Source organism: Nocardia sp. NPDC057353, from assembly GCF_042667085.1.
In the GTDB taxonomy this organism is placed as follows: Bacteria; Actinomycetota; Actinomycetes; order Mycobacteriales; family Mycobacteriaceae; genus Nocardia.
Genome location: NZ_JBHVAK010000004.1, coordinates 35937 through 89912, shown reverse-complemented (window position 1 = coordinate 89912; position 53976 = coordinate 35937). Strand labels below are relative to the sequence as shown.

The window sequence follows — 53976 nt, the reverse complement described above, 5'->3', positions numbered from 1 at the left end:
CCCCAGATGATCCAGGCTCTACTCGGTGGGGGCATGCCATCAAGGTAGCTGTGGATGCGCTGGTCGAGCGGCGCGGGTGCGGGAAGATCGATACCGTGATCGAACGCGCGGACTTCACCGACCGGGCCCTCGCCGACTTCCTGCGCGCGCACCTCGCGGACCTCGCGCCCACGTCACCGCCGGAGAGCAGCCACGCCCTCGACCTCGACGCGCTGCGCGCCCCCTCGGTGCGGCTCTGGGTGCTGCGGCACGGCGACGCCATCGCCGCGACCGGCGCGCTGGCCGCGCTGGAGCCGGGGCACGAGGAGGTGAAGAGCATGCGCACCGACCCCGCGCTGCGCGGCCGCGGGTTCGGTCGGGCCGTGCTCGCCCACCTCGTCCGCGATGCCGAGCGCCGCGGGATCACCCGGATCTCACTGGAGACCGGCTCCATGCCGTTCTTCGCCCCGGCCCACCGCCTCTACACCGCCGCCGGTTTCACCCCGTGCCCGCCGTTCGGCAGCTACGTCCCCGACCCGAACAGCTCCTTCTTCACCCTGAAGCTGCGGAATCAAGGGGGCTGACCCGGCTCGCGGGCGGAATTCCGTTTGTGCACGGGCAAGAGCGGGATTCCAGCCGGTATGACGAACCCCTTCGACGACCCCAATGAACCGGAACTCTTCGCACCGCTCGACGCCGACGACAATATCGAGGCGCTGACCGAGGCGATCGTGTTCGACGACGACAATTGGATCCGCAACCTCGGCGTGGCGGGCTCCGACTGACCGCGCGGAAATGGATTGCGCTGCGGCGTGATCCCGTGCCACCCTTGTTCCCATGATCACGAATACCGGGAAGGCGGTCGCCGCCGCCCTCGGGTGAGCGCCATGACCCCGTCACGCGCCGCCCTCGGGTGCGGCACCGGTTTCCTCTCCCCGCTGTTGCTGTTTCTTCGCCGTGCGCGCTCGGCGCGCGCCGATTCCGATTCGAGGTGATCCCCCATGGCTCGTAGTCTCTGCGCACTCGCCCACCGCTCGCCCATGCCGGCGACCGATCACCTCGGTCAGCCGTATCGCGAACGGTAGTCCCCCGCACCTTTCCAATTTCGGCGCGTGACCACCGCGGCCGCCCCTCCGACCTGCGTCCGGACTCCTCGAACGCGGTGCGTGACCAGCGGCGCGAAGCGGACTGCGGGACGGCCCGCGCCCGGAACCCCCTTGCCCCGCCGCGCGGCGGCGGCGCATGATCGGACGGGTCAACCGTCCGCACCACCATCGAGGAACGATCATGCTCAGAACTGTCACCCGGGCATCCGCCGTCACCGCGATCGCACTGGCCGCAGGCGCGCTGGCCGCCCCGGCCGCGCTCGCGGAGGCACCGGAGGCGAAGCCGATCGTCGGCTCCGTCGCGGTCTGCATCAACATCCCGGTGCCGCCGCCCGTCAGCATCAATATCTGCCTGTAGACCCCTCAGAGGGCGAAGACCCGCTCCCCCGCCGGTAGCGGGGCGAAGCGCGCGGAGATCTGCGCGACGAGCCGCCACGGACGGTCCGTGTCGGTCGTGGCCTTGCCATTGGTCAGGACCGCACCGGACAGTCCGCGGGCGGCGTCGCCCCAGCCGTACTGGGTGGTGAGCCCGCTGCGCCCGAAGTGCGTTTCGGTGTGCCTGCCGAACTTGGAGCGGCGCGCCCCCAGCTCGAACCCGGCCCGGCTCACCCGCCCGGCCGCGCCGGGCAGCCACGGCGCGGGCCGCACCGCCGCCCGCACGGTGTCGGGCGCCATGATCCGCACCCCGTCGAGTTCGCCGCCGCGCGTGAGGATCTCGTAGAACCGCGAGAGTTCTTCCGCGGTCGTCACCAGGTTGCCGGAGGGCAGTTCGGCGGTGAGGAAGCCGCGGACCGCGTCCGGCGAGATCCGGCCGCTCATTCCCCCGCCCAGTGCCCGGCGGGCCAGGTAGGCCGAGGCCTTCGAGGCGGGCGGGCCGGTCTTCACGCTCGGGACAACGGCGTCGACCTGCGCCTCCGGGACGCCGAAGGTGGTCCATCGGAAACCCAGCGGGGTCAGGATCCGCTCCGCCAGGTGCTCGCCGATGCGCTTGCCGGTAGCGGCGCGCACCACGGCGCGCTGGATCAATCCGCTGGTCAGCGCGTGGTAGACGCGGAAGCGGTGGCGCGGCCACGCCGGTTTCAGGTCGGCCAGCGCGCGCAGCGCGAGCTCCTCGTCCACCACCAGCTCCGAGCCGCGGTAGGGCGGGGTGATGAACGGGATTCCGGCGGAGTGGGTCAGGACGTCACCGATGGTGATCGCGCTCTTGCCGTTGGCGGCGAAGCCGGGCAGGTAGTCGGCGACCCGGTCGTCGGCGGCGAAGGCGCCCTGCTCCATGAGCAGGGCGGTGACGGCGGCGGCGACGCCCTTGGCGGTGGAGAAACCGCAGAACGGGGTGCCGGTGGTGAGCAGTACCCGCTCCGCGTCCGGCGGGTCCTTCGGGGCATTGCCCCAGCCGTGGCCGATGGCGCGGTTCAGCACCACGTGGCCGCTGCGGCGCAGGCAGAGCTGGATGGCGGGGGTGGTGCCGAGGCGGTACCAGTCGCGGACCGATTCCCAGACGGCGTCGATGTCGGCGCGGGTCAGGCCTGCGTCGGCGGGGTCGGCCTCGGGGCCGACGGTGGTCACCGAGTCGAGATCTCCGGTCACCCGGATCAGCGCGGCAGTCACCCGGCCCAGCTTAATCACCGTTCCGGCCGATCCGGCGGGGGCGGATCGGCTCGTGCCGCCTGCACGTGCCACGATCGGAGCCGTGCTGCCGCCCGCGTCAGGTCCCGCTCCATGGCTGTGATCGTCGCCGCTGCCGCGCCCGCGGCGGGCGCCGCCGAGCGGGCCCGGTGGCGGGTGCCGCCGGTGCTGGTGGTGGCATTGCTGCTGGTCGCGGTGCAGGTGGCGGTGCGGGCGGTCGTCGCGGGGCGCGGCTACTTCTACTGGGACGATCTGATCCTGATCGGGCGGTCGGGGACGCATCCGCTGCTCTCCGCGGAGTTCCTCGGGTACGACCACGACGGGCACCTGATGCCGGGGGCGTTCGCGGTCGCGCACCTGTCGACCGATCTCGCCCCGCTGCGGTGGTGGCCCGCCGCGGCGTCGCTGGTGCTCGGTCAGGCCATCGCGTCGCTGGCCGTGCTGCGGGTGCTGTGGCTGCTGCTGCCCCGGTGGGCGGTGCTCGGGCCGCTGACCTTCTTCCTGTTCACGCCACTCACCCTGCCCGCCTTCGCCTGGTGGGCGGCCGGGTTGAACTCGCTGCCGCTGCAGGCGGCGCTGGCCTGGGTGGCCGGGGACGCGGTGCGGTTGGTGCGGAGCGGGGAGCGGCGGTACGCGGTGTCCGGGGTCGCGGTGACGGTGCTCGCGCTGCTGTTCTTCGAGAAGGCGGTGCTGGTGCCGTTCGTGGCGCTGGTGACGGTGGTGCTGGCGCTTCGCTCCGAGGGGACCCCGGCGCGCAGTGCGCTGCGGCGGGGTGCGCTGCTCTGGCAGGGGTCCGCGGTCGTGCTCGCGGTGTGGGCGGTGGCGTACGCGGTGCTGGTGCGCGATCGGTTCGCGATGCCGCGCGCGGACATGGTGCTGGAGCTGGCGAACCACGGGGTGTCGTGGGGTGTGCTGCCGACGCTGGTCGGCGGGCCGTGGCGGTGGGAGCGGTGGAATCCGAGCCCGCCGTGGGCCGATCCGCCGCTCGCGCTGGTGGTTCTCGGCTGGCTGGTCGTGGCGGCCGCGCTGGTGTGGTCGCTGCGTACGCGGTACCGGACGGGGTGGGTGTGGGTGGCGGCGGCCGGGTACGTCGCCGCGTCGACCGCGGCGATGATCGTCACCCGCTCCGGGGACGAGACCGCCTACGAGCTGGCCAGAACGCTGCGCTACCACACCGATTCCGCGGTCGTGCTCGCGATCGCCGCCGCGCTGGTGCTGGCCGCGCCGCGGCGCGCTCCTGAGGCCGCCGCCGCACCGCACCGCCGCATCGATGCAGGCACATCGACCGGTCACGTCGACTCGGCCACACCGCACGTCGGGCCCGCTGCGCCCCTGCGGCACAGGGCACTACCTGCGCTGGCCGCCGCGCTGTTCATCGCCGGATCACTGTGGTCGACAGCGACATTCACCCGCGCCTGGGTCGACAACCCCACCCGCGCCTACCTGACCAACGCCGAGGCCGCGCTCACCGCCCGCCCTGCGGTCCCCCTGCTGGACCAGGCCGTCTCGGTCTGGGTCCTGCTCCCGGTCGCGCACCCGCACAACATGACCGGCCACGTCTTCGCGGCACTCCCCGGGCACACCGAGATCGGTCCCGCGACAACGGAACTACGAATACTGGACGACTCCGGTCGATTGGTCCCGGCCGACCTGTTCGCCGTCCGGCACGCCCTCCCCGGTCCGATCCCCGGCTGCGGCACCCTGCTCACCGACCGCGCCACGCCGATCCCCGCCGACGGCCCGCTCATCCCCGCCGAGTGGACGGTCCAGCTCAACTACTTCGCCTCGGCTCCGGGCGCGGTCGAGCTCCGCTTCCCGGACGGCCCCTTCGTCCGGGTGCCGGTGGACCGGGGTCCGGGCACGGTGTACGCCCGCGTGCCTGGCGGCGGCGACGGGCTCGAGGCCCGCTCCGGCACGCCAGGCACGACGGTCTGCGTCGGCGGCAGCCCGATCGGCGGCGTCGTCCCGGGCTGACCCGCGTCAACCCGCGCCGGACTCCAGCAGCTGCTGCTTGATCTCGGTCTTCAACACCTTCCCGATCTTCGACCGGGGCAGGTCCGCCCACACCTCCAACTGCTTGGGCGCCTTCACGCTGCCGATCCGCTCCTTGACGAAGGCGGTCAGCTCGGCTTCGTCGACCGTGCTGCCCGGCCGCATGGTGAGCACCGCGGTGACCCGCTCGCCCCACTTGTCGTCCGGCAGCCCGACCACCGCGCAGTCGGCGACCGCGGGGTGGGCCATGAGCGCCTGCTCGACCTCGGTGGAGTAGACGTTGAAGCCGCCGGTGATGACCATGTCCTTGGCCCGGTCGACGATGTAGAGGAAGCCGTCGGCGTCCAGGTAGCCGATGTCGCCGGTGTGGTGCCAGCCGTGCGCGGAGGCCTCGGCGGTGGCCTCCGGGTTCTTGTAGTACCCGCGCATGACGAGCGAGCCGCGCACCACGATCTCGCCGCGTTCGCCGCGCGGGAGCAGCCCGCCGCCCTCGCCCATGATGGCGACCGTGACCAGCGGGGACGGCCGCCCGGCGGAGGAGAGCCTGGCGTGCGCGACCGCGCCGCTGCCGTCGAAGTGGTCGCGCGGGGCCATGGTGGAGACCATCATGGGCGCCTCGGTCTGGCCGAAGAGCTGGGCCATGACCGGGCCGATCCGGCGCAGCGCCTCCTCGAGCCGCGCGGTCGACATGGGTGCGGCGCCGTACCAGAAGCACCGCAGCGATGAGAGGTCGCGGCTGACCAGCGACGGGTGATCCAGGACCAGGTAGATCAGGGTGGGCGGCAGGAAGGTGTGGGTGATCCGGTGCCGCTCGATGTGGTCGAGGAAGCCGGTGACGTCCGGGGCGCGCATGACCACGATCGAGCCGCCGTGGCACAGCACCGGGAAGCAGAGCACCCCGGCGGCGTGCGTGAGCGGGGCGAGCGCCAGGTACCGGGGGCGGGCTCCGTCCTCGGACCACGGGTAGCTCATGAGCGTGATGGCGGTCATGGCCTCCAGGTTGGCGCCGGTGAGCAGCACGCCCTTGGGCTTGCCCGTGGTGCCCCCGGTGCCCGCGATCATGGCGATGTCGTCGGGGGCGTGCCGGTCGACGGGTTCGCCCGCGCCGCCGAGGAATTCTTCCCAGCCGAGGGCGCCGGGCACCGTGTCGTCCAGGCACACCAGGGTGTGCAGGCCGGGCAGCGCGTCCCGGATCTCGGCGACCAGCGGCGCGAAGGAGCCCTGGAAGATCAGCACCGCGCAGTCGGTGAGGTCGAGGAAGTCCCGGTTCTCCGCGGCGGCGTTGCGCGGGTTGATCGGGCACCAGACCGCACCGGCCCGGCTGATGCCGAAGACACAGGTGAAGGCGGTGGGGTCGTTGGCGGAGAGGACGGCGACCTTGTCGCCAGGCGCGACCCCGCGCGCCGCCAGCGCCGCCGCGACCCGGCCGCTGAGCTCGAGCACCTCGGCGTAGGTCGCGGTGGTGCCGTCGCAGACCAGGCAGGGGGCGCCCGGGTCGAGCGACGCCCCCTTGTCCAGGAAGTCGACGAGCCGCATCAGTTCGCCTGGTAGGTCAGCACCGGCTCGGCCACCAGGCCGAAGGCGCGCAGCTGGCCGAGCAGCTCGCGGTGCCCGAACGCCTTGCAGCCGGAGGCGAACCCGGTGCGCCGCGGCGGCTGCTGCAGCAGGTAGGAGGCGGCGAAGGCCTGCAGCAGCCCGGTCTGCTTGTAGTTCTGGTTGCCGTGGATGACGCAGTGCGCGCGGCCGAGCGGGCCGGAGGCGTGCACCGAATCGAGCGACTTGTTCAGCCGCGGGTTCTCCCGCGGCGGCATCACGTTCATGACCTGGGCGGCGGTGGCGGTGAGCGCCTCGTCCCTCGCCTCCGGGTCCATGTCCTTCGTCGCCTCCAGCGCCTGCGCGACGATCTGCGGCACGCCGTTCATCAGCGCCGCGTTGAAGACGCCGCCCTGCGCCTTGCAGTTCGCCACCCGCGGGTCGTGGCTGTACCAGACCGGGTGCGAGGTGCCGCCCCACGGCAGCGACATGGCCAGCTCGTGCTGCCCCGGCACCACCAGCGGCACCAGCCCCTGGTTCGGGTCGAACTCCACGTAGCCGTTCTGCTGCAGGTAGTGCGCGCGCGAGGTGGCGGCGTTGACCAGGATGGTGCGGGTGGAGGCGATGGTCGGGGAGCCGCCCCAGAACACCGCGATGTCGAGCGAGTCCAGGCCGGGCTTCTCCAGACACAGCTCGGCCGCGATCTCGCCGGTGGTGTACATGTGCGCGAGCCCGGGCGAGAGCAGCAGCCCGGCGGCGGCGAAGTCGGCGCCGTACTTCTCGTCGCAGGTGATCAGCCAGTCCTGCTCGCCGGTGGTGTCCAGGTAGTGGGTCCCCGCGGCCAGGCAGGCCTCGACCACCTCGGGGCCGAACGAGGAGAACGGGCCGACGGTGTTGCAGACCACCGAGGCGCCGCGGAACAGCTCGGTGAGCGCGGCGACGTCGTGGCCCACCTCGGCGATCTCGTAGTCGGCGGTCTCGATCCCCGCGACATTGGTCTCCATCGAACTCTTCAGCTTGCCGCTGTCCCGGCCCGCGGCGAGGAACGGGATCCCGTACTCGCGCAGGTACTCGCAGACGAGGCGGCCGGTGTAGCCGGAGGCGCCGTAGACGACGACGGGCTTGGTGCTGGTCATGATGGTTCTCTTCCTGGTCGGGGGGTCACATGCCCATGCCGCCGTCGACGGGCAGCCCGGCACCGTTGACGAAGGCGGAGGAGTCGGAGGCGAGGAAGACCACCGCGTTCGCGATGTCCTCGGTGGCGGCCAGCCGCCCGGACGGGGTGAGTTCGACGACCGCGCCGACCGCCTCCTCCGGCGAGCCGAAGAGCCCGAGCCCCGCCACGTCGTTGGCCAGCCCGGCGCCCATCTCGTTGGGGACGAGCCCGGGGTAGAGACAGTTCACCCGGACCCCGTAGCCGAGCTTGCCGCTCTCCATGGCCGCGACCCGGGTCAGCCGGTCCACGGCGGACTTGGTGGCGGAGTAGACCGCGATGGCCGGGAAGGCGATGGTCGCCGCCACCGAGGCGATATTGATGACCGAGCCGCCGTTGCCCGCCGCGCCGCCGGGGCGCATGGCGCGGAAGGCGTGCTTGATGCCGAGGGCGGTGCCGAGGACGTTGACGTCGAGCATCTTTCGCACGGCGGCCGGATCGAGGTCGGCGAGCAGGCTGGTGATCTCCACGCCCGCGTTGTTGACCACGATGTCCAGCCCGCCGAGCTGCTCGACCGCGGCGGCCGTCGCCGCCGCCCATGACGCGTCGTCGGTGACGTCCAGGTGCACGAAGCCGTGGCCCGCGCCGAGGGTCTCGGCGAGTTTCGCGCCGCGGTCGTCCTGGATGTCGGCGATCACGACTTTCGCTCCGGCCGCGGCCAGCGCGTGCGCCATGCCTTCGCCGAGTCCCTGCGCGCCGCCGGTGACGAGGGCGGAACGGCCGGTCAGGTCCATGTGGGTCATCTGCGCTCCTTGATAGGGGTGATGCGGGTCACACGGTTCCACCTTTTCATGACACTTGTCAAGACTTTCCCGGACAGTCGTCAAGATTATGCTGGTCGATCGTCAAGAACGTCGGCTAGACTCCTCGCATGCCGCGCGCCAACCCGATCGACAAGCACGACCTGCGCCGCCGTGCGCTCGCGGACTCCGCGCTGCGCACGCTCGGCGAGCTCGGCTACGCCCGGTCGTCGCTGCGCGAGATCGCGAACAACTCGGAGTTCTCGCACGGCGTGGTGCACTACTACTTCCACGACAAGCTGCAGCTCATCGTCTACTGCGTCATGCAGTACAAGCAGACCTGCGTCACCCGCTACGACGGCGTGATCGCCGATGCGGGCACGCCGGAGGGGCTGGTCGACGCCTTCGCCGACAAGCTGGTGGAGACCATCGTGGACGAGGCACCCATGCACCGGCTCTGGTACGACCTGCGCTCGCAGAGCATGTTCGAGGAGAGCCTGCGCGAGGCGGTCGGGCAGATCGACCGGCTGCTGGAGGAGATGATCTGGCACGTCGTCACCCGGTACTCCGCGCTCTCCGGGATCGCTCCCGCGATGTCGCCGAACACCGCGTACGGCATGCTCGACGGGCTGTTCCAGCAGGCGTTGCTCGGCTACCTGAGCGGGCGGGCGGAGGCGCTGGATGCGCTGCGCGAGCAGGTGCGGCGGGTCATGCCGCTGGTGCTCGCGGCGAGCTGAGCGGCCGCGGGGTCAGCGCACCAGGCGCAGGCAGGCCCTGGTTCCGCCCGCCAGGCTGTCCAGCCACTCCTGCGCGCCGTCCCAGCCGTCGGCGCGGGCGCACTGCAGCAGCAGCCGCAGCGCCGTGAGCGTGAACTGGCGTTCCCGCGGACCGAGCGACAGCAACCCGCTCGCACGCTGCTGCCACAGCGGCGCGGCGTGGTCGGGGTAGGCGACCTGCTCGGCCGCCATCTGCGCGACCACGGCCTCGTGCAGCCCGACCCGGCGCGGGTCCTCGTCCAGCCAGCGCAGCGCGCCGACGGCCCGGCCCCAGGAAGTGAGCCGATGTTCGTAGCAGAGCGGCGGATGCCCCGGCGCGGGCCGAAGGGGTTCGAAATCGGTTAGCAGCTCGCGCATTCCGGTGGTGGTGAGCCCGTCCCACCAGCGCACCGTCACGGTCTCGACGGCGCCGCCCCCGCTCGCCGGACCCGTCCGCACGAGATGCACCCGGCAGCAGGCCACCTCGGCCAACCGCGCGGATGCCCGCACCAGCTCACCGTCGACGGTATCGGCGCATTCCGATCCCACCCGCGACTCCCTTCGCGCTTCGGCAAATATGCCGCAACGATACGACCCCCGGGCCCGCCGCGGCCGGTTACCGCGGAAATGGCACCGCCCCCGCCCGGAGATCCGGGCGGGGGCGGCGAGACGCGGTCGTGCGCTCAGGCGGAGCCGGTGGAGCCGAAGAGCAGGTCACCCAGGCCACCGACGAGACCGAGCAGCAGATCCACAACAGGCATGGTTGTTCTCCCCATTCTTTTCCGAACGCGGCGAGGTCCTTCCCCGACGCAGCACCGACGTTAATGGGGCTGATCACCCGAATCGAGCAAAGTTACAGGCCAGAGGGGTTACCGCCGGGAGGGGGCACCGCACCGTAGGGGGTCGGGGAGGTTTACTCCGCCGATTTCTGGCCATCCTCCGCCAGCGGGCCGCCCGCCGCCCGCCACTGGATCAGCCCGCCGCTCATGTTGACCGCGTCGAAGCCGTTCTCCACCAGCAGGTTCGCCGCCCCCGCCGAGCGCAGCCCGCCGGTACAGAAGGTGATGAGCAGCCGATCCTCCGGCAGCTCCGGGCAGCGGTCGAGCAGGACCTCCAGCGGCAGGTGCACCGCGCCGGGAATGTGCGTGCGCCGCCACTCGAACTCGCGCCGAACGTCGACGATCAGCGCGCCGTCGGCCATCAGCCGCACGGCCTCGGCCGCGCTCACCGCCGGTGGTCTGCGCAGGTAGTGCCGGAGCCTGGTACTCATACCTTCAGTTTAGCTGAAGGTCGCTCGGCGCAGCTCGGCGCGCAGGCCGTCGGTCAGCTCCGGGTGCCGCGCGGCGAACTCGGCGTCCAGCCCGGCCACGACCTCGGCCGCCCTGGCGAGCAGCGCCTCCCCCGCCGCGGTCACCCGCAGGGTCGAGGCGGCGCCCGGCTGCGCCGTCCCGTCGTCCACCAGCCCCGCGGCGACGAAGCCGCGCACCGCCGTGTGCGCGCTCTGCACGGTGATCCGCGAGCGCCGGGCCAGCTCGCTGAAGGAGATGCCGGGCGTGCCGCGCACGTGGCCGAGCAACCCGTACCTGCGGGTGCTCAGCCCGAGCGGTTTCAGCGCGTCGGCGTAGGCCGCGTCCCACACCCGCGCCACCGTCAGCAGGGTGATGGTGGGGCTGAAGGGGGGCGGCTCGGACATGGAGGCAGGGTACCCGGCGACCTTCTGGTGATCGCCCATTCCATTCCGACCGGGGAGATTCACATGCCGGTATGACCTTATAAGTTACCGCTCGATCTTCTACGATCGGCGCCATGAACTCACGAAGGACCCGCGCGGCGTTCGCCGCGGCCCTCCTGGCCGTCGCCGGGCTCGCCACCGCCGCCCCGGCGCACGCCGACGACCGCCCGACCGTGGTGCTCGTGCACGGCGCCTTCGCCGACGAGTCCGGCTGGAGCGAGGTGGCGGCACAGCTCGGGGCCGACGGCTACCCCGTGCGCACGTTCGACAACCCGCTGCGCGGCCCGGCCTACGACTCGGAACGGCTGGCGGAGTTCCTCGACGGGATCGACGGGCCGATCGTGCTGGTCGGACATTCGTACGGCGGCGTGGTGGTGACCAATACGCACGACCCCGACGTGCGGGCCAACGTGTACGTGGCGGCCTTCGCGCCGCAGCAGGGGCAGCTCATGCTGGAGCTGCTGAACCCGATCCCCTACCCGGGCAGCCTGCTGCTTCCGCCGGTGCTGCTGGCCGGGCCGGTGCCCGACGCCACCAGCCCGGTCGGGGTGAACCTGGACGCCTTCGTCACCGAGCCGTTCTTCCGCGAGGTCTTCTGCCAGGACGTCCCGCAGGCGAAGGCCGCGGAGATGTACCGGAACCAGAAGCCCGCCGCCGTGGTGACCAACCTGGAGCCGACCGGGAACCCGTCCTGGGCGACGGTCCCGAGCTGGTACCTGGTCGCCGGGCAGGACCGGGTGCTGCCGCCCGCGCTGCAGCGCGACACCGCGGCCAAGGTGGCGCCGGGCCGCACCCGCGAGGTGGCCGCCTCGCACGCCGCCTACGTCTCGCAGCCGGGCGCGGTCGCCGACATCGTGCGGGAAGCGGCGGGCTGACCCTCCAGGAGACCAGCCGGAAAACCGGGGGCGCAAGCGGTTTCGCGGGGTCTAGCGTCTCGGGGATGACCGAGATCCAGGGTTCGTGGGACGCGCGCTTCGCCGGGGTCGCCGAGGTGCTCGTCGCCGCGCTCGACGCGGACGGGGCGGGCGCGTCGGCGGCCGTCTTCGTCGACGGGGAGCCGGTGTTCGACGCCTGGGGCGGCTTCCGGGACGCGGCACGCACGCTGCCGTGGGAGCGCGACACCATCGTGAACGTCTGGTCCACCACCAAGCCGATGGTGGCGCTCTGCGCGCTGATCCTCGCCGACCGCGGCGAGCTGGAGTTGGACGCCCCGGTCGCGCGGTACTGGCCGGAGTTCGCCGCGGCGGGCAAGGCCGAGGTGCGGGTCGGTCAGCTGCTCGGCCACACCGCGGGGCTGCCGGACTGGGACCGGCCGGTGACCGCTACCGAGCTGTACGACCGGGCCGCGGTCACCGCCGCGCTGGCCGCGCAGGCGCCCGCCTGGCCGCCGGGCACCGCGGCCGGGTACCACGCCGTCACCTTCGGCTTCCTGGTCGGCGAGGTGATCGCACGGGTCACCGGCCGCAGCGTCGGACAGTTCTTCGCCGAGGAGGTCGCCGGGCCGCTCGGCGCCGACTTCCACATCGGGTTGGCCGCCGAGCACGAGCACCGGGTCGCCGAGCTGATCCCCGACCCGGACGGGGACCGGCCTGCGGGCTTCCCCGCCGGGGTCGCGGAGGCGAACACCCCCGCCTGGCGGCGGGCGGAGATCCCGGCGGTCAACGGTCACGGTAATGCCAGGTCGGTGGCGCTGGTGCAGTCGTTACTGGCCTGCGGCGGCAGCGTGGGCGGGGTGCGGCTGCTCTCCGCGTCCGGGGCGGAGCGGGTCTTCGAGGAGCAGTTCGCCGGGACCGATTCGGTGCTCGGGCAGCCGATCCGGTGGGGTCTCGGCTACCGGCTGGATAACCGCACCTGCTCGTGGGGCGGCTGGGGTGGCTCGGTGCTGCTGGTCGACGCCGAGCAGCGGATGACGGTGGCGTACACGATGAACCAGGTGCTCTGGCAGGACGGCTACAGCCGGGGGCTGGACGTGGTCTTCGCCGCCTACGAAGGCCTGGTCGGCTGAGGGAAACGGCGCCGCGGCCGACCGGGCCGTGGCGCCGTCACGGGCGCTACGCCGCGCTGAAAGTGCTCAGCACGATATTGAGCAACCCGAGGATGAGATTCAACACTGTCCGCTTCTCCTTCGCCTGTTCGGCACACCACCTTCGGTAGCCACCGAGAAGCTAACAGAAGTCGATTCGAAATAGTTGCGTTTCAGGAGTGCAGCCGAAGCCGGGCGACCAGCGCGCGGTGGTCGGCGCCGGGCAGCGCCACCGTGTGCACCTCGGCGGCGGCGGCTCCGGCGAGCAGGATGTGGTCGATGCCGACGAGCGGGGGGTACGCCTTGTCCGTCGGGTAGGTGCGCAGGAATCCGGCGCCCGCCTGCTCGGCGGCGTCCCGGAACCGGCCGGTGAGCCAGCGCCGGAACTGCGCGTGGTCGTGCGTGGCATTGAAGTCGCCGCCGACCACGACCGGGCGCTCGGCCGGTGCGGCCGCGACGATCGCGCGCAGCCGCTCCAGCTCCCCCGCCCAGACGTCGATGCCGTGGACCGGCGGCACCGGGTGCAGGGCGAAGACGCGCACCGGGCCCGCACCGGGGATCTCCGCGGTGGCAGCGAGCTGGTTGAGCACGAAGCCGTCGAACTCGACGGTGTCGGTCAGCGGGTAGCGGCTCCAGATGCCGGTGCCCGCGGCGGTGCGCCCCGGCGAGACGTAGCGGTGCGGCAGCAGTGCGTCCAGCCCGGCGGCGGTGAGGCCGTCGAGCGTGGCGGGGGTGAGCTCGTTCACGGTGAGCAGCTCGACCTCGCGCTCCCGCATCGCGGTGACGAAGGCGGCGGGGTCGGCGCCGTCGAAGAGTAGGTTGGCCTGCGCGACGGTCAGTTCGGGGCCGGAACCCGCAGGCGTCTCGCCCGCGAACAGTGGAGCCTGGGTCCATACCGCCGCACCGGCCACCAGCACCGCGACCAGAGCCCCGGCCCAGCTGCGCAGCCCGGCGAAGAGCGGGACGGCGAGCAGCGCGCCGAGCATGAGGTACGGCGCGAGCGCCGCCGCCAGCACCGGCAGCCGCGCGTCGAGCGGGCTGAAGTGCAGTGCCACCCCGGCGGCACCGGCCAGCACGCCCGCCCACCCGGCCGATTCGGCACCGATCCGCAGCGCGCTCACGGCGTCGGCACCTCGGCTTCCCAGCGCGCCCGACGCTCGGCATCGGACTGCTCCCACCACGGCGTTCCGCGCTCGCCGAGCGCGACCTTGGCCGCCTGCACGCCATCTCTGGCCGCGCGGGCGCCCTCGGTGCGGCGCACCTCGCGCCGCCACGCCATCAGGATGGACTGCAGCTCGGCGCGGCGCTCGTCCGGGATGAGCGGGTCGGTGGCGCGCCAGCGGCGGCCGTCGACCACGATGTAGCGGCCGTCCGGGGTGTGCTCGACCTCGCGGCTCACGCGAAGCTTCCCGGGGTGAGGTCGGCGTCCCGGCCGAGCGGGCGGCGCAGCCGCCAGCGCTCGGTGAGGGTGCTCGCCGACATCCGCCACGCGCCGTCCTCCAGCAGGTACTCGTCGTGGTACTCGCCGGTCATCAGCGTCTCGGTGCGATCGAGCAGGTTGACCTGGCGAAACTTCAGCGTCCAGCGGCCGGTCGCGGTCGTCGCCGAGGTCAGCGTGATGTCCGGGTGCCCGCCGTGGTGCATGTCGAAGACGACGTACTCGCCGTCGACCCGGTGCCCGGCCACCGTGCCGAAGATCGCCGCCAGCGGCCCGGCATCGTCGTAGGCGCCGAGCGGGCCGTAGTCGATCCGCGCGCCGGCGCGGACGAAGCAGCCGCGGAAGGCGGTGGCGTCCTTGGCATCACACGCCCGGAAGTACCGGTACTTGAGCTGCTTGATCGCCTCGACCCGGTCCAGGTCGTCGAGGCGGCGGGCCAGGTCGTCGATGGACGTCATCCCAGCACGGTAGCCGGCCGCCCGACCGCCGCGAAACCGGTCCGTACGTTAGGGTCCGTGGCGACCGGACCCGCGGCAACTCCGCCGCGAATCCCCTGCGCCTCCCGGAGATCGGCTTGTCGACGACGCCAACGGATTTCGACCGCACCGACGAGCAGCGGCTCCCGCTCTGGGCCGAGCCGGACCCCGACTACGCGACGCTCCGGGCGAAGTACGGGGACCTGGTCCCGGTCGAGCTGGCCCCCGGCGTCCCGGCCACCCTGGTGATCGGTTACCGGACCGCGCTCGCCATCCTGAACGACCCCGACCGCTTCCCCGCCGACCCGCGCGCCTGGGAGCCGACGGTCCCGCCGGAGTGCCCGGTGCTGCCACAGCTTCGCTACCAGCCCAATGCCTTCCGCAGCGCGGGGTTCGAGCACGCGCGGCTGCGCGAGGTGCTGGTGGCGGCGCTGGACGAGGTCGACCTGCACGCGCTGCACACCGTGGTGGAGCGCACCGCCGTTCCGCTGATCAACGGCTTCTGCGCGGACGGCGCCGCCGACCTGGTCACCCGGTACGCCGGGCCGCTGGTCTTCGCGGTGATCAACGCGCTGCTCGGCTGCCCGCCGGAGATCAGCGCGCGGGCCGCGGCCGGGCTGGCCGAACTGCTCGGCGGCGGAGCCGAGCGCGGCAGACAGCTCTTCCGGGCGGCGCTGGACGACCTGGTGCAGCTCAAGCGCGGGCAGCCGGGCGCCGATGTCACCTCCGGGCTGCTCCGGCACGGCACCGCGCTGGACGACGAGGAGCTGCTGCAGCAGATCTACCTGCTCTACGGCATCGGCACCGAGCCGGTGCAGGCGCTGATCGTGAACGCGCTGCGGCTGATCCTCACCGACGCCCGCTTCGACGCCACGCTCGGCGGCTCGCTCTCCACCAGGGACGCGCTGGACCGGGTGCTCTTCGACGACCCGCCGCCGCCGAACAAGATCGTCAGCTACCCGCGCCAGCCGGTGCTGCTCGGCGGCACCTGGCTCGCCGCCAACCGGCCGGTCGTGATCGACCTGGCGGGCTGCAACCGGGACCCGGAGATCGCGGGCGACCACACCGGCAACCGCGCGCACCTGGCCTGGAGCGCGGGGCCGCACGCCTGCCCGGCCCGCACACCTGCGTACCTGATCGCGCAGACCGCCGTCGACCAGCTGCTCGACGCCCTGCCCGAGCTGCAGCTCGCGGTGCCCGACGCCGAGCTGCGCAGGCAGACCGGCCCGCTGCACCGGACGCTCGCCGAGCTCCCGGTCACCTTCCCGCCCGCGCCCCCGCTGCCCTCGTTCTGAACCGCCGGGGAACATTCCCCGCGCCCGGCCGGTTGCGCACTCTCGGACAGCACGATCGAGAGGACACCCATGAAGATCGGCATCATCGGGGCGGGCGCCATCGGCGGCACGCTCACCCGCAGGCTCACCGCGCTCGGGCACGAGGTCGCCGTGGCGAACTCGCGCGACCCGGAGACGCTGACCGAGCTGGCCGCCGAGACCGGGGCGCGTGCGGTCTGGGCGAAGGACGCGGCGGCCGACGCGGAGCTGGTGATCGTCTCCATCCCGCAGAAGGCGGTGCGAGACCTGGCGCCGGACATCCTCGCGGCCCGGCGGAGCGGCGCCCCGGTCATCGAGACCAACAACTACTACCCGCAGCAGCGCGACGGCCTGATCGAGGAGATCGAGCGGGGAACCACCGAGAGCGCCTGGGTCGCGGAGCGGCTGGGCGCCCCGGTGGTCAAGGTCTTCAACACCATCTGGTGGAAGCGGCTGCTGGAGAACGGCGTCCCCGCGGGCGCGCCCGGCCGGATCGCGCTGCCGATCGCCGGTGACGACGCGGCGGCCAAGCGGATCGTGAGCGCGCTCGTCGACGAGCTCGGCTTCGACCCGGTGGACGCGGGCACGCTCGCCGAATCCTGGCGGCAGCACCCGGGAACCCCGGTGTACGGCAAGGACTTCGACGCCGAGAAGACCGTCGCCGCACTCGCGGAGGCCAGTGCCGAGCGGACCGCGGAGTGGCGCGCCTGAGTTCAGCGGAGCCGCGGGGTGGCGCGCCGGGGCCGGGCGGCCCGGTACCCGGGTGCGGGTCCGCGCGGGCCCGCACCCGCTCCCCCGCTCAGTGGCCGATGTACACCGACTTGGTGTTGAAGTAGGCCTCCAGCCCCTTCTTGCCGCGCTCGCCGCCCCAGCCCGACTGCTTGTGCCCGCAGATCGGCATGGACGGGTCGGAAGCGAGCGCCGAGTTGACCCAGACCTGGCCCGCGCGCAGCTCGTTCACCACCCGGTGCGCGCGGCCCAGGTTCTCGGTCCAGATGGAGCCTGCCAGCCCGTAGTGGGTGTCGTTCGCGGCGGCGATCACCTCGTCCTCGTCGTCGAACGGGATCACCGAGCCGACCGGGCCGAAGATCTCCTCCCGGATGAGCCGCATGTCCGGGGTGGTTCCGGTGACGATGGTGGCCTCGTAGAAATAGCCGGGGCGGTCGAGCGGCTTGCCGCCGGTGATGATCTCGGCGCCCTTGGCCACCCCCTCCCGGACGATCCCCTCGACCCGCTCGCGCTGCTTCTGGCTGATCAGCGGGCCGAGCACGGAGTTCGGGTCGTCGCTACCGCCCATCGGCAGCATCTGCGCGAAGCCGGCCAGCCCCGCCACCACCTGCTCGTAGATGCCGCGCTGCACATACATGCGTGAGGTGCAGGAGCAGTTCTGGCCGGAGCCGGCGAGCAGCCCCATGCCCGCGCCGAGGATCGCCTTGTCCAGGTTCGCGTCGTCGAACATGATGAGCGGTGACTTGCCGCCGAGTTCCAGCGTGAGCCGCTTCAGGTTGCCCGCCGCGGCCTTGACGATCAGCTTCCCGACCTCGGTCGAGCCGGTGAAGGCGATCTTGTCCACGTCCGGGTGCGCGGTCAGCGCGGCGCCGGTGGTCTCGCCGTAGCCGGTGATGACGTTCAGCACGCCGTCCGGCAACCCGGCCTCGCGGAAGATCTCCTCCAGCTTCAGCGCGCTGAGCGGGGTCTCCTCGGCGGGCTTGAGCACCGCGCTGCACCCCGCGGCGAGCGCGGGCGCCACCTTGAGCATGGCGATGAAGAACGGGCCGTTCCACGGGATGATCAGCCCGACCACGCCGACCGGCTCCAGCTGGGTGAAGGTGTGGAAGTTCTCGAAGGTGCCGAGCAGGCCGTCGGAGACCAGGTTGCTCGACTCGCCGTGGATCTTGCCGACCCAGCCCGCGTAGTACACCAGCATCTCCTGCGAGACCTTGATGATGTGCCGGGCGGCGGTGGCGTTCATGCCGTTGTCCTGCGCCTCGAGCTCGGCCAGCTCGTCGGTGCGGGCCTTGATGATCTCGGCGGCGCGGAACAGCACCTCCGCGCGGTGCGCGGCGGGCAGCCTGCGCCACACGCCCGATTCGAAGGTCTCCCGCGCCCTGGCCACCGCCGCGTCGACGGCGCGCTGATCCGAGTCGGCGACCTCGGCGATCTGCTCCTCGGTGGACGGGTTGAAGACCGGGATGACTCCCGAGCTCGGGCTCTCGACCACAGCTTCGACGTCGACGGTGCTGCTCACAGTTGCTCATCCTCCGCATTGCTGGTTCTGCGCGACTACCGAGGAGAATATCACTCTCGTCAGAGGGGAATGAAGATTTCACCGCTCGGCGCGACGCGGCGCCGAGCGCATTTCACGCGATCAGCACCGCGGCCGCGACCGAGACCGCGAGGTAGAGGCCGGGCGCGAGCAGGTCGCGGCGGCCCGCTCGCAGGTGGAACCAGACGGCGGCGGCGAAGTACCCGACCAGCCCGGCGGCCGCGGCGAGCGCGAGCGGGGGCCACAGCAGGATCCCGGCGCAGAGCCCGGCGGCGGCCAGCAGTTTCAGCGCGCCGAGCAGCCACAGCAGGCGCAGTGGGAAGCCGACGGCGGCGATAGTTTCGACGATCATGGGCTGCCTGGTCAGCGTGGCGACGCCGGATCCGGTCACGGCCGCGGCGAGGACGGCCGCGACGACGATGGCGGGGATGGTCATTTCTGCTCCTGGTGCGTGGGGGCGCGGCCGAGCAGGGCGGCGCCGAGGGCGAAGGGGACGAGGGTGGCCATGAACGGGATCGAGGTGCCGAAGGCGATCGCCGCCGCGGTTTCGCTCCCGAAGGCGATGGCCGCGAGGACGGCGCCGATCAGCAGTGCGGCGAGGACGGCCGCCGTTCCGGCCGACACCCGCGCGGCGCGGGCCGTGACGGCGCCCGCGGCGCCTGCCAGGAGGGCCAGCGCCGCGGCGGCGAGGTAGGCGGAGGCGACGTAGGCGAGCTGGACCAGGTCGAGCCAGACCAGGGTGTAGCCGACGAAGTCGGCGGGGCCGTCGAGCCCGGTCAGGTACTCGGCCGCCGACCAGTGCGTCGCCTGCACCGCGAGCTGCTGGGGAGCCGCGCCGGACTGCACGATCGCCACCCTGGCCAGCAGATTCAGCAGAAAACCGCCGGTGCCGAGCACGAAGAGCAGCAGCAGCGGGGCCGCCGACCCCGCTCCCGGCGCGTGGCGCAGGCGCAGCCAGAGCCGGGTCATCACCCCCAGCAGCACCACCGCGACGGCGAAGAGCACCAGCGTGTTGAGCAGCAGGGCCGACGGCGCCGCTGCGGTCGGCTCACCGGTGCCGCCCGCGACCGCGAACAGCCCGACGGCGGCGGCGACCGGCAGCACCGCGACCGGGTCCGCCGAGCCGGGCGCGCACCGGATCGCCACCGCGGCGGCCGCGACGTAGGCCGCGGCGAGCACGGCGAAGACCGGTCCGGTCACCGCCGGGATCTCGGCGTTGGCCAGTGCGAGCAGCAGCCCGGCGGGCCAGAGGGCGAGCAGCGCGGGGCGCGCTCGGGAGGGGAAGGGGTCGCGCACGGCGAGCCTCACTTTCAGCGGACAGTGTGTCTGCCGAAAGTATGAGATTCGCCGAACAGGCTGTCAACCCAATAGGGTCATCCGCGGTACTTCGCCGCCTCCTCGGCGGCCGCGCGCTGGTCGTCGTCGAGCTTGCGGGTGTCCCGCGGCTCGGCGAAGGGCTGGAAGTTCTCCGGCAGCCCGCCCGCGATGGCCTTGCCGTGGTCCAGCTCGGCGTTGACCTCGGCGCCGAGCAGCAGCGCGATATTGGTCAGCCAGAGCCAGACCAGGAAGATCACCACGCCCGCGAGCGAGCCGTAGGTCTTGTCGTAGGAGGAGAAATTGGCGATGTAGAGCGCGAACCCCATCGAGATCACCAGCCAGATGATCACCGCGATCACGCCGCCGGGGCTGACCCAGCGGATGCCGCCCTGGCGGGCGTTCGGGCTGGCCCAGAACAGGATCGCCAGCAGCACCGAGACCAGCACGAACAGCACCGGCCACTTGGCGATGGACCAGACCGTCACCGCGGTCTCGCCGAGCTTCAGGAACTCCCCGATCTGCGCGGCCACCGGACCGCTGGCGACCACGATGGCCGTGCAGACGACCAGCAGGACCACCGCGATCACGGTGACGCCGAGCCGGATCGGGACGGTCTTCCAGATCGGGCGCCCCTCGCCGATGCCGTAGACCGTGTTCGAGGCGCGCATGAAGGCCGCGACGTACCCGGAGGCGGACCACAGCGCGACCGCGAGACCGAGGATCGCGCCGAGCCCGGCGCCCTGCTTGTTGTTCTGCGCCTGCTCGATCAGGGTGCGGACGAAGTCGGCGCTGGAGCCGGGCGCGAGCTGCTGCGCCTGGTTCACCAGCTCGTCGGCGGCGGCCGGGCCGAGCAGGCCGAGCAGCGAGACCAGGACGATGAGGCCGGGCACGATGGAGAGCACCGCGTAGTAGGTGAGCGCGGCGGCCAGATCCGTCAGGTTGTCGCGCTGGAACTCCTTGGCCGCGCGCTTGACCACCGCGAGCAGCGACGGTCTGGAGAGCGCCGCCGGGCTGCTCGGCTCGTCCGGGTCGAGGTCCGGCCTGGCGCCCGCCCCCGTCGCCGGTCCCGCTTCGTTCCGCTGTCCGCCGTGCTCCGCGCTCATACGGTTCCGGTGCCCGCGGTGCGGCGGGGTAAACCGCGGACAGCGATATCCGGCCAGGCCGGGTGCCGCGATGTCGCGCCGAAACAGGCGGCCGCGCCCGCGATCCGGGCGCACCGGGCGGTGCCTCGCGCGTGTCCCCCGTCCGATCGACATCGCCGCCGCGGCGCGCCGAACCCGGGTCGCCTGCGGTTACGCTTCGCCCCGAGCCGAGCGGGGGCTCGGGAGCGATGGGGAGGTTCGTCATGACTACACAGGTGCCGGTCGAGGTTCCCACCGGGCCGCGGGAGGTGGTCGCCCCGGCCGAGCTGGCGCCCGACGACGCCGCCGCGTTCGCGCAGGGGAAAACGGTCAGGTCGCTGGTGATCATCCGGTTCGTGGCCGGGCTCGTCGGGGTGCTGCTGCCCGTGGCGCTGATCGGGTTCGACTTCCTCTTCCTCGGGCAGAGCTGCGTGCGGGTGCGCGGGTCGCTGAGCGCCTACTACCACTCGGGGGCGCGGGACATCTTCGTGCTCGGGCTCGGGATCGTCGGGTTCCTGCTCGCCGCCTACAAGATCACCCGGGCGACGCTGGGCAATGTGTTCAGCCTGGTTGCCGGGTTGGCCATCATCGGGGTGGCGACGCTGCCGACCCGGCGGCCCGGTCCGGTGCCCGCGGGCGAGTGCGGCGGCGGGGTGGCGGAGGCGGCGCTCACCCCGCTGCAGCAGCACTTCGGCGAGGATCGGGTGGCGCTCTGGCACAACGGGTGCGCGATCGCCGCCTTCGCGGCGTTCATCGCCATCTGCCTCTACACCGCCTACCGGGACCGGCGCTACCCGATGCTCCGGCCCGCCCAGGTGCGGGCGCGGCCGCGGTGGCGGCGGCTGGAAGGGGTGTTCGCGGCGATCGACAACGGGATCACCTGGCGGTTCCACCTGGTCTGCGGTCTGCTCATCATCGTCGCCATCGGCTTCTTCGCGGTCACCGCGATCGCCGGGATCGACGAGCTTCCCGGCGGTTTCGGCCCGACCTGGGTGGTCGAGGTCGCCGGGGTCACGATCTTCTCCGCCTCCTGGTTCGCCAAGGGGCTGGACGACTACTTCTGGCGCCGGGAACCGCTCTCCCCCTGCGTCACCCGGCAGGTCGACCTGGCCGTGGTCGATGCGGTGGCCGAGCCGCCGCGGGGCGGCGCTACCGCACGGGGGTGACCGGGCGGACCACCCACCAGGCCACGCCGAGCCAGACCGTGGCGAGCAGGACCGAGCCGAGGATGTCGGCGGGGTGGTGCGCGCCCGCGTAGAGCCGCTGCGCGGCGACCAGGGCCGGGACCAGCAGCAGCGCACCGGCGAGCAGGCGGTATCGGCGCTCGCGGGTCGAGGCCCACACCAGCAGGGCGATGCCGCCGTAGAGCGTGAGCGCGGCGGCGACGTGGCCGGAGGGGAAGCTCGCGGTGGGCGGCAGGTCGGGGTTCAGGTGCTCGACCTCGGGGCGCGGCCGGTCGACGACCGCGGCGGTGGTGAGGAAGAGCGTGATCTCGCCGAGCAGCGCCACCGTGAGGAACAGCGCGGGGCGCCAGGTGCGGAAGACGGCGACCGCGAGCACCGCGACGATCAGCGCCACCACGATGATGGCGAGCGTGTTGCCGACCTCGCCGAACACGTCGAGCACGGCGGTGACGGGCGGCGTCCGGTTCTCGGCGAGCAGCGCGACCAGGCCGTGCTCGCCGGTGGAGTCGGCGCCGACCGCGCGCACCAGCAGCCCGAGTCCGATCAGCGGGGCGAGCAGCAGCACCCAGGCGACCGCGAGCTCGCCGAGCCCGCGCCACGGGTGCGGCAGCGTCGGCGGGTGGTTCGCGGGAACCGGGCGCAGGGCGTCGGTGTCGCCGGGCGGGACGTCGCCGGGCAGCGGCCCCGCGTCCGGCTCCCCTGACTCCACCCGCCAGCGGTGGAAGGCGAGCGCGGCGACGGCGAGCCACACCACGCCGAGCAGCCAGCCCGCGAGCACGTCGGTCAGGTAGTGCACGCCGAGCCCGATCCTGGTCAGCCCCACCGCCACCACCACGGTCAGGATCAGCGCGGTCAGGGTGCGGCGGGCGACCGGAGCCAGCGCGGGCGCGAAGACCAGCAGCAGCACGCCGTAGCAGACCGTCGAGCTCATGGCGTGGCCGCTCGGGAAGCTCCAGCCGTCGGTGCGGTAGACCGGGGTCTCGATCACCGGCCGTACCCGGCCGACGAGTGCCTTCACCACCGGGTTGAGGATCAGCCCGCCCACGCCGGTGACCACGACGAAGGCGGCGAGCCACGGCTGCTTGCGCAGCAGCAACCAGAGCACGCCGACGGTGAGCAGCGCGACCAGCGTGACGGTCGCGCCGAGGTCGGTGAGGGCGCTGAGCACCTCGTACAGGAACCGGTGCTCGGCCACCCGCGCCACCACCGCGTCGCTGACGCTCTGATCGGAGGTGAGCAGCGGCTCCCACTTCGCGCCGATCAACGTGGTGAGCACCGCGAACCCGGCGCCCGCCGCCGCGACCGCGGGCAGCGAGATCGCGCTGCGCAGTGCGTACCGCCCGGTGGCCGCCTGCGTCGTCTCCTCGTCGAGCCGATCGACGGTCACTGCGATACCTCCTGGTCGAGCACTTCGTCGTGGCCGGATTCCCGGAATTCACCCCGGCAATCGCCGACAGTAACCGGGCGGCCACCCGCTCGTTCCAGCGCCGCCTCCCCGGTATCGGCGGGGGCCGGGGGCATGATGGCGCTATGACGGAGCTCCTGGTGCTGGTCAACGGCCTCCCCGGGTCGGGGAAGTCGACGGTGGGGCGCGCGCTGGCCGCGGCGCTCGGCGCGCAGTTCCTGGCCAAGGACGTGGTCAAGGAGGCGCTGGCCGATTGCGTCGACGACGCCGCCGGGGTGGCCGCGCTCGGCGGGGTCGCGATGGACGCGGTGTGGGCGCTGGCCCGCGCGGTGCCGGGCACCGTCGTGGTCGACTCGTGGTGGTTCCGCCCGCGCGACCTGCACCTCGCCCGGGCCGGGTTGGAGCGCTGCGCCGCCGAGCGCGCGGTCGAGGTCTGGTGCGACGTGCCCGCCGAGACCGCCCGCAGCCGGTACGCCGACCGCCGCCGCCCCGCCTTCTACCAGGACCAGCAGCGGCTCGCCGAGCACTGGGACACCTGGGCCGCGCACGCCGCGCCGCTCGGCCTCACCCCGACCGTCCGGGTCGACACCGGTGCGCCGGTGGACAGCGGGTGGCTCGCCGAGCGCGTGCTGGCCGCCGCGGGCCGAACCACGACCGGGGTCCTCCCGCTGCGCTGAGTTCGGGGCCGCAAGCACCGTCGCGGCTCGACCGACGGGCCGAATCGCCTGGTCGCCAATGGTTTCCACGGGCGGCCCGGCGCGACCGAACGTGCCTGCTCCCGGGGCGCGCGGGTGCGCGCGAGGCCGGTCTGTGCTACTACTGATCCGCTGAATGAAAATGATTGTCATTTGCCACAGGCTTGCGGGAGGACGGTCGGCATGGGACATCTGCTGGTGATCGAGAGCTGGGTGGGGGCGATGAGCACCCTGCTGCCGCGGGCGATCCGGGAGTCGGGGCACCGCTTCAGCTTCCTGACCCGCGATCTGGGGCACTACCTGCGCAAGACCCCGCCCGGGCACGCCGTGCACCCGCTGCTCGCGGCGGAGAACCTGCTCACCGCCGACACCAACGACCTCGCCGCGCTCCCGGCCCGGGTCGCCGCGCTGCACGCGGTGCTCGGCTTCGACGGCGTGGTCTCCTCCTGCGACTACTACCTGCCCGCGGTGGCCGCGGTCGCCGAGCACCTCGGGCTGCCCGGCGCCGGGGCCGACGCCACCGCGCGCGCCTGCCGCAAGGACCGCGCGCGGGCGGCGCTGGCCGCGGCGGGCGTCGCGGGTCCGCGCTTCGCCGTCACCGGCGGGTGGCCGGAGACGGCAGCGGCGGCGGCTGAGCTCGGGTACCCGCTGGTGCTCAAGCCGGTCGACCTGTGCGCCGGGATGTTCGTGCGCCGGGTGGCGGACGAGGCCGAGCTGCGCGCCGCGCACGGCGCCGCCACCGCGGCCACCACCAATGCCAGGCAGCAGCCGCGGGTGCCCGCGGTGCTGCTGGAGGAGCTGCTGACCGGGCCGGAGGTGAGCGTGGAGACGGTGACCACCGGCGCGGGCACCGCGGTGATCGGGGTGACCGACAAGAGCCTCACCGGGGCGCCGTTCTTCGTGGAGTCCGGGCACATGTTCCCCGCCGCGCTGCCGGAGCCGGAGCGGGCGGCCGCCGCCGGGCTCGCGGTCGCCGCGGTGACGGCGCTCGGGCTGCGGCTCGGGGTCGCGCACACCGAGGTCAGGCTGACGCCGGACGGGCCGCGGCTGGTCGAGGTGAACCCGCGACCCGCCGGGAACCGGATCACCGAGCTGGTGCGCCGGGTCACCGGCATCGACCTGCCCATGGTGCACGCTCGGCTCGCGCTCGGCGAGGAGCCGGACCTCGAGCCGGTCGACACCGGCGCCGGGAGTGCGGCGATCGGGCTGATCGTGCCGCCGCGCGCGGGGACGCTCGGCGCGGTCGGGCTGCGCGGCGGCGGGGCGGCAGCGGAGCTGGCCGCGCTGCCGGACGTGGTGGAGGCGGTGCTGCCGGAGCCCGGCGCCGTCGCGGGCGATCCGACCAGCAACAACACCTACCTCGGGCACCTCATGGTGGTGGACCGGGCGGGTGCGGGGGCGCGGCGGCGGGCCGAGGAGCTGCTGGACCGGCTGGAGCTGCGCTACGAGGAGCTCGCCGGGGCGGTGGCGCCGTGATCCCGGAAAGCCTGTGTCGCGTCACCGATCTCACCGAGCTGGCCGGGCGGGTGCGCGCGGCGGCTCCGGCGGTCGCGGCCGAACCGGTGACCGTCGCCTTCACCACGCACCAGGGCGCCCAACACGCGGGGCGGCGCACCGGGTACCGCAACCACGTGCTCAGCCTGCGGGTCGGAGCGGCGGTCGGCTCGGCGGCGGTGGCGCCGGGCAGCGTCGGTGACGAGGCCGTGCACGCCTGTGTCGGCACCCCGGCGGAGACGCTGTTCGAGCATCCGCTGCTGCCGGTGCGGGTGGCCGCGCTGGACGCCGTGCTGGCGGCGGCGTGGCCGCACGCGGGCGAGCGGGTCACGGTGCCCGGCGGGGATTCCCGGGCCAAGTCCGAGGCGCGGGCGGCGGCGGTGGTCGAGCTGCTGGGCTCCGGGGTGCGGACGGTGCTGGTCGTCGGCGTGGTCAACTCGCTGCTGCGGGTGCTGCGTGCGCGCGGGATCGGGTACCGGGCCTGCGACCACACCGGCGGGCGGACCGAGTGGGGCGAGCCCATCGGCACCGACGCCGCGGCGGCGCTGCCCGGCTGCGACGCCCTGCTGGTCTCCGGGATGACGCTGGCCAACGGCACGCTGGAGCCGCTGCGCGGGTACGCCGCGGCGCACGGGCTGCCGCTGGTGGTGTTCGCGCAGACCGGGGCCGCGGTGCTGCGCTGCTTCGTCGGCGCCGGGGTGACCGCGCTCTCGGCCGAGCCGTACCCGTTCTTCTGGCTCGACGGCGGGCCGAGCGTGCTGCACCGCTACCGGCAGGAGGCCGCGTGAGCGGGTCAGGGCCGGAGGCGGTAGCGGAGCGTGACCACGGAGGACCCCCGCTCACGCCGAATCCACACAGCGTGAGCGGGTCAGGGCCGGAGGCGGTAGCGGAGCGTGACCACGGAGGACCCCCGCTCACGCCGGATGCACACAGCGTGAGCGAGTCGGGCCCGGAGCGCGACGCAGGGGCGCCGCACCTGCCGGACCTCGCCGTCCCGGTCGCGAATCCGGCGCTGCGGGACCTGCTCGGCGCCGCCCCGCTCGCCCGGATCACCACCCCGCTGCCGCACGAGCACCGCGGCTTCTGGGCCAAGCTGGAGTACCTGCGGCCCGGCGGGATGAAGGCGCGCGCCGCCGTCGCCATGCTCACCGCCGCCAGGGCCCGCGGCGAGCTGCGGCCGGGCGCACCGGTCGTCGAATCGACGAGCGGCACCATGGGATTGGGGCTGCTGTACGCCGGGCAGCTGCTCGGGCACCCGGTGGTGCTCGTGGTCGACGCCGAGCTGGAGCCCACCATGCGGGCGCTGCTCACCGCGCACGGCGCCCGACTCGAGGTCGTCACCGAGCCGCACCCGGCGGGCGGCTGGCAGCGGGCCAGGCTGGAGCGGGTGCGGAGCGTGCTGGCCGCGCTGCCCGGCGCCTGGTACCCGGCGCAGTACGACAACCCGGACAACCCCGCCGGGTACGCGGCGCTGGCCCGCGAGCTGCTCGCCGAGCTCGACGACATCGACGTGCTGGTGTGCAGCGTCGGCACCGGCGGGCACAGCGCGGGGGTGCTGCGCGAGCTGCGCAGGCACCGGCCGGGGGTGCGGCTGGTGGGGGTGGATTCGGTGGGCTCGACGCTCTTCGGCAGGCCGGACCGGCCGCGGCTCATGCGCGGGCTCGGCAGCAGCATCCACCCGCGCAATGTGGCCTACGAGGCCTTCGACGAGGTGCACTGGCTGGGCCCGGCGGAGGCGGTCGACGCCTGCCGCAGGCTGGCCAGGCACAGCTTCGTCACCGGCGGTTGGAGCACCGGCGCGGTCGCCGCGGTGGCGGCCTGGCTGGCGCGGGTCGAGGCGCCGGTCTCGGTGGTGGCGATCTTCCCGGACGGGCCGCACCGCTACCTGGGCACCATTTTCGACGACGAGTTCTGCACCCGCGCCGGGCTCTTCGCCCCGCACCGCCCGTACCCGGTGGAGGTCGCGGATCCCGGCTGCGTCGCCGTCTCCGGCTGGACCAGGTGCCGCTCCGTCGTCGACCCGCTGGCCGCGAAGCGGGTGCCCGCGTGAGGGTGTCCTGGCGGGTGGGCGCGCTCGCGCTCGCCGCGCCGCTGCGGATCGCGCGCGGCAGCATGGCGGCGCGGGAGGCGGTCGAGGTGCTGCTCACCGACGCGGACGGCGTGTGCGGGCACGGCGAGGTGGTCACCAGCGCGCGGCTGGGGCTCGATGTTCCCGGCATCGTGCGGGCGCTCGAGGAGCTGCGGCCCGGGCTGGCCCGCGCCGCGGACGGGGCCCAGGTGCTGGCGGCGCTGGCCGCCGCTCCCCCGCCCGCCGGGGTGCGGGCCGCGGTCGACGCCGCCGCGCACGATCTGCTCGGCATCCGCGCGGGATGTCCGGTGTACGCGCTCGACTTCGCCGTACCCCGCGGTTCGGGGGCCGGAAGCCCGCAGGCCGAGCGGCCGGGTACCGCGGGACCCGTCGAGCCGGGTGCGCCCGTCGCCGCGCGTCCGGCGAGCGCGGTCCGCCGCGCCGCCCCCTTCGCACCGGTCGCGACCGCGCGCACCATCGGGATCGGCGCCCCGTCGGAGGCCGCCCGGCAGGCGAGAACACTGTCACAGAACGGATTCCGAGTGCTGAAGGTCAAGGCCGGGGACGACGTCGATGTCGAGCGGTTCGAGGCGGTGCGCGGTGCCGCGCCGGACGTCGCGGTCATCGCGGACGCCAACGGCGGCTGGAGCCCCGAGCGCGCGGTCCGCGTCCTGGACCGCCTCCCGTGGCTGGACGCCGTGGAGCAACCGGTCGCCCCGGGGAACCCGGAGACCCTGGCCTGGGTGAGCGCGCGCAGCCCGGTCCCGGTGATCGCCGACGAGGACGCCGTGAGCGCCGCCGACGTGCGCGCCCTGGCGGGCGCGGTCGCCGGGGTGAACGTGAAGCTCGCCGAGTGCGGCGGGCTGGCACCCGCCACCGCCATGATCGCCGAGGCGCACCGCTCCGGGCTGGCGGTCATGCTCGGCTGCCTGGTGGCGAGCTCGCTCGGCATCGCCCCGGCCGTGCACCTGACCCCGCACGCCCGCTGGGTCGACCTGGACGGGCACCTGCTGCTGGCCCGCGACCCGTGGACCGGGCTCGGCGGCCACGACGGCCTGCTCCGCCCGGACGGCACCCCCGGCCTCGGCGTGCGGCGGGTGGCGCCGTGAGCGGGACCATGGGCTCGTTCCGCACCTTCCCGCTCGCGGTCCGGCTGCTGCTGATCAACCAGTTCGGCGTGAATCTCGGCTTCTACCTGCTGATCCCGTACCTGGCGACCTACCTGACCGACGATGTCGGGCTCTCGCTCGCGCTGGTCGGGGTGGTCCTCGGCGTGCGGAACCTGGCCCAGCAGGGGCTCTTCCTGCTCGGCGGCACCGCGGCCGACCGGCTGGGCGCGCGCGGCGTGATCATCGCCGGGTGCGGGCTGCGGACCGTCGGGTTCGGGCTCTTCGCGCTGGGCGAATCGGTGCCGGTGCTGTTGGCGGCGGCGGTGCTCAGCGGGCTGGCGGGGGCGCTGTTCAACCCGGCGGTGCGCGCCTACATCGCGGTCGCCACCGACCGGCGGGCCGAGGCGTTCGCACTGTTCAATGTGTTCGCGCAGGCCGGGGCGCTGGCCGGGCCCGCGCTCGGGGCGGTGCTCGTCTTCGTCGACTTCCGGGTCTCGGCGCTGGTCGCGGCGGGGATCTTCGCGCTGCTCACGCTCGCGCAGGCCGCGGTGCTGCCGGGCCGCGCGGTGCCGCCGCAGCAGCGGTCGGTGCCCGCGCAGTGGTGGGCGTGTCTGCGGGACCGCCGCTTTCTGGCCTTCACGCTCGCGCTGAGCGGGATGTTCGCGCTGCAGAACCAGCTGTACCTGGTGCTGGCGGTGGCGGCGCAGCGCGCGACCGGGTGGGCGAGCGCGGTGGCGGCGCTCTTCGCGGTCTCCACGCTGGTGACCTTCGCCGGGCAGGTGCCGATCACCAGGCGCTTCGGCGCCCGACCCGAGCGGGGGCCCGCGCTCGCGCTCGGCATGGCGGTGATGGGGGCGGGGTTCGCGCTGCTCGGGGCGGCGCCGCTGCTCGGACTGGCGCCGCCGCTCGCGCTGGTCCCCGTGCTGGTGACGACGGTGTTCCTCGCGGTCGGGATCATGATCGCGCAGCCGTTCGTGTACGAGCTGATCCCCGCGTTCACCACCGAGCGCGACACCGGCACCTACTTCGGCATGTTCTACCTGGTGTCCGGGGTGGTCGCGGCGGTCAGCACCGCCGCGGTCGGCGCGCTCGGCGAGCTCGGGGGGCACGACACGGGGTGGATCGCGGCGCTGGTCTGTGCCGGGATCGGCTTCGGGTGCGCCGCGGCGGTATCGCTGCTGCACCGGCTCGGTGCGCTGCCGCGGGCGGAGGTCGTGGCGTGAGCGGCGAGGCGGCATCGCCGCAGACGATGCCCGGCGCGGGCGCGGCGAGCCCGGGCGAATCCCCGGACGCGCTCCGCGCGCGCAACTTCCTCACCGATAATCCGGCGCTGTACGAGGCACAGTTCCCGGACCCAGGGCACCGGGCCGCCCGCTTCGTCGACGAGACCGTACGCCGGTTCCGGGGCGGACGCACCCTGCTCGACCTGGGCTGCGGCACCGGGCGGGACGCCGGGTACCTGGCCGGGATCGGCTACACCGTGACCGGCCTCGACTCCGCCACCGCCATGCTCGACCACGCAAGGGCCACCCACCCGGCCGCGAACTTCGTGCACGGCGACCTGCGCGCCTTCCGGCTCGGCACCCGGTTCGACACCATCACCTGCCTGGACAGCGCGCTGCTCTACTGCCACACCAATGCCGAGCTCGCCGCCTTCCTCGCGCACTGCGCACACCATCTCACCCCGGGCGGGCTGCTGATCGCCGAGATGCGCAACGGCGCCTTCTTCCTCGGCGACACCGAACTGCTCGGCGGACCGAGGACCCGCGCGCTGACCTGGCGCGGCGCCACCTACCGCTCGCACACCACCCTGCGGATCGACCACGCCGCGCAACTGCTGCGCCGGGAGCGGCGCTGGACCCTCCCGGACGGCACCGCGCTGCACCAGGAATCGGCCTGGCGGCTGCTCTTTCCGCAGGAGCTGCGGTACTTCCTCGCCGTCGCCGGATTCGACGTGCTCGCCCTCTTCGACGGCCCCGGCCCCCGCACCGACCCGGTGTGGGAACCCGGCGCGGCGCCGTCCCCCGACGCCGCCTCCGGCGATCGGCTGCACCTGGTCGCCCGGCTCCGGGCGGCCGCCCCCGAAGGAGAAACCTGATGCAGCACCCCACCCTCGACCGGCGCCGGTTCCTCGGACTCGCCGCGGGCGCGGGCACCCTCGCGCTCGCCGCCGCCTGCGGCACCGGACCGGACCCCGCCGCCGCCCCGCGCGCGGGCGGCCGGCTTCGTGCGGTGTTCGCGGGCGGTGGGGCCCGTGAGGTCCTCGACCCGCACAAGGCCAACCTCTTCGTCGAGGCCGCCCGCGCCAAGGCGCTCTACGACAAGCTCGCCGACCTCGGCACCGACGTCGCCCCGCAGCCGCGGCTCGCCGAGCGTTGGGAGCCGGACGCCTCGCTCACCCGCTGGCGGATCACGCTGCGGCAGGCGGTCTTCCACGACGGCCGCCCGCTGCGCGCGACGGACGTGCTGGCCAGCTACGCCCGCATCCTCGACCCCGCGCAGGCGCTGCGCGCCCGCTCCAGCCTCACCGTGATCGACCTGGCGGCGAGCCGCGCGGTGGACGACCGCACGGTGGAGTTCGCGCTGCGCCGCCCGTTCGTCGAGTTCCCCAACGTGCTCGCCGCCTTCGGCGCCTACATCGTGCCCGAGGGACACACCGACTTCGATCGCCCGAACGGCACCGGCCCCTTCGCCTTCCGCTCCTTCGAGCCCGGCCGCAGCACCCTGCTGGCCCGCTTCGCCGACCACTGGGACGGCGCCCCGCACCTGGACGAGCTGGAGTTCCTGCTCGCGAACGAGGAGTCGGCGCGGATCAACGCGCTGCTCGGCGGCCAGGTGGAGTACGCGCACGACCTCTCCGCCACCACCGCGCGCAGCCACGAGGCGGGCGGCCGGGTGGCCGTGGTGCGGTCGGCGAACAGCCTGGCGCACGGCTTCGCCATGAAGGTGGACCGGCCGCCGTTCGACCGCCGCGAGCTGCGCGAGGCGCTCTTCCTGCTCGCCGACCGGCAGCAGCTGGTGGACAGCGTGCTCTCCGGCGCCGGGCAGGTCGGCAACGACCTGTACGGCCGCGGCTACCAGTACTACGACGAGGCGATCCCGCAGCGCGCCGTCGACATCGAGCGGGCGCGGTCCCTGGTGAAAGCGGCCGGGGCGGAGGGGGCGCGGATCGACCTGCTCACCTCCACCGCGTCGGCGGGCATGGTGGAGGCGGCAACCGTGCTCGCCGACCAGGCCCGCGCGGCCGGGCTCACGCTGAACGTGGTGCAGGGCAACAAGGACACCTACTGGGCCGACACCCTGAACACCGGGGTGCTGACCAGCTTCCGCTCCGGCACCATGCCGATCGAGACGCACATCGCGCAGCGGCTGCTCAGCGGCGCGAGCAACAACGTCACCAAGTGGCAGCGGCCGGAGTTCGACGCGCTGTACGACACCGCCGTCGCCACCGCCGACCCGGCCGCCCGCGCCGAGCTCTACGCCCGCATGCAGCGCATGCTGCACAGCGACGGCGGCTACCTGTGGTGGGGGTTCGGGGAGAGCGTGGTCGGCACCGCGCGCTCGGTGTCCGGGGTGGCGTCGGCGCCCGCCAACACGCTGGACTGGGCGCGCTTCGACAAGGTCTGGATGGCGTGAGCTTCGGCCGGTACGTGGCGCGGCGGCTCGCGCTCGGCGCTGCGCAGGTGCTCGCCGTCGTCACCCTGGTGTTCCTGCTGGTGGAGGCGCTGCCAGGGGATGCGGCGGTAACGCTGGCCGGGGACAACCCGGACCCGGAGCGGATCGCGCGCATCCGGGCCGCCATGGGGCTGGACCGGCCCGCGCCGGAGCGCTACCTGGACTGGCTGGCCGGGCTGGCCCGCGGCGACCTCGGCACCTCGCTCGCCGCCGAGCGGCCGGTGCGTGAGTTCCTCGCCTCGGCGGTGCCGCCGACGCTGCTGCTGGCCGGGTGCACCCTGCTGCTGCTGGTGCCGCTGGCGGTGTGGCTCGGGGTGCTCTCCGGGAGCCGGGAGGGCGGGGTCATCGACCGGGTGGTGAGCGGGGTGAGCATCGGGCTGCACGCGGTGCCGGAGTTCGCGCTGGCGCTGCTGCTGGTCGCGGTGTTCGGGGTCGGGCTGGGGTGGTTGCCGCCGACCGCGGTCGGCATCAACCCGTTCACCGAACCCGCGGTGCTCGTGCTCCCGCTGCTGGTGCTGGCCGCGCGCCCGATCTGCTCGGTCGCGCGGCTGGTGCGCGCCGGGACCATCGAGGCGCTGGAGTCCGGGTACGTCCGGCAGCTGGTGCGAATCGGGTTGCCCGAATGGCGGATCCGCTACCTGCACGCGCTCCCGAACGCCGTCGCGCCCGCCGTGCAGCAGCTGGCCCGCACGGTGGACTGGCTGCTCGGCGGGGTGATCGTGGTCGAGGCGGTGTTCGTGATCCCCGGACTCGGAACCGCGCTCGTCGACGCCGTCGCCGCCCGTGACCTGCCGGTCGTGCAGGGCCTCGCGGTGCTCTTCGCCACCACGACGGTACTGGTGAACCTGGTCGCCGACGTGGTCGCATTCCGGTTGGCGCCCCGCACGGCGGGGCTGCGATGAGCGCCCCGAAGCGATACAGGGTCGCGCGGTACGGCACCGGCATCGCCCTACTGGGCATTCCTCTGCTCCTGGCCCTGGCAGGCCCCTGGTTCGTCCCGGACGAACTCACCAGGGGCATCCCCTTCGCCGGCGGCACCGACCACCCCCTCGGCACCGATTTCGTCGGCCGCGACGTCTGGCACCAGGTCCTGCTCGGCGGCCGCAGCGTCGTCCTGATCGCCCTCACCGCCACCGCGCTCTCCTACCTGGCGGGCATCCCCGTGGCGCTCGCCGCCGCCACTACCCGCCGCCGCCTGGTGGACGAGGCACTCATGCGCCCACTGGACCTGCTCCTGGCGGTCCCCTCACTCCTGCTGCTCATCCTGGTCGCCGGGATAGCCCGCGCCGGAACCGCCATGGTCATCGTCGCCGTGGCACTGGTGAACCTGCCCGACGTGGTCCGCGTGGTCCGCGCCGCCGCACTGGAGGTAGCGGGCAGACCCGCGGTCGAAGCACTCCGCCTGCAGGGCGAGACCCGCGGCTACATCGCCGTCCGCTACGTCGGCCGCTCCGTGCTCCGCACCCTCGCCGCCGACCTCGGCATCCGGCTCACAGCCGCGCTGTACCTGGTGGCCTCCGCCTCGTTCCTCGGCATCGGCGTCGCTCCCGACGCCGCCGACTGGGCCGTCATGGTCGACCGCAACCGCGCCGGCCTGTTCCTGCAACCCTGGGGAGTGGTCGTGCCCGCCCTGCTCATCGTCGCGCTCACCGTCGGACTCAACCTGATTTTCGACCAGGCCACGGATCGGCGGCACCGGTGACCCCGGTCGCCGAGGTCACGGCGCTCTCGGTCACCGCGGGCGACCGCGCACTGCTCGCGGAGGTCGGGCTGCGGATCGCCGCGGGCGAGGTGGTCGCACTGGTCGGCGGCTCCGGCAGCGGGAAGACCACGACCGCGCTCGCGCTCTTCGGCGAGTTCCCGGCCGGGGCCGCGGTGCGCGGGTCGGCGCGGGTCGCGGGCCGGGCCGCCTTCGTCCCGCAGCACCCGGCGGCGGCGCTGGACCCGGTGCGGCGCATCGGCTCCGCGCTGCGCGAGATCGCCGCGCACCACGGCACCGCCGACCTCGCGGCCGCGCTGCGCCGGGCGCACCTCCCCGCCGACCGCGCCTTCCTGCGCCGCTTCCCGCACCAGCTCTCCGGCGGGCAGCAGCAGCGGCTGCTGATCGCCATGGCGCTGCTCGGCGATCCGGTGCTGGTCGTCGCCGACGAGCCGACCACCGGGCAGGATCCGGTGACCAGGGCGGGCATCGTGGCGGAGCTGCGGGCGCTGCGCGACGCGGGGATCGCCGTCCTGGTGCTCTGCCACGACCTGGACGTGGTGCGGAGCCTGGCCGATCGGGTGGTCGTGCTGGATCGGGGCCGGGTGGTCGAGGAGGGGCCGGTGGGCGCGATGTTCGCCGCACCGGCGGCCGAGTACACCCGCGCCCTGGTGGCCGCGGCACCTGCCGCACCGGCCGCTCCGAGGAATCGCGGCGGGGGCGGCGGCATCGAGGGCATCGCGAAGCACTCCGGCGCGCGTGAGCGCGATCCGCTACCGCCGCCCGCCGGAGAACTGCGCGGCGCGCCCGGTGCGGGAACTGCGGGAAGCACCAGGGCAGCCCGGCTGGAGGTCGCGGGACTGGCCGCCGGGCACCACGGCGACGTCGTGCTCGCCGACGTCACCCTCACCGTCGAGCCGGGCACCTGCCTCGGCATCGTCGGCCGCTCCGGCAGCGGCAAGACCACCCTGGCCCGCTGCCTCGCCGGGCTGCACGTCCCCGCCGCGGGCGAGCTCCGCCTGGACGGCACCCCGCTCCCCCGCACCCTCGCGGCCCGCGGGCGGACCGGAATCGCCGACGTGCAGTACGTCTTCCAGGACGCGGCGGGCTCCTTCGATCAGCACCGCCCGATCCTGGAGCAGATCGCCAGGACCGCGATCCGGCTGCGCGGCCTGCGCACGAACGCGGCCCGCGCGGCCGCCGCCGAACTGCTCGAGCGCCTCGGGCTGCCCGCGGCGACCACCGCCCGCAGGCCCGCGCACCTCTCCGGCGGCGAGCTGCAGCGCTCCGCGCTGGCCCGCGCCCTGCTGGCCCGGCCCCGGCTGCTGATCGCGGACGAGATCACCACCGCGCTGGACACCGTCACCAGGGCCGCGATCCTGGACCTGCTGGCGGAACTCGAGATCACCCGCGTGGTGATCGCGCACGACCTCGCCGTGCTCGCCCGGATCGCCGACACCGTCGCGGTGCTGCACGACGGCCGGGTCGTCGACCACGGCCCCGCGGCGACGATCCTCGGCGCCACCGGCCACGCCCCCAGCAGCGCGCCGCTCGTATGACCGGGGCCGAGCGCACCCGACCGGAACAGTTCAGCGGGGTGCGCCGGCGAGTCCGACCGCCGCGGGGCGTCGGCCCACCGGACCGGCGGCGGCCCGGCGCGGCGCTGCCCCGTGACCGGGGCCGGCCCTCCCTGGGCCGGCCCCGCACCGCTACTTGGCGGGGTACGGCGCGTTGATGGTGCTGAAGTACTGGATCGCCGCCCCGATGGCGGCGGGCGCGGTGACCAGGATCTGGCCCGCGACCGTGCCGAGCGCGCCGATCGCGATCACTCCGCCGATGCACCCCACCGCCGCCGCGGGCACGAAGGGCCCGAAGAGCCCGACGATGGTCGCCGAGGCCACCGTCGCCCCGGCGATGCCGCCGAGCACGCAGCCCGCGGCGGCCCCGGTCAGCCCGCCGACCAGGGTGCCGATGGTGGCGCCCATGCTGATCGTGCTGGTCATCCGGGACCACGCCGCCTGCTCACGGTCGTACTCGGACTTCCACGGCGCCTTGTCCTCGTACGGCAGCGCGACCGGCTTGTACACCGCGCGCTCCGGCGCCAGCTGCGGCGTGAGCACCGCGGTGCGGCCGGAGATCTCGGCCGCGATCGGGAACTCGAAGTCGTCCAGCCGGAAGGTGAGCGGCGTACCCGCCACCGTCACCCCCTCCGGCGAGACGATCTTCAGGACCCCGTCCGCCACCTCCAGCGCGCCCGAGCCGATCTCGACGATCGACGAGGTCTCGGTGGCACGGGCCTCGAATGTGACGGCCCCGGCCGCCTGCCCGGGGTCGGCGAGCGCCGTGCCCGGCACGACGCCGAGCACAGCGAGCGCGAGCGCGGGGGCGGCAAAGGTCCTTCGCAACATGTTTCATCCTCATCGGTCGAGCGGAACGAGCCCGCTCAGACTAACGAGAATGATTTTCACTAGCAATAAGGTCCAGGGCAATGTCGGTGATCAGGTCCTCCTGGCCGCCGACGAGGCGCCGCTCCCCGACCGCCAGCAGGATCTGGCGGGTGTCGAGGCCGTACTGCTTGGCGGCGGCCTCGGCGTGCCGCAGGAAGCTGGAGTAGACCCCGGCGTAGCCGAGCGTCAGCGTCTCCCGGTCGACCTGGACCGGGCGGTCCTGCAGCGGGCGCACGATGTCGTCGGCGGCGTCCTGCAGCGCGAACAGGTCGCAGCCGTGCTTCCAGCCGGAGTGGTCGGCGACCGCGACGAAGGGCTCGATCGGGCAGTTGCCCGCGCCCGCGCCGTGCCCGGCCAGCGAGGCGTCCACCCGGATCACGCCCTCCTCGACCGCGACCACCGAGTTCGCCACCGAGAGCGAGAGGTTCTGGTGCGCGTGGATGCCGATCTGGGTGCCGGGGTCCAGGATGTCGCGGTAGGCGCGCACCCGGTCGCGGACCCCGTTCATGGTGAGCCGCCCGCCGGAGTCGGTGACGTAGACGCAGTGCGCGCCGTAGGACTCCATGAGCTTGGCCTGCTGCGCCAGCGCGGCGGGCTCGGCCAGGTGCGACATCATGAGGAAGCCGCTGACGTCCATGCCGAGTTCGCGGGCGGTGCCGATGTGCTGGGCGGCGACGTCGGCCTCGGTGCAGTGCGTGGCCACGCGCACCGAGGTGACGCCCATCTCGAAGGCGCGCTTCAGCTCGACCACGGTGCCGACGCCGGGCAGCAGCAGGGTGGTCAGCTTGGCCCGGTGCACCACCTCGGCGGCGGCCTCGATCCACTCCCAGTCGGTATTGCTGCCGGGGCCGTAGGTGAGGCTGTGCCCGGCGAGGCCGTCGCCGTGCGTGACCTCGATGGCGTCCACGCCCGCGGCGTCCAGCGCGGCGGCGACCCTGGCGACGTTCTCCGGGCTGATCCGGTGCCGCATGGCGTGCATGCCGTCGCGCAGCGTGACGTCCTGGATGTAGAGCGCGGCGCCGTCGGCGGCGCTGGGGCGGGTGGTCTCGGTCATCGAACTGCCTCCGCGAGCATGGTGTCGGCGATCTGCTCCGCGACCTGCAGGGCGGCGGAGGTCATGATGTCGAGGTTGCCCGCGTAGGCGGGCAGGTAGTGCGCGGCGCCCTCGACCTCGAGGAAGACCGAGACCTTCCACAGCCCCGGGCCCTTGTCGACGCCGCCGGTGAGCGTGGTGACCGGCTCGGCGTCGTCCAGCTTGGTGAACTGCACCTCCTGCTTGAGCCGGTAGCCGGGCACGTACTGCGCGACGGCGGCGACGGTGTTGCGCACCGACTCCCGGATCGCCTCCTGGTCCGGGTCGGAGACCAGCGTGAGCACGGTGTCGCGCATGATCAGCGGCGGCTCGGCGGGGTTGAGCACGATGATGGCCTTGCCGTGCGCGGCACCGCCCACCTTCACGATCGCCTCCGAGGTGGTCTCGGTGAACTCGTCGATATTGGCGCGGGTGCCCGGCCCGGCCGACTTCGAGGCGATGGAGGCCACGATCTCGGCGTAGTGCACGTCGGTCACCGCGGCCACCGCGGCCACGATCGGGATGGTGGCCTGGCCGCCGCAGGTCACCATGTTCACGATCGGCTCCGCGAGGTGCTCGTCGAGGTTGACCGTCGGCACCACGAAGGGGCCGACCGCGGCGGGGGTGAGGTCGATGATCCGCTTGCCGTGCGGGCGCAGCGCCTCGACATTGGCCAGGTGCGCCTTGGCGGAGGTGGAGTCGAAGACGATCTGGATCTCGTCGAAGAGCGGGTGCGCGATCAGCCCCTCGACCCCGTTGTCGACGGTGGCGACGCCGAGCCTGCGGGCCCGGGCCAGGCCGTCGGATTCCGGGTCGATGCCGACCAGCACGGCGATCTCGACGTGCTTCGCGACGCGGAGGAGTTTGATCATCAGGTCGGTGCCGATATTGCCCGACCCGATGACCGCGGCCTTGATGCGGCTCATGCTGTCCTGCTTTCCCGAGTGGTGAAGGTGGCGGTGACGCTGCCGATTCCGGTGAGTTCGGCGTGGTAGGTGCCGCCGGGGGCGACCGAGGCCAGCGGGCCGAGCGCGCCGGAGAGCACGATCTCGCCCGCGCGCAGCGGGGAGCCGAACTCACGGGCGGTGTTCGCCAGCCAGGCCAGCGCCGCCCACGGGCTGCCGAGGCAGTCGGTGCCGCGGCCTGCGGAGATCTGTTCGCCGCCGGAGGTGAGCACCATGGTGACCTGGTCCAGGTCGGGGGCCTCGGCGAGCGGCAGCGAGTCGCCGAGCACATAGAGCCCGGAGGAGGCGTTGTCGGCGACGGTGTCGGCGAACTTGATGTCCCAGTTCGCGACGCGGCTGTCCACGATCTCCAGCGCGGCATGCACGGTGCGCACGTAGCGCGGCGCCTCGGCGGCGGTGATCGGCGCGGTGATGTCGGCGGCCAGGGTGAAGGCGATCTCCGCCTCGACCCGCGGTTGCAGCAGCCGATTGATGTCCACCGCGGCATCGCCGGTGCAGTCGAAGTCGTCGAGCAGCACGCCGAAGTCGGGCTGCTCGACGCCGAGCTGGCGCTGCACCGCGGGCGAGGTCAGCCCGATCTTGCGGCCGATCACGGTGCGGCCGCCCGCGAGCAGTGCGGCGAGGTTGCGCTGCTGGATGGCGTAGGCCGACGCCAGGTCGTCGGGGGCGATCAGGTCGCGGATCGGGGCGCAGGGAATGCCGGTCGCGGCGGCCGCGGCGAGCCGCGCGGCGGCCGCCTCGATCGTCTGGGGTTCCACCGTTGTCATGGTTCGAACGGTAGGCCCGCCCGGCGGCCGTGAATAGGATCTGTCCCATGAAACGGGACAACCTGTCGCTGCTGCAGCGGTCGGCGCTGGTGCTCGACGCGTTCCCCGGTGGCACCGCGCTCACCCTGGCCGAGGTGGCGGCGCGCACCGGGCTGCCGCGCTCGACCGCGCACCGGGTGCTGACCGGGCTGGTCGAGCTGGGCTGGCTGGCCCGCACCGGCAGCCGCTTCGAGCTCGGGCTCGGGCTGTTCGAGCTGGGTGAGCGGGTCGGGCTCAAGTACCGGCTGCGCTCGGCGGCGCTGCCCTTCATGCAGGATCTGTTCGCGGTGACCGGGCAGACGGTGCACCTGGCGGTCCGGGACGGGCTGGACGCGGTGTACGTGGAGAAGATCCACGGCCACGCCGCGCTGCCGCTGCCCTCGCAGATCGGCGGCAGGCTCCCGCTCACCTGCACCGCGGTCGGCAAGGCGCTGCTGGCGCCGGAGACGCCGGAGGTGCGGGCCGCCGCGCTGGCCGCGCCGCGCAGCTACACCGCCAACTCGGTCACCGACCCGGGGCGGCTGGCCGTGCAGCTGGACGCGGTGCGGCGCACCGGCGTCGCCGTCGAGCGCGAGGAGTCCGCGCTCGGCTGCTGCTGCGTGGCCGCGCCGGTGCTGCAGGCCGGGCAGCCGGTCGCCGCGCTCTCGGTCTCGGTGCCGACCGGCGATTTCGCCCCCGAGCTGCTCGCCCCCGCCGTCCGCACCGCCGCGCTCGCGCTGGGCCGGGTGCTCTCCAAGGGGCCGACGGCAGAGCTCTGATCGCGTCCCGGGCTACCGGCGCCCGTCGGCGACGACCGCTCGGTGCTCGACGGCGCGGTCCGGCAGCACCGGGCACGCACCCCGCGCCGTCCGAGGAGTACCGATGGCCCGAGCACACCGGCTGCCGGGTCGGGCGGTGTGCCGCATTTGCCCGCGGACCGCGCGGTCCGGCAGAGTAGCCCCCGGTGTGCCGGGAAGTCTGGTCGGCACCCGGCCCGGAGCGGGTCGGGTTCTGCGACGAAGGGACCCGCCGTGCCGAGCCTGCTCCGCCCCGGCTCCTGGGCCGAAGCCCAGCGCTTGGCCGCGATCCTGCGCACCGAGACCGCGGGCGGGCTGCTCTTGGTCGCCGCCGCGATCATCGGCCTGGTCTGGGCGAACAGCCCGTGGTGGCACGGGTACGAAGCACTGCGCGAGTTCACGGTCGGCCCGGCGGCGCTGCACCTCGACCTGAGCCTGCACACCTGGGCCGCCGACGGCCTGCTGGCGATCTTCTTCTTCGTGGTCGGGCTGGAGCTCAAACGCGAGTTCGTCGCGGGCGACCTGCGCGATCCGCGCCGCGCGGCGCTGCCCATCCTGGCCGCGGTCGGCGGGATGATCGTGCCCGCGCTGATCTTCGTCGCGGTGAACGCGCGCACCGGCGGCGGCGCGCTCGCGGGCTGGGCGGTGCCGACCGCGACCGACATCGCCTTCGCGCTCGCGGTGCTCGCCCTGCTCGGCGCGCACCTGCCCAGCGCGCTGCGCACCTTCCTGCTCACCCTCGCCGTCGTCGACGACCTGCTCGCCGTCACCGTCATCGCCGTCTTCTACACCGACGACCTGCACCTCGGCTACCTCGCCGCGGCCGTCGTTCCGCTGGCGGTGTTCCTCCTCGCGGCCCGGCGGCGCCTGCCCGGTTGGGTGCTGCTGCTCCCCGCCGTGCTCACCTGGTGGCTGGTGCACCAGTCCGGCGTGCACGCCACGGTGGCCGGGGTGCTGCTCGGGCTGGCGGTCCCGGTCCTCGCCCGCGATCCGGACACCCCCGGCCCGGCCGAGCGGCTCGAGCACCGCCTCCGCCCGCTCTCGGCCGGCTTCGCCGTCCCGGTCTTCGCGTTCTTCGCCGCGGGCGTGCACCTGGGCGGCGCGAGCGCCTTCACCGCCGCGCTGCGCGACACGGTCACCCTGGGCGTGGTCGCCGGGCTGGTGCTCGGCAAGGTGATCGGCATCGTGGCGACCACCTACCTGCTCGCCACCTTCACCCGCTCCCGCCTCGATACCGACCTGACCTGGTGGGACGTGCTCGGCCTCGGGCTGCTCGCCGGTATCGGCTTCACCGTCTCGCTGCTCATCGCCGAACTCGCCTACGACGAACCGACCACCGCCGACCACGCCCGCATCGGGGTCTTCCTCGGCACGCTCGTCGCCGCGCTGCTGGCCGCGGTCGTGCTCACCGCCCGCAACCGCGCCTACCGCCGGATCGCCGAGCGCGAGCAGGTGGACGCCGACCACGACGGCATCCCGGACATCTACCAGCAGCCCTGAGTCAGCGCCGGAGGCGGAGCAGCCTGGACAGCCGCCAGCGCCCGTCGCCGTCGTGCGGCCCGAGGTAGAGCACCGCGATCCCGGCGACGACGATCCCGATCAGGTTGAGCGCCAGCTGCCCGATCGACATGAGCGCCAGGTGCCACTCCCCGATCGTGCTCGCGACCACCGCGAACCCGGCCGCGGGCACCGTCGTCACCGAGATGAACACCCCGACCAGCGCCGCCGACTTCGCGGTGCAGAGCGCCAGCATCCCGGCCCCGCCCGCGAGTACCGCGACCACCAGCGAGAACGGCCCGACCTGGTAGATGAAGTCGACGTTCTGCGCCGCCTCGAACCCGGTCAGCGTGATCCAGCCGAACTGCTCCCAGCACAGCGTCGCCGCCAAGGTGATCGCCATCGCCACCGGGAACCCGACCAGCAGCGGGAGCGCCGAGCGCCGCACCAGCGCCCGGTCCCGGCGCACCGCGCCCACCGCGAACGCGGCGAGCGGCCCGAACTCCGGGCCGACCACCATGGCGCCGACGATGGTGACCGCCGAATCGGTGGCCACCCCGACCGCGGCGAGCAGGCAGGCGATGGTCAGGAAGGCGACGAACGAGGCGCTCAGCGTCGACTCCTCGTGCGTGCGGGCCAGCAGCTCCTCCCACACCACGGCGTCGGTGGGCTCGCCGGGCGCTTCGGCGTCCGCGCGCTCGGCCGCCGCGGAGAGCACCGTCTCCAGCGGCACCAGCGTGATGGCGCCGGTCTGCGCCAGCCCGAGCCGCTCCAGCCCGGCCAGCACGGTATTGGCGGCCTCGCGGGCCACGTCGGCCTGCACCAGGTCGCCCGCCGGGGCCAGCGCGGCGCCGCGCAGCAGCGACAGGTGGGTGACGCCGGGGTCGGCCTCGAGCGCCGCGAGCACCGCGTCGGTCGAGGCTGCCGGAGTGATGATGCGCAGGTGCAGCACGACGGCTCCCTCCTGAATCCGGCCCACGCGGGCCGGCGCAGAATCTACCGGCGCGGCGGGCCGGACGCACCCGTCGTAACACGGAACTCGCCACCGCCGACATGTTTGCCAACAGTGTGCTGCATCGGGTCGTACGAGCGGAGGCATGGTGGACGGCGATGGCGCCCGGCGGACGGACGAGCGACCCGCGGCACTCTGGGCGGAGCGGCTCGCGGAGTTCGCGTGCTGCCCGGTGCTGGCCCGCAGGGACGGCCCGCACGACGGCAGCAGCGCGGTCGCCGTCACCACGCTGGTCTGGACCGACGGCCCGACCGTGACCCAGATGCGCGCATTGGTCACCGAATTCAGCGCGCTGGAGCCGCGGATCACCGGAACGGCGCTCGGCTTCGAGCACCACCACACCGCCCGCGGGCGAGCGCTCGGCGCGCTCGCCTGGCTGGACCGCGACCCCGCCCGGGTGCGGCTGCCCGAGGCGATCGTCGCCCAGATGGCCGCCGAGCAGATCGGCTACCCGGAGGCCGCGCCCGCGCACTGGCAGACCCGCGCCGCCGGTTTGCTCGGCCTCGGCCCGCACGGCGGCGAGTTCACCCTGCCCGCGCTGCGGCTGCTGCAGCAGAGCGCCCGCAGCCACGGCTGGCCCGCCGCGCTGCGCTGGCTGGACGGTCTCGCGGACGAACCGGGCAACCGGCTCAGCGTGGTCCGCTGAGCCGCACCCGACGACAGATACTGCGGGCGCCCACGCAGTACTATCGTCGGCGAGGTGGTGAACATGACGACGCGGTCCTGGCACGACCGGCTCTCGCGCACCCAGCTGCTCGGCGTGCTGTCGGTGCTGGACACCTGCGCGGACTCGGCGGGCGGGCAGTCCTTCAAGGAGGCGCTCACCGAGTCGATCGCCACCCACTTCGGCGTCCGCGACGTGACCTTCTTCCACGGCCCGACCTACCCGGAGATCTTCGCCGACCCGGCGCCGCTGCTCGGCGGCGCGACCGCGCGGCTGCTCCCGGTCTACCGGGAGAAGTGGCGGGACAAGGACCTCTTCGCGCTGCCGCGGGCCAGGCGCGCGCTGGCCGGGTCCGGCTTCGTCACCCTGTCCGAGCTGGCCAGGCTGCCCGGGCCGCAGCGCTCCTACGTGGTCGACTACCTGCGGCCGAACGACATGCACACCGCGTCGGCGCTGCACCTGCGGCTGGCCGACGGCGAGGCGCTGGTCGGCATGTTCGACCTGATCCGGCCGTGGGACGACACCGACCTGCTGGCCATCCGGCTGCTGGCCAGGCAACTGCGGGCAGGCACCACGGCGATCCGCGCGGGCGCCGCGGCGCCGCCCGCCGACCCCTTCGCCGCGCTGACCCCGCGGCAGATCGAGGTGGCGCAGCTGGTCAGCGACGGCCTGAGCAACGCGGAGATCGCGGCGCGGCTCTCGCTCTCCGAGCTGTCGGTGAAGAAGTACGTCAGCCGGATCTTCGGCAGCACCGGGCACCGCAACCGCGCGGAGCTGGCCACCGCGGTGCTGCGCGCCGGGCTGCCCGGTGGTCAGCGCAGCGGCAGGTAGGCGATCACCACCAGCCCGCTCGGGGCGGTGAGCACCCGCCGCAGCTCGTGCCCGCCGGTCAGCTGCGGCCCCACCGACCAGCCGATCTCGACCGCGCGCGCCGCCACCCGGTCCAGGTCGGCGGTGCGGGCCAGCAGGCACCAGGGCGGCAGCGCGGCCTCGTCGCCGAGGCTGACCCCGGCGAAGGCGGCCCACGAGCTGCCGTCGCTGAAGGTCGGTTCGCCGAGCACCGCGGTGAACTCCGCGGCGCTCGCCTGCCAGTCGGCGCTGTTGTGCAGCACGGTGACCCGCTCGAACAGGGCACCGAACCCGGCGGTCATCCGCGCAGCCCGTGGAAGCGGGCCCGGTGGAAGACCAGCGGCTCGGAGCCGCCGGGCGCGGCGAGCGCCTCGACCGCGCCGACCACCAGGTCGTGGTCGCCGATCGCCCTGCGCTCGGCGACCCGGCAGTCGATCCAGGCGTGCGCGCCGGTGAGCCGCGGCGCCCCGTTCGGCCCCGGCGCCCAGTCGACGCCCGCGAAGCGGTCCGCGCCGCGCGCCGCGAAGGCGCGGGCCAATTCGTGCTGCTCCGCGGCCAACACATTGGCACAGAAGCGCTCGGCCGCGAGGATGCCGGGCAGGGTGGACGAGGTGTGCGCCGCGTAGAAGCCGACCAGCGGCGGCTCCAGCGAGATCGAGGTGAACGAGCCGACCGTCATCCCGGTCGGGGTGCCCGCGGCATCGCACGCGGTCACGATCACCACCCCGGAGCAGAAGTGCCCGAGCACCGCACGGAAGGACTCGGCGACGGCGGTGGCCGACATGGTCGCGCCCCGCTCAGCCGCGCTCGGCGGCGGGCCGTCCCAGCTCGGCCTCGTACTTCTTCGTCATGTGCGCGACCGCCTCGCGGTGCGCGGCGGCCTGCCCCTCGCGCACCGCCTCGGCGCGCGCGGCGGCATCCACCATGGGCTGCGCCTGCCCCTGGAACCAGGGCATGACGTCCTGCGCGAACAGCTCGAAGGAGCGCCGCGTCGCCTGCGGGTCGGCCCAGTCGTGGCCCTGCACGAGCAGCGTGCCGAAGCCGCCGGACTGGTCGATCAGCCGCTGCACCTGCGCCCGCGCCTCCTCGGCGGTGCCGATCACGCCGATGCCGGACTCGTTGATGAAGTCGATCATCTCGCGCTTGTTCTCGCCCCTGACATCCATCTGCGGGAAGGCGGCGACGTGCTGCAGGTAGTTGAACCAGTACTCGATCCCGTGCTCGACCTCCCGGTACGCCTGCTCCTTCGTCTCGGCCAGGTGGAACGGGCCGACCAGCCGCCAGGTGGAGCGGTCCACCTCGGCGGCGCGCCCGGCCTGCGCGGCGAACTCCTCGAGCATCCCCCAGTGGTGCTGCAGCGCGCTGAAGCCGTCGGCGGTCAGCGTGGCGGCGATGGAGAGCAGCCCGAGGCCGTGCTTGCCCGCCAGCCTGGCGCCGGTGGGCGAGGCGATGGCGGCGACCACGATGTCGAAGAGCGGGTCCGAGTACGGCGCCATCTGGATCTTGGCGTCCACCAGGGTGTGCGTGCGAGTCTTGGCGCTCACCGTCTCACCGCGCAGCAGCCGCACGATGATCTCGGTGTTCTCGGCCAGCAGCTCGCGGGTGTCGATCTGCGAGAGGTCGAGCATGGCGGCGTCGGTGGGCAGCGAGCCGGGGCCGAGCCCGAAGAGCACCCGGCCGCGGGTCAGGTGGTCCAGCATGACCATCCGCTCGGCCGCCCAGAGGGGGTTGTGGTACGAGACCGAGGTGACGCCGGTGCCGAGCTTGATCCGGCTGGTGCGCTCCCCCGCCGCGGCGATCATGATCTCCGGGGAGGCGTATATCTCCGCGCCCGCCGAGTGGTGCTCGCCGAACCAGGCCTCGTCGTACCCCAGCCGCTCCAGGTAGTCGACCAGCTCGAGGTCGCGCTGCAGCAGCAGCGTGGGGTTCTGGCCCGGCCGGTGGATCGGCGCGAGGAAGATGCCGAACTTCAAGCGGCTCATCGTTCCACTCCTCTGTGTGTGACGGCAGCGACAACACAGGCAACGGTATGAGCCACGCCACGGGCCGGGACAGTCCGCGAAAGTAGACAATGCGCGGCACGTCGACGCGCCTATTCGCTAACGGTCAGCAATTTCTCGCGATAAGGTATGCGCACACGAACATACGACCTGCTCACCGATCCGGAGGATGCCATGACAGCCGCCACCCACCAGGAGCACGCCGACCACACGCACGCGCACGGCGAGGGCTGCGGCCACGTCGCCGTCCCGCACGGCGACCACATCGACTTCGTGCACGACGGCCACCTGCACCGCGCCCACGACGGGCACTTCGACGAGTGCGAGCCGTCCGGGCACCACACCCACGACGCGCACGAGCACCAGCACGGCGCGGGCTGCGGCCACGTCGCGGTGCCGCACGGCGACCACGTGGACTACGTGCACGACGGGTGCAGGCACGCGGCCCACGACGGCCACTACGACGAGCACTGACCCCGGGTCAGACCACCTTGGCGGCGATCAGCAGCTCCCAGATCACGCCCTGATCGACCACCTCGACGCCGAGCTTCTCGGCCTTGGCCAGCTTGCTGTCCCCGACCCCCGCGCCGGTGACGAGCATGTCGGTACTGGCCGAGACCGAGGACGCGGTCGTGGCCCCGGCCTTCTCGCAGTGCCGCTGGAAGGTCGGGCGGGCCACCTTCTCCCCCGAGCGCGGGTCGCTGATCGCGCCGGTGATCACCACGGTCTTCCCCGCGAGCGGCGCGCCCGCCGCGACCACCGGCGGTAGGTCTTCCGGTCGCACGTCGAGGTTCACGCCGCGCTCGCGGAGCCGTTCGAGTTCGGGGCGCAGCCGGGTCAGGTGCTCGACCAGCGAGGCGGCCACCTTCGGGCCGATGTCCTCGACCGCCACCAGGCGCTCCTCGCCCGCGTCGGCGACCTCCTCCAGCGACCCGAACCCCGAGCGCGCCAGTCGGGCCGCGGTCCCGTCCGAGGCCATCGGGATCGCCAACCCGATCAGCGCGCGGCGCAGCCCGACCTGGCGGCTGCGGTCGATCGATTCGATCATCCTGGTCGCGGAGACCTCACCGACCCGGTCGAATTCGAGCAGCCGCTCCTTGGTCAGGGTGTAGAAGTCCGACGGGTTCTCCAGGATCCCCGCCTCGGCGAGCCGCTCGATCCACTTCTGCCCGATGGCATCGATATCGGCCGACGCCCGCGAGGCCCAGTGGATCAACCGGCGCACGGTCTGCGCGGGACAGGCGGCGTTGGTGCAGAACAACTCCCGGCTGTTGCCCTGCTCGAGCACCGGCTGCGCGCACGACGGACACGCGGTGGGGACCTCGATGTCGGTCTCCTCGCCGGTCCGCTTTGTTGCGTCCAATACCCCTGCGACGAACGGGATCACGTCGCCCGCCCGGCGGACCAGCACGGTGTCACCGACCTTGATGTCGCGGGCCCGGATCACCTCCTGGTTGGCCAGCGTCGCCTTGGTCACCGTGGTCCCGCCCACGAACACCGGCTCCAGCCACGCCACCGGGACGATCTTGCCGGTCTTGCCGACATCCCAGATCACCTCGTTGAGCAGCGTCGTCTTCTCCTCCGCGGCGAACTTGAAGGCCAGCGCCCCGCGCGGGGAGTTGGACCGGGTGCCCGCCGCGGCGTAGGCACTGCGGTCGGCCAGGCGCAGCACCGCACCGTCCAGGTCGTAGTCGAGGTCGTTGCGGCCCTGCTCGATCGCGGTGATCGCCGCCTGCGCCGCGGCGGCGTCGGCGCACACCTGCATGGCCGCGCCCGCCACCCCGATCGCGGCCAGCCCCTCGCCCAGGTCGGCGGCGGCACCGCCCTCGGAGGTGTCGAGGTCGAAACCGAAGAACTGCAGCCGCCGCTCGGCGACGGTGGCCGGGTCCTTCGCGCGCAACGTCCCCGCGGCGGCATTGCGCGGGTTGATCAGCGGCTTGTCCGGGTGCGCGGTGTTGTAGGCCAGGAACGTCGTCCGCAGCATCACCGCCTCCCCGCGCACCTCCACCCGCCCCGGCACATCGATCCGCTCCGGCACCCCGTCCACCAGCGCCTGCACCAGCGGCGTCACGTCGTCGCCGGTGGTCCCGTCCCCGCGGGTGACCGCGCGCAGCAGCGCGCCGTTCTCGTAGACCAGCGCCAGCGAGAGCCCGTCCAGCTTGGGCATCACCGCCACCGGCTGGCCGGGGAACCGGTCGAAGAACGCCGCCACCTGCTCGGGCTTGGTCGCCTTCTCCAGCGACAGCATGGGCCGCGAGTGCCGGACCGGGGCGTGCAGCACGGCGGGCGCCCCGACCTGCTCGAGCGGGTTCGGGTCCGGCGTCAGCTCCGGATGCTCGGCGAGCAGCGCCCGCAGCTCGTCCTCGACGACGTCGTACTCGGCATCGGCGACCAGCGGCGAGCCCCGATAGTAGGCATCGCGCAGTGCCACGATGCGATCGGCGAGCTCCTGGATTCGTTCCCCGGCTTCCACGCCCCAGAACCTACCCAGCGGGACCGACAGAAGCCGCCCCCACCACGCCGGGCAGAATCCGGAGGCGATGCCACCCACACCGATCACCCCCGACCTCGTGCACGGCGCCGCCGAGCTGGAGGCGACCCCGCGCGGTCTCCGGCCGCACCGGCTGCCCGGCTGGGCCCGCCGCCAATTCCCCGATCCGTACCTGGGGCTGATGCAGGCCCAGACCTCCGGGGTGCGGCTGCTCGTCCGGACCGCGGCCACCGCGCTCACGCTCACCACGCACCCGTCCCGGCTCACCTACACCGGCCTGGCCCGCCCGCGCGGCCGGATCGACGTGGCCGTCGACGGGGAGGTGGTGCTGCGCGACGAGCTCACCGGCGGCGACCACACCGAGACCGACCCGGCGACCGGCGCGGCGACCCCGCATTCCGGCCCGCCGCACAGCACCGCGATCACCGGGCTGCCCGGCCGGGACGTGCTGGTGGAGATCTGGCTGCCGCACAACGAGGCGGTCGAGCTCGTCGCGCTGGACGCCGACGCGCCGATCGCGGCGGTTTCGGAGCCGGGCAGGCGCTGGGTGAACTACGGCAGCTCGATCAGCCAGGGCTCGAACGCGGCGGGGCCGAGCGAGATCTGGCCGGTACTGGCCGCGCGGTCGGCCGGGCTGCGGCTGCGCAACCTCGGGTTCGGCGGGAACGCCATGGTCGACCCGTTCGTGGCCCGCACCATCCGGGACGCACCGGCCGAGCTGATCAGCCTCGAACTCGGTATCAACGTGGTGAACGGGGACGCGATGCGGCTGCGCGCCTTCGTGCCCGCCGTGCACGGCTTCCTCGACACCGTCCGCGACGGGCACCCCGACACCCCGCTGCTGCTCGTCTCCCCGCTGTACTGCGGCATCCACGAGGACACCCCGGGTCCCGGCGCCTTCGACCCGGCGAGCCTCGCGGCAGGCACGCCGCGCTTCATCGCCACCGGCGACCCGGCCGACGTCCCGCGCGGCAGGCTCACCCTGCGCACCGTCCGGGCGGCGCTGGCCGAGATCGCCGCGCAGCGCGCCGACCCGAACCTGCACCACCTGGACGGCACCGAACTCTACGGCCCCGCCGACGCCGAGACCCATCCGCTGCCGGACGGGCTGCACCCCGACACCGCAACGCACCACCTCGTCGGCACGCGCTTCGCGCAGTACCTGGCGCGGGCGGAGTTCAGGAGGGGTTGAGCCAGGTGCCGATCGGGGTCGGCGGCAGCGCGCGCACCACGCCCATGAGCGGGCCGCACCAGAAGCTGGAGTTCATGCAGACGAAGGCGCCGGTCTTGTCGTAGTTCCAGGCGTCGCCGCGCCAGCTCCAGGTGAGGCCGTCCGCGGACGGGCTCATCGGGCACTGCTGCGGCGCCTGGCCCACGCACGGCCCCTCGACGTTCCACGGGCCGACCGGGTAGGCCGACGCCGCGGGCGCCAGCGACACCCCGGCACAGGCGATGGCTGCCCCCGCGACCAGGGTGGCGAGAATCGGACGCTTCATGGTGAGCTCCCTCCGAGCGGTGATGTGACCGGTCCCTTCCCCTGGGTCGGGCCACCGGCCCGCGGCGTTACGGCACCCCGCTCGCCGCGGATCACGATTCGGCTGTCGGCGCCGAGCAGCGCGGACGCGGTGAGGCCGAACAGCGCGTGGAAACTGTCGCTGAAGTGGCTGGGCGAGGCGAAGCCCGCGTCCGCGGCGGCGCGGGTCAGGTCGCCGCCCGCGGCGATGCCGCGCCCGGCCCGCAGCATCCTGGCCCAGAGCCGGTAGCGGCGGAAGCTGGTGCCGGTCTGCGCGCCGAAGAGGTGCAGGAAGCGGGAGGTCGACAGCCCGGCCGCGGCCGCGCAGCCCGCCGCGCCCCGCGCTCCCGCCGGGTCGTCGAGCAGGTCCCGCAGCACCGCGGCGATGCGCGGGTCGGTGGGGGTGCGGGCGATCCGGTAGTCGAACAGCATCCGCCCGGCGCCGGCCTCGATCCGGTGCACCGTGCGGGCCGGGATGCGCGCGCCGCGCACCCGGCGCCGGACCCCGCCGACGGTCAGGTCGAAGGGCGCGTCCACGCCGACGGCGTAGCAGGGCACGGCCGTGCTGTGCGCATTCAGCCGCAGCGAGGGGCCCAGGTAGGCCGCCCGCCCCGGCCACAGCCAGATCGTGGACGCCGTCACCCCGCCATCATCGCTCAGGCGACCGCGCACAGGGCCGCGCCCGCCCCGAGTTCGATGAGCAGGTAGCAGTGCACCGGGTAGAACGGCACCGCGCTGTCGAGCAGCCGGGACACCAGCCGCCCCGCCGCCATCCCGAGCAGGGCGACCCCGGCCGCGAGCACCGCGCCCGCGGGCGCTCCCCCGGCGGCGGCCGCGGCCAGCAGCCCGGCCATGGCGATGCCGAAGCCGCCGTAGACCGCGCGCACCTCCGACCTGGCCGTCGGGGTGTCCGCGCGCAGGCCGAACGGCGCCACGATCCGGCCAGGGGCGGCGAGCGCGGCGAGCCCCATGAGGGCGAAAGCGAGGGCGGCGATGGCGATCACGGCGACTCTCATCGTGCCGGTCCCGCGGGGTGCTGTGTGGTCACCCGGCCATCGTCGCGGGCGCCCGCCCGTGCCCGCTTCCGCGAACGTGCTGCGCTCAGCTGCTGCCGAACCACCCGGGGCCGAAGTAGTCGCTCGGCCGCGGCCGGTCCCGGTCGTGCGGCTGCTCCTCCGGCCGGTCGCGCCGTTCGTGCGGGTAGCACTTCGCTCCAGGCAGGGTGGGGCCGTCCCAGGGGCGGCAGTCGAAGGGCGCGCGGGCCTCGGTGCGCTGCTCGGGGGCGGCGGTGGCCGGCGCGGCGAGCGCGAGGAGCGGGGCCGCGGCGCAGAGGCCTGCGACCGCGAGGCGGGTGAGCGCGGAGCGAGGTTCGGTTCGGCCGGACACGGTGGATCCTTTCACGGCGGGGCAGAGCACCCTCCACCCTGCTCCGCCCGGCCGCGGAATGCTAGGCGGCCGCGAAGGCGACGCCGGTGAGCTGCTCGGAGAGTTGCCAGAGCCGTTCGGCGTCCGCGGCGTCGCGCAGCGGGGAGAAGAGCTTCTGCTCCCCCGGTGCGCCGCCCAGGTGCCCCGGCCCGGACGGCGCGTACAGTCTGCCCGGCTCCGCCTCGGGGGCGGTCGCGGCGTAGAGCGCGGGCAGCCCGGCGGTCTCGGCGGTGCCGAGCAGGATGCCGCGCCGGGAGAGCCACCGGATCACCCGCACCTGCGGGGTGTCCGCGGCGCGGCCGACCTCCGGCCGGGCGGCGAGCAGGCTGGTCGGGGCGACGCCGGGGTGTGCGAGGTTGCTGCTGATGCCCCACCCCGCGGCCCGGCCGCGCCGGTCCAGCTCGAGCCCGAAGAGCCCGAGCGCGATCTTGGACTGCCGGTAGGCGCGCATGCCGTCGTAGGAGCGCTCCCAGTTCGGGTCGGACCAGTTGATCGCCCCGCTGTTCGCGGCGATGCTGAGCTGCGAGGTGACCCGCGCACCCCCGGCCCGCAGCAGCGGGAGCAGCTCCGCGACCAGGGCGAAGTGGCTCAGGTGGTTGGTGCCGAACTGCAGCTCGAAGCCGTCGGCGGTGCACTGCCGCTCCGGCGGGGTCATCACCCCCGCGTTGTTGATCAGCAGGTGGATCGGGGCGCCCTCGTCCCGCATGGTCCGGCCGAGCGCCGCGACCGAGGTGAGCGAGGACAGCTCCAGCTCTCGCAGCGCGACCGTGGCGCCGGGAACCGCCGCGCGGATGCGCTCGGCGGCCGCCGCGCCCTTGCCCGCGTTGCGCACCGGGAGCACGACCTCGGCGCCCGCCGCGGCCAGCCTGGTCGCGATGCCGAGCCCGATGCCGTCGCTGCCGCCGGTGACGACGGCGCGCTTGCCGCTCAGCGGCGGCACGGTGATGTCGGTGGTTCTGCGTGGCATGGTGTTCTCCTCGGGTCGGGTGCCTCCACCGTCGCCGACCCGCCCGCGCTCATCCAGGGATCGCCGATCCGTGGCTCGCACCCCGGGCTGCCAGTAGAAACGAATCGGGACGAGAGGAGGCCCCGCGATGATCGACCGGACCGGGCTGGCGGAGTTCCTGCGCCGCCGTCGGGCGGCGCTGCAGCCGGAGGACGTCGGGCTCCCGCGCGGGCCGCGCCGCCGAACCAGCGGGCTGCGCCGCGAGGAGGTGGCCGCGCTCTGCCACATGTCCACCGACTACTACGCGCGTTTGGAGCGCGAGCGCGGCCCGCAGCCGTCGGTGCAGATGCTCGCCGCCATGGCGCAGGGCCTCCGCCTCACCCTCGACGAGCGCGACCACCTGTTCCGGCTCGGCGGGCACAACTCGCCCGCGCGCGGCACGGGCGGCGAGCACATCGGCGCGGGCATGCTGCGGATCCTCGACCGGCTGCACGACACCCCCGCCGAGATCGTCACCGAGCTCGGCGAGACGCTGCGGCAGACCCCGCTCGGGGTCGCGCTCACCGGCGACACCGCCGGGCTCACCGGCCCGCTGCGCAGCATCGGCTACCGCTGGTTCGCCGACCCCGCGACCAGGCGGCGCTACCACCCGGACGACCACGCCTTCCTCTCCCGGGTCTACGTCTCCGGGCTGCGCGAGGTGCTCACCCGCCGCGGCCCCGGCTCGCGCGCCGAGCACTACGCCGAGCTGCTGCTCGCCGCCAGCCCCGAGTTCAGCGCGCTGTGGGAGACGCACGAGATCGGCGTCCGCCCCGCGCAGGTGAAGCGGCTGGTGCACCCGGAGGTCGGTGCGCTGGAGCTGCACTGCCAGACCCTGCTCGACCCCGAGCACGGGCACCACCTGCTCGTCTTCACCGCCGCGCCCGGCAGCGAGAGCTACGAGAAGCTCCAGCTGCTCGCCGTGATCGGCACCCAGGTGATGTAACCGATTCCTCCTCGTGCGTCGAGTTACCGAGGTCTAAGACGCATCTACGATCTGAGGTGGCTCCTCTTCGAGAACATCGGACGCAAGAGCGTGAGCGACAGCTATGTCAACGGCTACCAGAGCAGCTACAGGAGTCGTCCACTTAGAAATCGACCACGCGCACGCGAGCAGTACCTTTTCCTGTGCCGAGGGAGTCGGAGGTCGGATGGCACGCGCAGATGTACCCACTGACACGGGTCGAACAGCCATCGCGGCAGCGATCTTGGTGAGTGCGGTGGCTTGCTCGTACGGGTCGGCAATGGTGCGAGCGATTGCTTCAGCCCGGTCAGGATCGGTGGCGGCCACCGTTTCGGCGATCCCGCTGAGCGCGATACCTTGCTCGTGCAGGTCGGCGATAGTACGAGCGATTGCTTCAGCCCGGTCAAAATCGATGGCGGCCACCGTTCCGGCGATCCCGCTGAGCGCGATACTCTGCTCGTACGGGTCGGCAATGGTGCGAGCGGTTGCTTCAGCCCGGTCAGGATCTATGGCGGTCAATGCCTCAGCGAGGTGGCGGAGCGCGATGGCCT

General features: G+C 73.6%; 59 protein-coding genes (1 of these 59 cut by a window edge). 28 read left to right on the top strand and 31 right to left on the bottom strand.

Annotation, left to right across the window (positions count from 1 at the left end):
• Positions 1-35, bottom strand: partial view of a nitrate/nitrite transporter gene (locus tag ACFUUZ_RS03370; RefSeq protein ID WP_378692084.1) — the 5' portion only. It extends 1222 nt beyond the left edge of the window; the window shows 35 of its 1257 coding nt (coding positions 1-35); it begins with the start codon at positions 33-35; its stop codon lies beyond the left edge, outside the window.
• 60 nt (positions 36-95) lie between these two features.
• Between ACFUUZ_RS03370 and ACFUUZ_RS03365 the strand changes: the two genes are divergently transcribed.
• The 3 genes from ACFUUZ_RS03365 (at position 96) to ACFUUZ_RS03355 (ending at position 1443) form a co-directional block, all read left to right on the top strand.
• Entirely contained in the window at positions 96-563 is a 468-nt protein-coding gene (locus ACFUUZ_RS03365) for a GNAT family N-acetyltransferase (RefSeq protein ID WP_378692082.1), read from the top strand.
• Between the two features lie 57 nt (positions 564-620).
• The gene (locus ACFUUZ_RS03360; protein ID WP_378692080.1) at positions 621-764 is read left to right on the top strand and encodes a hypothetical protein; all 144 of its coding nucleotides are present in this window, start codon (positions 621-623) and stop codon (positions 762-764) included.
• 502 nt (positions 765-1266) lie between these two features.
• Positions 1267-1443 carry a hypothetical protein gene (locus ACFUUZ_RS03355; RefSeq protein ID WP_378692078.1) on the top strand — a complete coding sequence of 59 codons (177 nt, stop codon included), beginning with the start codon at positions 1267-1269 and terminating at the stop codon, positions 1441-1443.
• Positions 1444-1448: 5 nt separating this feature from the next.
• Here the strand turns inward: ACFUUZ_RS03355 and ACFUUZ_RS03350 are convergent, their stop codons facing one another.
• Positions 1449-2693 (bottom strand): serine hydrolase, encoded by a 1245-nt coding sequence (locus ACFUUZ_RS03350; protein ID WP_378692077.1) that lies wholly within the window; start codon positions 2691-2693, stop codon positions 1449-1451.
• A gap of 111 nt (positions 2694-2804) precedes the next feature.
• Between ACFUUZ_RS03350 and ACFUUZ_RS03345 the strand changes: the two genes are divergently transcribed.
• Entirely contained in the window at positions 2805-4685 is a 1881-nt protein-coding gene (locus ACFUUZ_RS03345) for a hypothetical protein (RefSeq protein ID WP_378692075.1), read from the top strand.
• Positions 4686-4691: 6 nt separating this feature from the next.
• Here the strand turns inward: ACFUUZ_RS03345 and ACFUUZ_RS03340 are convergent, their stop codons facing one another.
• From ACFUUZ_RS03340 to ACFUUZ_RS03330, 3 genes are read right to left on the bottom strand one after another with little or no spacing between them, the layout of a single operon-like run.
• Positions 4692-6239 (bottom strand): AMP-binding protein, encoded by a 1548-nt coding sequence (locus ACFUUZ_RS03340; protein ID WP_378692073.1) that lies wholly within the window; start codon positions 6237-6239, stop codon positions 4692-4694.
• Positions 6239-7372 carry a DUF5938 domain-containing protein gene (locus ACFUUZ_RS03335; protein WP_378692071.1) on the bottom strand — a complete coding sequence of 378 codons (1134 nt, stop codon included), beginning with the start codon at positions 7370-7372 and terminating at the stop codon, positions 6239-6241. Before ACFUUZ_RS03335 ends, ACFUUZ_RS03340 begins: the two co-directional genes overlap by 1 nt.
• Before the next feature lie 25 nt (positions 7373-7397).
• Positions 7398-8192: an SDR family NAD(P)-dependent oxidoreductase gene (locus ACFUUZ_RS03330; RefSeq protein ID WP_378692069.1), complete on the bottom strand. Its 795-nt coding sequence runs from the start codon at positions 8190-8192 to the stop codon at positions 7398-7400.
• 128 nt (positions 8193-8320) lie between these two features.
• Between ACFUUZ_RS03330 and ACFUUZ_RS03325 the strand changes: the two genes are divergently transcribed.
• Positions 8321-8926, top strand: coding sequence for a TetR/AcrR family transcriptional regulator (locus ACFUUZ_RS03325; RefSeq protein ID WP_378692067.1), 606 nt, complete (start codon positions 8321-8323; stop codon positions 8924-8926).
• Positions 8927-8938: 12 nt separating this feature from the next.
• Here ACFUUZ_RS03325 and ACFUUZ_RS03320 read toward each other — a convergent pair whose 3' ends face one another.
• The 3 genes from ACFUUZ_RS03320 to ACFUUZ_RS03310 all read right to left on the bottom strand — a co-directional run bounded on the left by ACFUUZ_RS03320 (position 8939) and on the right by ACFUUZ_RS03310 (position 10637).
• Positions 8939-9493 carry a hypothetical protein gene (locus ACFUUZ_RS03320; protein ID WP_378692065.1) on the bottom strand — a complete coding sequence of 185 codons (555 nt, stop codon included), beginning with the start codon at positions 9491-9493 and terminating at the stop codon, positions 8939-8941.
• Between the two features lie 364 nt (positions 9494-9857).
• Positions 9858-10214 (bottom strand): rhodanese-like domain-containing protein, encoded by a 357-nt coding sequence (locus ACFUUZ_RS03315; RefSeq protein ID WP_378692063.1) that lies wholly within the window; start codon positions 10212-10214, stop codon positions 9858-9860.
• Positions 10215-10223: 9 nt separating this feature from the next.
• Positions 10224-10637: a MarR family winged helix-turn-helix transcriptional regulator gene (locus ACFUUZ_RS03310; RefSeq protein WP_378692061.1), complete on the bottom strand. Its 414-nt coding sequence runs from the start codon at positions 10635-10637 to the stop codon at positions 10224-10226.
• A 113-nt stretch (positions 10638-10750) separates the two neighbouring features.
• On the opposite strand from ACFUUZ_RS03310, the gene ACFUUZ_RS03305 reads away from it, so the two are divergent.
• Together ACFUUZ_RS03305 and ACFUUZ_RS03300 are read left to right on the top strand one after the other, a co-directional pair.
• Positions 10751-11551, top strand: a complete 801-nt coding sequence (locus ACFUUZ_RS03305) for an alpha/beta fold hydrolase (RefSeq protein ID WP_378692059.1) — start codon at positions 10751-10753, stop codon at positions 11549-11551.
• Between the two features lie 65 nt (positions 11552-11616).
• A complete protein-coding gene (locus ACFUUZ_RS03300) occupies positions 11617-12681 on the top strand; it encodes a serine hydrolase domain-containing protein (protein WP_378692057.1) in 1065 nt (354 codons plus the stop codon).
• 191 nt (positions 12682-12872) lie between these two features.
• Here the strand turns inward: ACFUUZ_RS03300 and ACFUUZ_RS03295 are convergent, their stop codons facing one another.
• Genes ACFUUZ_RS03295 through ACFUUZ_RS03285 form a run of 3 tightly spaced genes read right to left on the bottom strand, consistent with a single transcriptional unit; the run spans position 12873 to position 14595 of the window.
• Entirely contained in the window at positions 12873-13820 is a 948-nt protein-coding gene (locus tag ACFUUZ_RS03295; RefSeq protein WP_378692055.1) for an endonuclease/exonuclease/phosphatase family protein, read from the bottom strand.
• On the bottom strand, positions 13817-14098 hold the full coding sequence (locus ACFUUZ_RS03290) for a hypothetical protein (RefSeq protein WP_378692053.1): 282 nt from the start codon (positions 14096-14098) through the stop codon (positions 13817-13819). Before ACFUUZ_RS03290 ends, ACFUUZ_RS03295 begins: the two co-directional genes overlap by 4 nt.
• Positions 14095-14595 (bottom strand): nuclear transport factor 2 family protein, encoded by a 501-nt coding sequence (locus ACFUUZ_RS03285; RefSeq protein WP_378692051.1) that lies wholly within the window; start codon positions 14593-14595, stop codon positions 14095-14097. Before ACFUUZ_RS03285 ends, ACFUUZ_RS03290 begins: the two co-directional genes overlap by 4 nt.
• Positions 14596-14711: 116 nt before the next feature.
• Here ACFUUZ_RS03285 and ACFUUZ_RS03280 point away from each other — a divergent pair, with 116 nt between their 5' ends.
• Complete coding sequence (locus tag ACFUUZ_RS03280) at positions 14712-15908, top strand: cytochrome P450 (protein WP_378692049.1); 1197 nt, start codon at positions 14712-14714, stop codon at positions 15906-15908.
• Between the two features lie 54 nt (positions 15909-15962).
• Positions 15963-16637 carry an NADPH-dependent F420 reductase gene (locus ACFUUZ_RS03275; RefSeq protein ID WP_378692262.1) on the top strand — a complete coding sequence of 225 codons (675 nt, stop codon included), beginning with the start codon at positions 15963-15965 and terminating at the stop codon, positions 16635-16637.
• A gap of 88 nt (positions 16638-16725) precedes the next feature.
• On the opposite strand, the gene ACFUUZ_RS03270 is transcribed toward ACFUUZ_RS03275, so the two are convergent.
• From ACFUUZ_RS03270 to ACFUUZ_RS03255, 4 genes are all read right to left on the bottom strand, one after another.
• Complete coding sequence (locus tag ACFUUZ_RS03270; RefSeq protein WP_378692047.1) at positions 16726-18174, bottom strand: aldehyde dehydrogenase family protein; 1449 nt, start codon at positions 18172-18174, stop codon at positions 16726-16728.
• A 112-nt stretch (positions 18175-18286) separates the two neighbouring features.
• Positions 18287-18628, bottom strand: a complete 342-nt coding sequence (locus ACFUUZ_RS03265; RefSeq protein ID WP_378692045.1) for a DoxX family protein — start codon at positions 18626-18628, stop codon at positions 18287-18289.
• Positions 18625-19488 carry a hypothetical protein gene (locus ACFUUZ_RS03260; protein ID WP_378692043.1) on the bottom strand — a complete coding sequence of 288 codons (864 nt, stop codon included), beginning with the start codon at positions 19486-19488 and terminating at the stop codon, positions 18625-18627. The genes ACFUUZ_RS03265 and ACFUUZ_RS03260 overlap by 4 nt, the downstream gene beginning before the upstream one ends.
• 77 nt (positions 19489-19565) lie before the next feature.
• Entirely contained in the window at positions 19566-20612 is a 1047-nt protein-coding gene (locus ACFUUZ_RS03255; RefSeq protein WP_378692041.1) for a YihY/virulence factor BrkB family protein, read from the bottom strand.
• Between the two features lie 242 nt (positions 20613-20854).
• Here ACFUUZ_RS03255 and ACFUUZ_RS03250 point away from each other — a divergent pair, with 242 nt between their 5' ends.
• A complete protein-coding gene (locus ACFUUZ_RS03250; RefSeq protein ID WP_378692039.1) occupies positions 20855-21796 on the top strand; it encodes a hypothetical protein in 942 nt (313 codons plus the stop codon).
• On the opposite strand, the gene ACFUUZ_RS03245 is transcribed toward ACFUUZ_RS03250, so the two are convergent.
• Entirely contained in the window at positions 21780-23201 is a 1422-nt protein-coding gene (locus tag ACFUUZ_RS03245; RefSeq protein WP_378692037.1) for a phosphatase PAP2 family protein, read from the bottom strand. The genes ACFUUZ_RS03250 and ACFUUZ_RS03245 overlap by 17 nt on opposite strands.
• Before the next feature lie 143 nt (positions 23202-23344).
• Between ACFUUZ_RS03245 and ACFUUZ_RS03240 the strand changes: the two genes are divergently transcribed.
• From ACFUUZ_RS03240 to ACFUUZ_RS03190, 11 genes are all read left to right on the top strand, one after another.
• Positions 23345-23896, top strand: coding sequence for an AAA family ATPase (locus ACFUUZ_RS03240; protein ID WP_378692035.1), 552 nt, complete (start codon positions 23345-23347; stop codon positions 23894-23896).
• 201 nt (positions 23897-24097) lie between these two features.
• Positions 24098-25390 (top strand): ATP-grasp domain-containing protein, encoded by a 1293-nt coding sequence (locus ACFUUZ_RS03235; RefSeq protein WP_378692033.1) that lies wholly within the window; start codon positions 24098-24100, stop codon positions 25388-25390.
• Positions 25387-26196, top strand: coding sequence for a Rossmann-like domain-containing protein (locus ACFUUZ_RS03230; RefSeq protein WP_378692031.1), 810 nt, complete (start codon positions 25387-25389; stop codon positions 26194-26196). The genes ACFUUZ_RS03235 and ACFUUZ_RS03230 overlap by 4 nt, the downstream gene beginning before the upstream one ends.
• 188 nt (positions 26197-26384) lie before the next feature.
• Positions 26385-27458 (top strand): PLP-dependent cysteine synthase family protein, encoded by a 1074-nt coding sequence (locus ACFUUZ_RS03225; protein ID WP_378692260.1) that lies wholly within the window; start codon positions 26385-26387, stop codon positions 27456-27458.
• Entirely contained in the window at positions 27455-28585 is a 1131-nt protein-coding gene (locus ACFUUZ_RS03220; protein ID WP_378692029.1) for an enolase C-terminal domain-like protein, read from the top strand. The genes ACFUUZ_RS03225 and ACFUUZ_RS03220 overlap by 4 nt, the downstream gene beginning before the upstream one ends.
• Positions 28582-29808, top strand: coding sequence for an MFS transporter (locus ACFUUZ_RS03215; protein ID WP_378692027.1), 1227 nt, complete (start codon positions 28582-28584; stop codon positions 29806-29808). Before ACFUUZ_RS03220 ends, ACFUUZ_RS03215 begins: the two co-directional genes overlap by 4 nt.
• On the top strand, positions 29805-30683 hold the full coding sequence (locus tag ACFUUZ_RS03210; protein WP_378692025.1) for a class I SAM-dependent DNA methyltransferase: 879 nt from the start codon (positions 29805-29807) through the stop codon (positions 30681-30683). Before ACFUUZ_RS03215 ends, ACFUUZ_RS03210 begins: the two co-directional genes overlap by 4 nt.
• A complete protein-coding gene (locus ACFUUZ_RS03205; RefSeq protein ID WP_378692023.1) occupies positions 30683-32221 on the top strand; it encodes an ABC transporter substrate-binding protein in 1539 nt (512 codons plus the stop codon). The genes ACFUUZ_RS03210 and ACFUUZ_RS03205 overlap by 1 nt, the downstream gene beginning before the upstream one ends.
• Entirely contained in the window at positions 32218-33162 is a 945-nt protein-coding gene (locus ACFUUZ_RS03200; protein ID WP_378692021.1) for an ABC transporter permease, read from the top strand. Before ACFUUZ_RS03205 ends, ACFUUZ_RS03200 begins: the two co-directional genes overlap by 4 nt.
• Positions 33159-33962 (top strand): ABC transporter permease, encoded by an 804-nt coding sequence (locus ACFUUZ_RS03195; protein WP_378692019.1) that lies wholly within the window; start codon positions 33159-33161, stop codon positions 33960-33962. The genes ACFUUZ_RS03200 and ACFUUZ_RS03195 overlap by 4 nt, the downstream gene beginning before the upstream one ends.
• On the top strand, positions 33959-35518 hold the full coding sequence (locus tag ACFUUZ_RS03190) for an ABC transporter ATP-binding protein (RefSeq protein ID WP_378692017.1): 1560 nt from the start codon (positions 33959-33961) through the stop codon (positions 35516-35518). Before ACFUUZ_RS03195 ends, ACFUUZ_RS03190 begins: the two co-directional genes overlap by 4 nt.
• Before the next feature lie 150 nt (positions 35519-35668).
• Here ACFUUZ_RS03190 and ACFUUZ_RS03185 read toward each other — a convergent pair whose 3' ends face one another.
• The 4 genes from ACFUUZ_RS03185 to ACFUUZ_RS03170 are packed head-to-tail and all read right to left on the bottom strand — an operon-like array spanning position 35669 to position 39210.
• Positions 35669-36367, bottom strand: coding sequence for a hypothetical protein (locus tag ACFUUZ_RS03185; RefSeq protein ID WP_378692015.1), 699 nt, complete (start codon positions 36365-36367; stop codon positions 35669-35671).
• A 40-nt stretch (positions 36368-36407) separates the two neighbouring features.
• Complete coding sequence (gene dmpG / locus ACFUUZ_RS03180; RefSeq protein WP_378692013.1) at positions 36408-37460, bottom strand: 4-hydroxy-2-oxovalerate aldolase; 1053 nt, start codon at positions 37458-37460, stop codon at positions 36408-36410.
• Positions 37457-38404, bottom strand: coding sequence for an acetaldehyde dehydrogenase (acetylating) (locus ACFUUZ_RS03175; RefSeq protein WP_378692011.1), 948 nt, complete (start codon positions 38402-38404; stop codon positions 37457-37459). Before ACFUUZ_RS03175 ends, dmpG begins: the two co-directional genes overlap by 4 nt.
• Entirely contained in the window at positions 38401-39210 is an 810-nt protein-coding gene (locus tag ACFUUZ_RS03170; RefSeq protein ID WP_378692009.1) for a 2-keto-4-pentenoate hydratase, read from the bottom strand. The genes ACFUUZ_RS03175 and ACFUUZ_RS03170 overlap by 4 nt, the downstream gene beginning before the upstream one ends.
• A 47-nt stretch (positions 39211-39257) precedes the next feature.
• Between ACFUUZ_RS03170 and ACFUUZ_RS03165 the strand changes: the two genes are divergently transcribed.
• Positions 39258-40007, top strand: coding sequence for an IclR family transcriptional regulator (locus ACFUUZ_RS03165; RefSeq protein WP_378692007.1), 750 nt, complete (start codon positions 39258-39260; stop codon positions 40005-40007).
• Positions 40008-40259: 252 nt separating this feature from the next.
• On the top strand, positions 40260-41525 hold the full coding sequence (gene nhaA / locus ACFUUZ_RS03160) for a Na+/H+ antiporter NhaA (RefSeq protein ID WP_378692006.1): 1266 nt from the start codon (positions 40260-40262) through the stop codon (positions 41523-41525).
• A gap of 1 nt (position 41526) precedes the next feature.
• Here the strand turns inward: nhaA and ACFUUZ_RS03155 are convergent, their stop codons facing one another.
• On the bottom strand, positions 41527-42474 hold the full coding sequence (locus tag ACFUUZ_RS03155) for a DUF389 domain-containing protein (protein WP_378692004.1): 948 nt from the start codon (positions 42472-42474) through the stop codon (positions 41527-41529).
• A gap of 145 nt (positions 42475-42619) precedes the next feature.
• Here ACFUUZ_RS03155 and ACFUUZ_RS03150 point away from each other — a divergent pair, with 145 nt between their 5' ends.
• Together ACFUUZ_RS03150 and ACFUUZ_RS03145 are read left to right on the top strand one after the other, a co-directional pair.
• A complete protein-coding gene (locus ACFUUZ_RS03150) occupies positions 42620-43180 on the top strand; it encodes a hypothetical protein (protein WP_378692002.1) in 561 nt (186 codons plus the stop codon).
• A 63-nt stretch (positions 43181-43243) separates the two neighbouring features.
• On the top strand, positions 43244-44029 hold the full coding sequence (locus ACFUUZ_RS03145; RefSeq protein ID WP_378692000.1) for a response regulator transcription factor: 786 nt from the start codon (positions 43244-43246) through the stop codon (positions 44027-44029).
• On the opposite strand, the gene ACFUUZ_RS03140 is transcribed toward ACFUUZ_RS03145, so the two are convergent.
• Genes ACFUUZ_RS03140 through ACFUUZ_RS03130 form a run of 3 tightly spaced genes read right to left on the bottom strand, consistent with a single transcriptional unit; the run spans position 44011 to position 46029 of the window.
• Positions 44011-44349, bottom strand: coding sequence for a hypothetical protein (locus tag ACFUUZ_RS03140; RefSeq protein WP_378691998.1), 339 nt, complete (start codon positions 44347-44349; stop codon positions 44011-44013). The genes ACFUUZ_RS03145 and ACFUUZ_RS03140 overlap by 19 nt on opposite strands.
• Positions 44346-44831 (bottom strand): flavin reductase family protein, encoded by a 486-nt coding sequence (locus ACFUUZ_RS03135; protein ID WP_378691996.1) that lies wholly within the window; start codon positions 44829-44831, stop codon positions 44346-44348. The genes ACFUUZ_RS03140 and ACFUUZ_RS03135 overlap by 4 nt, the downstream gene beginning before the upstream one ends.
• 13 nt (positions 44832-44844) lie before the next feature.
• On the bottom strand, positions 44845-46029 hold the full coding sequence (locus ACFUUZ_RS03130; RefSeq protein ID WP_378691994.1) for an LLM class flavin-dependent oxidoreductase: 1185 nt from the start codon (positions 46027-46029) through the stop codon (positions 44845-44847).
• A gap of 192 nt (positions 46030-46221) precedes the next feature.
• On the opposite strand from ACFUUZ_RS03130, the gene ACFUUZ_RS03125 reads away from it, so the two are divergent.
• Positions 46222-46521 (top strand): hypothetical protein, encoded by a 300-nt coding sequence (locus ACFUUZ_RS03125; RefSeq protein WP_378692258.1) that lies wholly within the window; start codon positions 46222-46224, stop codon positions 46519-46521.
• 7 nt (positions 46522-46528) lie between these two features.
• Here the strand turns inward: ACFUUZ_RS03125 and ligA are convergent, their stop codons facing one another.
• Positions 46529-48520: an NAD-dependent DNA ligase LigA gene (gene ligA, locus ACFUUZ_RS03120; RefSeq protein WP_378691992.1), complete on the bottom strand. Its 1992-nt coding sequence runs from the start codon at positions 48518-48520 to the stop codon at positions 46529-46531.
• Positions 48521-48587: 67 nt separating this feature from the next.
• Here ligA and ACFUUZ_RS03115 point away from each other — a divergent pair, with 67 nt between their 5' ends.
• The gene (locus tag ACFUUZ_RS03115) at positions 48588-49730 is read left to right on the top strand and encodes a GDSL-type esterase/lipase family protein (RefSeq protein WP_378691990.1); all 1143 of its coding nucleotides are present in this window, start codon (positions 48588-48590) and stop codon (positions 49728-49730) included.
• Here ACFUUZ_RS03115 and ACFUUZ_RS03110 read toward each other — a convergent pair.
• The 5 genes from ACFUUZ_RS03110 to ACFUUZ_RS03090 form a co-directional block, all read right to left on the bottom strand.
• Complete coding sequence (locus ACFUUZ_RS03110; RefSeq protein ID WP_378691988.1) at positions 49717-50034, bottom strand: hypothetical protein; 318 nt, start codon at positions 50032-50034, stop codon at positions 49717-49719. The genes ACFUUZ_RS03115 and ACFUUZ_RS03110 overlap by 14 nt on opposite strands.
• A complete protein-coding gene (locus tag ACFUUZ_RS03105) occupies positions 50031-50693 on the bottom strand; it encodes a helix-turn-helix domain-containing protein (protein WP_378691986.1) in 663 nt (220 codons plus the stop codon). The genes ACFUUZ_RS03110 and ACFUUZ_RS03105 overlap by 4 nt, the downstream gene beginning before the upstream one ends.
• A gap of 14 nt (positions 50694-50707) precedes the next feature.
• On the bottom strand, positions 50708-51067 hold the full coding sequence (locus ACFUUZ_RS03100; protein WP_378691984.1) for a DUF4345 family protein: 360 nt from the start codon (positions 51065-51067) through the stop codon (positions 50708-50710).
• An 85-nt stretch (positions 51068-51152) separates the two neighbouring features.
• Positions 51153-51437, bottom strand: a complete 285-nt coding sequence (locus ACFUUZ_RS03095; protein WP_378691982.1) for a hypothetical protein — start codon at positions 51435-51437, stop codon at positions 51153-51155.
• Positions 51438-51498: 61 nt separating this feature from the next.
• A complete protein-coding gene (locus ACFUUZ_RS03090; RefSeq protein WP_378691981.1) occupies positions 51499-52443 on the bottom strand; it encodes an SDR family oxidoreductase in 945 nt (314 codons plus the stop codon).
• 127 nt (positions 52444-52570) lie between these two features.
• On the opposite strand from ACFUUZ_RS03090, the gene ACFUUZ_RS03085 reads away from it, so the two are divergent.
• On the top strand, positions 52571-53407 hold the full coding sequence (locus tag ACFUUZ_RS03085; protein WP_378691979.1) for a helix-turn-helix transcriptional regulator: 837 nt from the start codon (positions 52571-52573) through the stop codon (positions 53405-53407).
• 33 nt (positions 53408-53440) lie between these two features.
• On the opposite strand, the gene ACFUUZ_RS03080 is transcribed toward ACFUUZ_RS03085, so the two are convergent.
• Positions 53441-53976 (bottom strand): hypothetical protein (locus ACFUUZ_RS03080; RefSeq protein ID WP_378691978.1); only part of this gene is annotated, 536 nt, incomplete at its 5' end.

Excerpts from the sequence above, each read along its gene's own strand:
- ACFUUZ_RS03360 (WP_378692080.1), top strand. The coding sequence starts at position 621 with ATGACGAACCCCTTCGACGACCCCAATGAACCGGAACTCTTCGCACCG.
- ACFUUZ_RS03355 (WP_378692078.1), top strand. The coding sequence starts at position 1,267 with ATGCTCAGAACTGTCACCCGGGCATCCGCCGTCACCGCGATCGCACTG.
- ACFUUZ_RS03345 (WP_378692075.1), top strand. The coding sequence starts at position 2,805 with ATGGCTGTGATCGTCGCCGCTGCCGCGCCCGCGGCGGGCGCCGCCGAG.
- ACFUUZ_RS03340 (WP_378692073.1), bottom strand. The coding sequence starts at position 6,239 with ATGCGGCTCGTCGACTTCCTGGACAAGGGGGCGTCGCTCGACCCGGGC.
- ACFUUZ_RS03335 (WP_378692071.1), bottom strand. The coding sequence starts at position 7,372 with ATGACCAGCACCAAGCCCGTCGTCGTCTACGGCGCCTCCGGCTACACC.
- ACFUUZ_RS03330 (WP_378692069.1), bottom strand. The coding sequence starts at position 8,192 with ATGACCCACATGGACCTGACCGGCCGTTCCGCCCTCGTCACCGGCGGC.
- ACFUUZ_RS03325 (WP_378692067.1), top strand. The coding sequence starts at position 8,321 with ATGCCGCGCGCCAACCCGATCGACAAGCACGACCTGCGCCGCCGTGCG.
- ACFUUZ_RS03315 (WP_378692063.1), bottom strand. The coding sequence starts at position 10,214 with ATGAGTACCAGGCTCCGGCACTACCTGCGCAGACCACCGGCGGTGAGC.
- ACFUUZ_RS03310 (WP_378692061.1), bottom strand. The coding sequence starts at position 10,637 with ATGTCCGAGCCGCCCCCCTTCAGCCCCACCATCACCCTGCTGACGGTG.
- ACFUUZ_RS03305 (WP_378692059.1), top strand. The coding sequence starts at position 10,751 with ATGAACTCACGAAGGACCCGCGCGGCGTTCGCCGCGGCCCTCCTGGCC.
- ACFUUZ_RS03300 (WP_378692057.1), top strand. The coding sequence starts at position 11,617 with ATGACCGAGATCCAGGGTTCGTGGGACGCGCGCTTCGCCGGGGTCGCC.
- ACFUUZ_RS03285 (WP_378692051.1), bottom strand. The coding sequence starts at position 14,595 with ATGACGTCCATCGACGACCTGGCCCGCCGCCTCGACGACCTGGACCGG.
- ACFUUZ_RS03265 (WP_378692045.1), bottom strand. The coding sequence starts at position 18,628 with ATGACCATCCCCGCCATCGTCGTCGCGGCCGTCCTCGCCGCGGCCGTG.
- ACFUUZ_RS03255 (WP_378692041.1), bottom strand. The coding sequence starts at position 20,612 with ATGAGCGCGGAGCACGGCGGACAGCGGAACGAAGCGGGACCGGCGACG.
- ACFUUZ_RS03250 (WP_378692039.1), top strand. The coding sequence starts at position 20,855 with ATGACTACACAGGTGCCGGTCGAGGTTCCCACCGGGCCGCGGGAGGTG.
- ACFUUZ_RS03240 (WP_378692035.1), top strand. The coding sequence starts at position 23,345 with ATGACGGAGCTCCTGGTGCTGGTCAACGGCCTCCCCGGGTCGGGGAAG.
- ACFUUZ_RS03235 (WP_378692033.1), top strand. The coding sequence starts at position 24,098 with ATGGGACATCTGCTGGTGATCGAGAGCTGGGTGGGGGCGATGAGCACC.
- ACFUUZ_RS03205 (WP_378692023.1), top strand. The coding sequence starts at position 30,683 with ATGCAGCACCCCACCCTCGACCGGCGCCGGTTCCTCGGACTCGCCGCG.
- ACFUUZ_RS03195 (WP_378692019.1), top strand. The coding sequence starts at position 33,159 with ATGAGCGCCCCGAAGCGATACAGGGTCGCGCGGTACGGCACCGGCATC.
- ACFUUZ_RS03185 (WP_378692015.1), bottom strand. The coding sequence starts at position 36,367 with ATGTTGCGAAGGACCTTTGCCGCCCCCGCGCTCGCGCTCGCTGTGCTC.
- dmpG (WP_378692013.1), bottom strand. The coding sequence starts at position 37,460 with ATGACCGAGACCACCCGCCCCAGCGCCGCCGACGGCGCCGCGCTCTAC.
- ACFUUZ_RS03175 (WP_378692011.1), bottom strand. The coding sequence starts at position 38,404 with ATGAGCCGCATCAAGGCCGCGGTCATCGGGTCGGGCAATATCGGCACC.
- ACFUUZ_RS03170 (WP_378692009.1), bottom strand. The coding sequence starts at position 39,210 with ATGACAACGGTGGAACCCCAGACGATCGAGGCGGCCGCCGCGCGGCTC.
- ACFUUZ_RS03165 (WP_378692007.1), top strand. The coding sequence starts at position 39,258 with ATGAAACGGGACAACCTGTCGCTGCTGCAGCGGTCGGCGCTGGTGCTC.
- ACFUUZ_RS03150 (WP_378692002.1), top strand. The coding sequence starts at position 42,620 with ATGGTGGACGGCGATGGCGCCCGGCGGACGGACGAGCGACCCGCGGCA.
- ACFUUZ_RS03145 (WP_378692000.1), top strand. The coding sequence starts at position 43,244 with ATGACGACGCGGTCCTGGCACGACCGGCTCTCGCGCACCCAGCTGCTC.
- ACFUUZ_RS03140 (WP_378691998.1), bottom strand. The coding sequence starts at position 44,349 with ATGACCGCCGGGTTCGGTGCCCTGTTCGAGCGGGTCACCGTGCTGCAC.
- ACFUUZ_RS03135 (WP_378691996.1), bottom strand. The coding sequence starts at position 44,831 with ATGTCGGCCACCGCCGTCGCCGAGTCCTTCCGTGCGGTGCTCGGGCAC.
- ACFUUZ_RS03130 (WP_378691994.1), bottom strand. The coding sequence starts at position 46,029 with ATGAGCCGCTTGAAGTTCGGCATCTTCCTCGCGCCGATCCACCGGCCG.
- ACFUUZ_RS03125 (WP_378692258.1), top strand. The coding sequence starts at position 46,222 with ATGACAGCCGCCACCCACCAGGAGCACGCCGACCACACGCACGCGCAC.
- ACFUUZ_RS03115 (WP_378691990.1), top strand. The coding sequence starts at position 48,588 with ATGCCACCCACACCGATCACCCCCGACCTCGTGCACGGCGCCGCCGAG.
- ACFUUZ_RS03110 (WP_378691988.1), bottom strand. The coding sequence starts at position 50,034 with ATGAAGCGTCCGATTCTCGCCACCCTGGTCGCGGGGGCAGCCATCGCC.
- ACFUUZ_RS03100 (WP_378691984.1), bottom strand. The coding sequence starts at position 51,067 with ATGAGAGTCGCCGTGATCGCCATCGCCGCCCTCGCTTTCGCCCTCATG.
- ACFUUZ_RS03090 (WP_378691981.1), bottom strand. The coding sequence starts at position 52,443 with ATGCCACGCAGAACCACCGACATCACCGTGCCGCCGCTGAGCGGCAAG.
- ACFUUZ_RS03085 (WP_378691979.1), top strand. The coding sequence starts at position 52,571 with ATGATCGACCGGACCGGGCTGGCGGAGTTCCTGCGCCGCCGTCGGGCG.